This window comes from Bordetella sp. 02P26C-1, from assembly GCF_009763255.1.
Classification (GTDB): domain Bacteria; phylum Pseudomonadota; class Gammaproteobacteria; order Burkholderiales; family Burkholderiaceae_B; genus Bordetella_A.
On sequence record NZ_WSJB01000028.1, the window covers coordinates 1 to 57,671 of the forward strand.

The 57,671-nt window shown below is 61.1% G+C and carries 50 protein-coding genes and 2 tRNA genes (1 of these 52 running past the window's edge); 21 read left to right on the forward strand and 31 right to left on the reverse strand.

Features of this window, described 5'->3' with window-relative positions; translation table 11 throughout:
- Positions 1-161 precede the first annotated feature (161 nt).
- Positions 162-248, reverse strand: a tRNA-Leu gene (locus GOQ28_RS15825).
- Positions 249-292: 44 nt separating this feature from the next.
- Between GOQ28_RS15825 and dapC the strand changes: the two genes are divergently transcribed.
- Genes dapC through GOQ28_RS15850 form a run of 5 tightly spaced genes read left to right on the forward strand, consistent with a single transcriptional unit; the run spans position 293 to position 6,327 of the window.
- On the forward strand, positions 293-1,489 hold the full coding sequence (gene dapC / locus GOQ28_RS15830; protein WP_160349664.1) for a succinyldiaminopimelate transaminase: 1,197 nt from the start codon (positions 293-295) through the stop codon (positions 1,487-1,489).
- 28 nt (positions 1,490-1,517) lie between these two features.
- The gene (dapD, locus tag GOQ28_RS15835) at positions 1,518-2,339 is read left to right on the forward strand and encodes a 2,3,4,5-tetrahydropyridine-2,6-dicarboxylate N-succinyltransferase (RefSeq protein WP_160349665.1); all 822 of its coding nucleotides are present in this window, start codon (positions 1,518-1,520) and stop codon (positions 2,337-2,339) included.
- A complete protein-coding gene (gene dapE / locus GOQ28_RS15840; protein WP_160349666.1) occupies positions 2,339-3,478 on the forward strand; it encodes a succinyl-diaminopimelate desuccinylase in 1,140 nt (379 codons plus the stop codon). Before dapD ends, dapE begins: the two co-directional genes overlap by 1 nt.
- A 6-nt stretch (positions 3,479-3,484) precedes the next feature.
- A complete protein-coding gene (prmB, locus tag GOQ28_RS15845) occupies positions 3,485-4,375 on the forward strand; it encodes a 50S ribosomal protein L3 N(5)-glutamine methyltransferase (RefSeq protein ID WP_160349667.1) in 891 nt (296 codons plus the stop codon).
- The gene (locus GOQ28_RS15850; protein WP_336603787.1) at positions 4,372-6,327 is read left to right on the forward strand and encodes an ATP-binding cassette domain-containing protein; all 1,956 of its coding nucleotides are present in this window, start codon (positions 4,372-4,374) and stop codon (positions 6,325-6,327) included. Before prmB ends, GOQ28_RS15850 begins: the two co-directional genes overlap by 4 nt.
- A 46-nt stretch (positions 6,328-6,373) precedes the next feature.
- Here the strand turns inward: GOQ28_RS15850 and GOQ28_RS15855 are convergent, their stop codons facing one another.
- Positions 6,374-9,868 carry an indolepyruvate ferredoxin oxidoreductase family protein gene (locus GOQ28_RS15855; RefSeq protein WP_160357148.1) on the reverse strand — a complete coding sequence of 1,165 codons (3,495 nt, stop codon included), beginning with the start codon at positions 9,866-9,868 and terminating at the stop codon, positions 6,374-6,376.
- Between the two features lie 135 nt (positions 9,869-10,003).
- Here GOQ28_RS15855 and GOQ28_RS15860 point away from each other — a divergent pair, with 135 nt between their 5' ends.
- On the forward strand, positions 10,004-10,909 hold the full coding sequence (locus GOQ28_RS15860) for a LysR substrate-binding domain-containing protein (RefSeq protein ID WP_160357149.1): 906 nt from the start codon (positions 10,004-10,006) through the stop codon (positions 10,907-10,909).
- A gap of 155 nt (positions 10,910-11,064) precedes the next feature.
- Here GOQ28_RS15860 and GOQ28_RS15865 read toward each other — a convergent pair whose 3' ends face one another.
- The 4 genes from GOQ28_RS15865 to purN form a co-directional block, all read right to left on the reverse strand.
- Positions 11,065-13,362, reverse strand: coding sequence for a UvrD-helicase domain-containing protein (locus tag GOQ28_RS15865; RefSeq protein ID WP_160357150.1), 2,298 nt, complete (start codon positions 13,360-13,362; stop codon positions 11,065-11,067).
- Complete coding sequence (locus tag GOQ28_RS15870) at positions 13,359-14,549, reverse strand: DesA family fatty acid desaturase (RefSeq protein ID WP_160357151.1); 1,191 nt, start codon at positions 14,547-14,549, stop codon at positions 13,359-13,361. The genes GOQ28_RS15865 and GOQ28_RS15870 overlap by 4 nt, the downstream gene beginning before the upstream one ends.
- A gap of 255 nt (positions 14,550-14,804) precedes the next feature.
- Positions 14,805-16,163, reverse strand: coding sequence for an RsmB/NOP family class I SAM-dependent RNA methyltransferase (locus tag GOQ28_RS15875; protein WP_202109758.1), 1,359 nt, complete (start codon positions 16,161-16,163; stop codon positions 14,805-14,807).
- Between the two features lie 528 nt (positions 16,164-16,691).
- Entirely contained in the window at positions 16,692-17,348 is a 657-nt protein-coding gene (gene purN / locus GOQ28_RS15880; RefSeq protein WP_160349673.1) for a phosphoribosylglycinamide formyltransferase, read from the reverse strand.
- A 48-nt stretch (positions 17,349-17,396) separates the two neighbouring features.
- Between purN and GOQ28_RS15885 the strand changes: the two genes are divergently transcribed.
- Genes GOQ28_RS15885 through lspA form a run of 3 tightly spaced genes read left to right on the forward strand, consistent with a single transcriptional unit; the run spans position 17,397 to position 21,760 of the window.
- Positions 17,397-18,362, forward strand: coding sequence for a bifunctional riboflavin kinase/FAD synthetase (locus tag GOQ28_RS15885; protein WP_160357153.1), 966 nt, complete (start codon positions 17,397-17,399; stop codon positions 18,360-18,362).
- Positions 18,352-21,207, forward strand: a complete 2,856-nt coding sequence (gene ileS, locus GOQ28_RS15890; protein ID WP_160357214.1) for an isoleucine--tRNA ligase — start codon at positions 18,352-18,354, stop codon at positions 21,205-21,207. The genes GOQ28_RS15885 and ileS overlap by 11 nt, the downstream gene beginning before the upstream one ends.
- 58 nt (positions 21,208-21,265) lie before the next feature.
- Positions 21,266-21,760, forward strand: a complete 495-nt coding sequence (gene lspA / locus GOQ28_RS15895) for a signal peptidase II (protein WP_336603792.1) — start codon at positions 21,266-21,268, stop codon at positions 21,758-21,760.
- Here lspA and GOQ28_RS15900 read toward each other — a convergent pair.
- Positions 21,757-22,455: an FCD domain-containing protein gene (locus tag GOQ28_RS15900; RefSeq protein ID WP_160357155.1), complete on the reverse strand. Its 699-nt coding sequence runs from the start codon at positions 22,453-22,455 to the stop codon at positions 21,757-21,759. The genes lspA and GOQ28_RS15900 overlap by 4 nt on opposite strands.
- A 156-nt stretch (positions 22,456-22,611) precedes the next feature.
- Between GOQ28_RS15900 and GOQ28_RS15905 the strand changes: the two genes are divergently transcribed.
- From GOQ28_RS15905 to coaBC, 6 genes are all read left to right on the forward strand, one after another.
- The gene (locus GOQ28_RS15905; protein WP_160349677.1) at positions 22,612-23,574 is read left to right on the forward strand and encodes a Bug family tripartite tricarboxylate transporter substrate binding protein; all 963 of its coding nucleotides are present in this window, start codon (positions 22,612-22,614) and stop codon (positions 23,572-23,574) included.
- Positions 23,575-23,582: 8 nt separating this feature from the next.
- The gene (locus GOQ28_RS15910) at positions 23,583-24,725 is read left to right on the forward strand and encodes a mandelate racemase/muconate lactonizing enzyme family protein (protein WP_160357156.1); all 1,143 of its coding nucleotides are present in this window, start codon (positions 23,583-23,585) and stop codon (positions 24,723-24,725) included.
- Positions 24,726-24,729: 4 nt separating this feature from the next.
- A complete protein-coding gene (locus tag GOQ28_RS15915; RefSeq protein ID WP_160357157.1) occupies positions 24,730-25,635 on the forward strand; it encodes a fumarylacetoacetate hydrolase family protein in 906 nt (301 codons plus the stop codon).
- Positions 25,632-26,612 (forward strand): NAD(P)-dependent oxidoreductase, encoded by a 981-nt coding sequence (locus GOQ28_RS15920; protein ID WP_160357158.1) that lies wholly within the window; start codon positions 25,632-25,634, stop codon positions 26,610-26,612. Before GOQ28_RS15915 ends, GOQ28_RS15920 begins: the two co-directional genes overlap by 4 nt.
- A gap of 67 nt (positions 26,613-26,679) precedes the next feature.
- Positions 26,680-27,762 carry a mandelate racemase/muconate lactonizing enzyme family protein gene (locus GOQ28_RS15925; RefSeq protein WP_336603789.1) on the forward strand — a complete coding sequence of 361 codons (1,083 nt, stop codon included), beginning with the start codon at positions 26,680-26,682 and terminating at the stop codon, positions 27,760-27,762.
- A gap of 82 nt (positions 27,763-27,844) precedes the next feature.
- Positions 27,845-29,047 carry a bifunctional phosphopantothenoylcysteine decarboxylase/phosphopantothenate--cysteine ligase CoaBC gene (coaBC, locus tag GOQ28_RS15930; protein ID WP_160357160.1) on the forward strand — a complete coding sequence of 401 codons (1,203 nt, stop codon included), beginning with the start codon at positions 27,845-27,847 and terminating at the stop codon, positions 29,045-29,047.
- Positions 29,048-29,108: 61 nt separating this feature from the next.
- On the opposite strand, the gene GOQ28_RS15935 is transcribed toward coaBC, so the two are convergent.
- A complete protein-coding gene (locus GOQ28_RS15935) occupies positions 29,109-30,149 on the reverse strand; it encodes a metal-dependent hydrolase (protein WP_160349683.1) in 1,041 nt (346 codons plus the stop codon).
- A gap of 125 nt (positions 30,150-30,274) precedes the next feature.
- Between GOQ28_RS15935 and GOQ28_RS15940 the strand changes: the two genes are divergently transcribed.
- Complete coding sequence (locus GOQ28_RS15940) at positions 30,275-30,802, forward strand: hypothetical protein (protein ID WP_160349684.1); 528 nt, start codon at positions 30,275-30,277, stop codon at positions 30,800-30,802.
- A 108-nt stretch (positions 30,803-30,910) separates the two neighbouring features.
- On the forward strand, positions 30,911-31,543 hold the full coding sequence (locus tag GOQ28_RS15945; RefSeq protein WP_160357215.1) for a dUTPase: 633 nt from the start codon (positions 30,911-30,913) through the stop codon (positions 31,541-31,543).
- Here the strand turns inward: GOQ28_RS15945 and ehuA are convergent, their stop codons facing one another.
- The 11 genes from ehuA to thrS form a co-directional block, all read right to left on the reverse strand.
- On the reverse strand, positions 31,544-32,314 hold the full coding sequence (gene ehuA / locus GOQ28_RS15950; RefSeq protein WP_160357161.1) for an ectoine/hydroxyectoine ABC transporter ATP-binding protein EhuA: 771 nt from the start codon (positions 32,312-32,314) through the stop codon (positions 31,544-31,546).
- Positions 32,311-32,982 (reverse strand): ectoine/hydroxyectoine ABC transporter permease subunit EhuD, encoded by a 672-nt coding sequence (ehuD, locus tag GOQ28_RS15955; RefSeq protein ID WP_160349686.1) that lies wholly within the window; start codon positions 32,980-32,982, stop codon positions 32,311-32,313. Before ehuD ends, ehuA begins: the two co-directional genes overlap by 4 nt.
- Entirely contained in the window at positions 32,979-33,620 is a 642-nt protein-coding gene (gene ehuC / locus GOQ28_RS15960; protein ID WP_160357162.1) for an ectoine/hydroxyectoine ABC transporter permease subunit EhuC, read from the reverse strand. Before ehuC ends, ehuD begins: the two co-directional genes overlap by 4 nt.
- 15 nt (positions 33,621-33,635) lie before the next feature.
- A complete protein-coding gene (gene ehuB, locus GOQ28_RS15965) occupies positions 33,636-34,574 on the reverse strand; it encodes an ectoine/hydroxyectoine ABC transporter substrate-binding protein EhuB (protein WP_160349688.1) in 939 nt (312 codons plus the stop codon).
- 187 nt (positions 34,575-34,761) lie between these two features.
- On the reverse strand, positions 34,762-35,922 hold the full coding sequence (locus GOQ28_RS15970) for an ABC transporter substrate-binding protein (protein ID WP_160357163.1): 1,161 nt from the start codon (positions 35,920-35,922) through the stop codon (positions 34,762-34,764).
- A gap of 66 nt (positions 35,923-35,988) precedes the next feature.
- Positions 35,989-37,692 (reverse strand): phosphoenolpyruvate--protein phosphotransferase, encoded by a 1,704-nt coding sequence (gene ptsP, locus GOQ28_RS15975; RefSeq protein WP_160349740.1) that lies wholly within the window; start codon positions 37,690-37,692, stop codon positions 35,989-35,991.
- A 61-nt stretch (positions 37,693-37,753) separates the two neighbouring features.
- Positions 37,754-38,023 carry an HPr family phosphocarrier protein gene (locus GOQ28_RS15980; protein ID WP_160349690.1) on the reverse strand — a complete coding sequence of 90 codons (270 nt, stop codon included), beginning with the start codon at positions 38,021-38,023 and terminating at the stop codon, positions 37,754-37,756.
- 5 nt (positions 38,024-38,028) lie between these two features.
- Complete coding sequence (locus GOQ28_RS15985; protein ID WP_160349691.1) at positions 38,029-38,427, reverse strand: PTS sugar transporter subunit IIA; 399 nt, start codon at positions 38,425-38,427, stop codon at positions 38,029-38,031.
- A gap of 8 nt (positions 38,428-38,435) precedes the next feature.
- Positions 38,436-39,395 carry a glutathione synthase gene (gshB, locus tag GOQ28_RS15990; protein ID WP_160357164.1) on the reverse strand — a complete coding sequence of 320 codons (960 nt, stop codon included), beginning with the start codon at positions 39,393-39,395 and terminating at the stop codon, positions 38,436-38,438.
- A 143-nt stretch (positions 39,396-39,538) separates the two neighbouring features.
- Positions 39,539-40,084, reverse strand: a complete 546-nt coding sequence (gene infC / locus GOQ28_RS15995; protein ID WP_160349741.1) for a translation initiation factor IF-3 — start codon at positions 40,082-40,084, stop codon at positions 39,539-39,541.
- A 20-nt stretch (positions 40,085-40,104) separates the two neighbouring features.
- Positions 40,105-42,057 (reverse strand): threonine--tRNA ligase, encoded by a 1,953-nt coding sequence (gene thrS, locus GOQ28_RS16000; protein WP_160349693.1) that lies wholly within the window; start codon positions 42,055-42,057, stop codon positions 40,105-40,107.
- A 378-nt stretch (positions 42,058-42,435) separates the two neighbouring features.
- Here thrS and GOQ28_RS16005 point away from each other — a divergent pair, with 378 nt between their 5' ends.
- The 4 genes from GOQ28_RS16005 to GOQ28_RS16020 all read left to right on the forward strand — a co-directional run bounded on the left by GOQ28_RS16005 (position 42,436) and on the right by GOQ28_RS16020 (position 44,224).
- Entirely contained in the window at positions 42,436-43,167 is a 732-nt protein-coding gene (locus GOQ28_RS16005) for a response regulator transcription factor (protein ID WP_160349694.1), read from the forward strand.
- A gap of 5 nt (positions 43,168-43,172) precedes the next feature.
- Positions 43,173-43,589 carry a hypothetical protein gene (locus tag GOQ28_RS16010; protein ID WP_160349695.1) on the forward strand — a complete coding sequence of 139 codons (417 nt, stop codon included), beginning with the start codon at positions 43,173-43,175 and terminating at the stop codon, positions 43,587-43,589.
- 120 nt (positions 43,590-43,709) lie between these two features.
- Entirely contained in the window at positions 43,710-43,925 is a 216-nt protein-coding gene (locus tag GOQ28_RS16015; RefSeq protein ID WP_160357165.1) for a hypothetical protein, read from the forward strand.
- A gap of 83 nt (positions 43,926-44,008) precedes the next feature.
- Positions 44,009-44,224: a hypothetical protein gene (locus tag GOQ28_RS16020; RefSeq protein ID WP_160357166.1), complete on the forward strand. Its 216-nt coding sequence runs from the start codon at positions 44,009-44,011 to the stop codon at positions 44,222-44,224.
- A gap of 92 nt (positions 44,225-44,316) precedes the next feature.
- Here the strand turns inward: GOQ28_RS16020 and GOQ28_RS16025 are convergent.
- The 12 genes from GOQ28_RS16025 to leuD form a co-directional block, all read right to left on the reverse strand.
- Positions 44,317-44,393 (reverse strand) — tRNA-Val (locus GOQ28_RS16025).
- A 130-nt stretch (positions 44,394-44,523) separates the two neighbouring features.
- Positions 44,524-45,741, reverse strand: coding sequence for an O-antigen ligase family protein (locus tag GOQ28_RS16030; RefSeq protein ID WP_160357216.1), 1,218 nt, complete (start codon positions 45,739-45,741; stop codon positions 44,524-44,526).
- Positions 45,742-45,880: 139 nt separating this feature from the next.
- Positions 45,881-46,846, reverse strand: a complete 966-nt coding sequence (locus GOQ28_RS16035; protein WP_160357167.1) for a glycosyltransferase family 9 protein — start codon at positions 46,844-46,846, stop codon at positions 45,881-45,883.
- Between the two features lie 216 nt (positions 46,847-47,062).
- Positions 47,063-47,713, reverse strand: coding sequence for a phosphoribosylanthranilate isomerase (locus GOQ28_RS16040; RefSeq protein WP_160357168.1), 651 nt, complete (start codon positions 47,711-47,713; stop codon positions 47,063-47,065).
- A gap of 33 nt (positions 47,714-47,746) precedes the next feature.
- On the reverse strand, positions 47,747-49,411 hold the full coding sequence (locus GOQ28_RS16045) for a TRAP transporter large permease (protein WP_160357169.1): 1,665 nt from the start codon (positions 49,409-49,411) through the stop codon (positions 47,747-47,749).
- Between the two features lie 2 nt (positions 49,412-49,413).
- A complete protein-coding gene (locus GOQ28_RS16050; protein ID WP_160357170.1) occupies positions 49,414-50,040 on the reverse strand; it encodes a TRAP transporter small permease subunit in 627 nt (208 codons plus the stop codon).
- 211 nt (positions 50,041-50,251) lie between these two features.
- Positions 50,252-51,346: a TRAP transporter substrate-binding protein gene (locus GOQ28_RS16055; protein WP_160357171.1), complete on the reverse strand. Its 1,095-nt coding sequence runs from the start codon at positions 51,344-51,346 to the stop codon at positions 50,252-50,254.
- 221 nt (positions 51,347-51,567) lie between these two features.
- Positions 51,568-52,374 carry a tRNA pseudouridine(38-40) synthase TruA gene (gene truA, locus GOQ28_RS16060; protein ID WP_160357172.1) on the reverse strand — a complete coding sequence of 269 codons (807 nt, stop codon included), beginning with the start codon at positions 52,372-52,374 and terminating at the stop codon, positions 51,568-51,570.
- Positions 52,375-52,379: 5 nt separating this feature from the next.
- Entirely contained in the window at positions 52,380-54,359 is a 1,980-nt protein-coding gene (locus GOQ28_RS16065) for a type IV pilus assembly protein FimV (protein ID WP_160357173.1), read from the reverse strand.
- Between the two features lie 240 nt (positions 54,360-54,599).
- A complete protein-coding gene (gene asd, locus GOQ28_RS16070; RefSeq protein ID WP_160349705.1) occupies positions 54,600-55,730 on the reverse strand; it encodes an aspartate-semialdehyde dehydrogenase in 1,131 nt (376 codons plus the stop codon).
- A gap of 186 nt (positions 55,731-55,916) precedes the next feature.
- A complete protein-coding gene (gene leuB / locus GOQ28_RS16075; RefSeq protein WP_160357174.1) occupies positions 55,917-56,993 on the reverse strand; it encodes a 3-isopropylmalate dehydrogenase in 1,077 nt (358 codons plus the stop codon).
- A gap of 50 nt (positions 56,994-57,043) precedes the next feature.
- Positions 57,044-57,671, reverse strand: partial view of a 3-isopropylmalate dehydratase small subunit gene (gene leuD, locus GOQ28_RS16080; RefSeq protein ID WP_160349707.1) — the 3' portion only. The gene runs 23 nt beyond the window's last position; only the last 628 of its 651 coding nucleotides appear in the window; its start codon lies off the right edge, out of view; the stop codon is at positions 57,044-57,046.

The window sequence follows — 57,671 nt, forward strand, 5'->3', positions numbered from 1 at the left end:
TTGAGAATTACCGCATGAGAGTCTTGGCTCAGTGCGGTTGGAACGGTGTGATTAACCGGGTCTGATGAACGGTCATCCCCCGTTTATGGGGTAGAGCCTAGAGCCCTAAGCCGTTGATCTAAAAGATTTTTATTATATGGAGTCAACGGAAAAAGAAGTCTTGGTGCGAAGGGGGGGACTCGAACCCCCACACCTGTTACGGCGTCAGGACCTAAACCTGGTGCGTCTACCAATTTCGCCACCTTCGCGGTACCAAGCCCGCTATTGTAGCTTGCTTGCTAAAATCTTGCATATGAATTCGCGACTAAATTTACTGCACCCGTATCCCTTTGAAAAATTAAGGGCTTTGCTGGCCGAGGCTGGCTCCGCGCCGCAGGGATTGGCACCGATCAACTTGTCGATCGGCGAGCCCAAACACGCGGCGCCGGCTCGCGTGGGGGAAGCGTTATGCAACGCGCTGAACGGGTTGTCGGTCTATCCCGCCACCAAGGGCGAGGCGTCGTTGCGCCAAGCCATCGCGCAATGGCTCGCCCAGCGCTACAGCATCCCCGCTCCCGACGCGGACCGTGAGGTGCTGCCGGTGTTGGGATCGCGCGAGGCGTTATTCGCCTTTACCCAGACCGTGGTGGACCCGGATATCGGCGGACTGGTGGTGTGTCCGAATCCGTTCTATCAAATCTATGAAGGCGCCGCCTTGCTCGCGGGTGCGACGCCCTACTACGTCAACGCCGACCCCGCGCGCGATTTCGGATGCGACTGGGAAAGCGTACCGGCCGAAGTTTGGAGCCGCACGCGACTGGTATTCGTGTGCTCGCCCGGCAATCCCGCGGGCAACGTCATGACGCTGGACGAATGGCGAGTGTTGTTCGAGCTCTCCGATCGCTATGGGTTCGTCATCGCATCGGATGAATGCTATTCGGAGATTTACTTCGATGAAGGCAATCCGCCTCTGGGCGGCATGCAAGCGGCGCGACGCTTGGGCCGCAACGATTACGCGAATCTGGTGGCGTTCTCCAGCCTGTCAAAACGCTCCAACGTCCCCGGCATGCGTTCCGGCTTCGTGGCGGGCGATGCCAAACTGATCGCCAAGTTTCTGCTCTATCGCACCTATCATGGCAGCGCCATGAGCCCGGTGATCGCCGCGGCAAGCGTCGCTGCCTGGACGGACGAAGCGCACGTGGCCGATAATCGCCGACAATATCGGGCGAAGTTCGAAGCCGTGGTCCCCGTCCTGCAACGCGTGCTGGACGTGCGCATGCCGCAGGCCTCTTTCTATCTGTGGGTCCCTACCCCGGGCTCCGATACGGCTTTCGCGCGCGACCTATATGCTCGCACTGGTGTTACCGTACTGCCCGGCAGTTTCCTAGGCCGCGAGGCGCACGGTGTGAATCCCGGCGTGGGCCGCGTGCGCATTGCGCTGGTGGCCCCTTTGGCGCTATGCGTCGAGGCGGCCGAGCGCATCGCGCATTTTGTCCAGACCTCAGTTTGATCAACCTTTTTAACGTAGATAAAGCGTCATGACTCTCGACCTGCAAACCACTATTGAACAAGCCTGGGAAGACCGGGCCAACCTGTCGCCCGCCGATGCGAGCGCTGAAGTCCGCGAAGCGGTCGAGCAGACGATTGCTGCCCTGGACACGGGCCGCCTGCGCGTGGCCGACAAGTCCACCGGCGAATGGATCGTGCATCAGTGGATCAAGAAAGCCGTGCTGCTGTCGTTCCGCCTGCAAGATAACGCCGTCATGGGCGAAGGCCCCCTGACGTTCTACGACAAGGTTCCCACCAAGTTCGCCGAATTCGGCAACACTGCTTTCCAAGCCGGTGGTTATCGCGTGGTGCCGCCGGCCGTGGCTCGTCGCGGCGCGTTCATCGCAAAGAACGTGGTGTTGATGCCGTCGTACGTAAACATCGGCGCCTACGTTGACGAAGGCACGATGGTTGATACCTGGGCGACCGTCGGTTCGTGCGCCCAGATCGGCAAGAACGTTCACCTGTCCGGTGGCGTTGGCATCGGTGGCGTGCTCGAGCCTCTGCAAGCCAACCCGACCATCATCGAAGACAACTGCTTCATCGGCGCGCGCTCCGAAATCGTCGAAGGCGTGGTCGTTGAAGAAAACTCCGTGCTGGCCATGGGCGTGTACCTGTCGCAAAGCACCAAGATTTACGATCGCGCCACCGGCAAGATCACCTACGGTCGCGTGCCCTCGGGCTCGGTCGTGGTGCCGGGATCGCTGCCTTCGGAAGACGGTTCGCACAGCCTGTACTGCGCCGTCATCGTCAAGCGTGTTGACGCACAAACCCGCGCCAAGACGAGCATCAACGATCTGCTGAGAGCTTAATGAGTCAATCTGCCGTACTGGATCTGGTCAAGGACCTGATCGCCCGTCCCTCTGTCACGCCGGTGGACGAGGATTGCCAACAATTGCTGGCTGACCGTCTGTCGCGCATTGGCTTTCAATGCGAAACGATCGCGCAAGGCGGCGTGACGAACCTGTGGGCGCGTCGCGGTACCGAAGGTCCGCTCGTGGTCTTTGCCGGCCACACGGACGTGGTGCCGCCGGGCCCGCGCGAGAAGTGGGAAAGCGACCCGTTCGTGCCCACGGAGCGGGACGGGTATCTGTACGGCCGCGGGGCCGCCGACATGAAGTCCTCTATCGCCGCCTTTGTGGTGGCGTGTGAAGAACTCGTGGCGGCGCACCCGCAACATGCGGGCTCGATTGCCTTGCTGATCACCTCTGACGAAGAAGGCCCCGCCATCGACGGCACGGTGATCGTATGCGAGGCATTGAAGGCCCGTGGGGAAAAGCTGGACTATTGCATCGTGGGCGAACCGACCTCGACCGACAAATTAGGCGACGTGTGCAAGAACGGCCGTCGCGGGTCGCTGTCTGGCAAGCTGACGGTGAAGGGCATTCAAGGCCACGTAGCGTATCCGCATCTGGCGCGCAACCCGGTACACCAACTGGCGCCGGCGCTGGCCGAGATCGTGAACATCGAATGGGATAAAGGCAATGAGTATTTCCCGCCCACGACGTTCCAAGTCTCTAATTTGAATGCCGGCACGGGTGCGACCAACGTCGTGCCGGGCGAAGCGGTGGCGCTGTTCAACTTCCGCTTTTCGACCGCGAGCACGCCAGAATCGTTGAAGGCACGTGTTCATGAAGTGCTGGATCGTCATGGTCTCGAATATGACTTGCAATGGGAACTGGGCGGCGAGCCGTTCCTCACCCCGCGTGGATCGTTGACGGATGCGCTGACGGCTGCCATCGAGAGCGAAACGGGTCTGAAGGCAGAGCTGTCCACCACCGGCGGCACCTCGGACGGTCGGTTTATCGCCAAGATCTGCCCGCAAGTCATCGAGTTCGGTCCTTGCAATGCGACGATCCACAAGGTCAACGAGTGCATCGCGCTCGATAGCCTGGATCCCTTGAAGAATATTTACCGGCGCACGTTGGAAAACCTGCTGCTGGCACAGTGAGGCGCTATGTCTTCATCTGATCGCCATGAGTTGCAGACGCTGCGCGACCTGATTCGTTATGGCGTCTCGCGCTTTAACGCAGCAGGCGTCGCCCTGGGTCACGGTTCCGACAACGCCTATGATGAGGCCGTGTATCTGGTGCTGCATGGCCTGCATTTGCCTCCCGATACGTTGGACCCGTTTCTGGATGCGCGGGTCACGGCAGAGGAGCGCGCGCATGTCCTGCAGCTGCTGGATCGCCGGGTGACGGAACGCCTGCCCGCCGCGTATTTGACGCAAGAGGCATGGCTGAGAGGTCATCGTTTTTATGTCGATCAACGCGTGATCGTGCCGCGCTCGCCGATTGCCGAGCTTTTGGATCAGGGGTTGTCGCCCTGGGTGCGTGATCCGTTCGAAGTCACGCGCGCACTGGATATGTGTACGGGATCCGGCTGCCTGGCGATTCTGACTGCGTTGGCCTTTCCCAATGCGCAGGTCGATGCGGTAGATGTTTCGCCTGATGCGCTGGAAGTCGCGCAACGCAACGTTGACGAGTATGGTTTGCAGGATCGTCTGAGCCTGCTTCACAGCAATTTGTTCGACGCGCTGCCAGCGGCCGCGTATGACGTCATCGTGTGCAATCCGCCCTATGTGAACAGCCAGTCGATGGACGAACTGCCCCAGGAGTATCGTCACGAGCCTGAGCTCGCGCTAGCGGGCGGAACCGATGGCATGGACCTGGTGCGACGCATCCTGGAAGCCGCGCCCCGATACTTGGCTCCGCAAGGCGTGCTGGTCCTTGAGATCGGTCACGAACGCGACCATTTCGAGGCGGCGTTCCCTGAACTCGAGCCTGTCTGGCTGGACACCGAGGAAGCCTCGGACCAAATTTTGCTATTGACCCGCGAGCAGTTGTGATACGTGCTTCTGGATTGACCCTGCGCCGTGGCACCAAGGTGCTACTTGATGGCGCTGAATTCGTGGTGAACCCTGGCGAACGCGTGGGGTTTGTCGGCAAGAACGGCGCGGGCAAGTCCACGTTGTTTGCGTTATTGACGGGGGCCCTCGATCAGGACGCGGGGTCGCTGGACGTGCCGGCCGGCTGGCGCATCGCCAGCGTGCAGCAGGAGATCGCGGCCGATGACCGCCCTGCCCGTGAGTTCGTCATCGATGGCGATACGCATCTGCGCGAGTTGCAGGCCGAGCGTGCCACCGTGCATGATGACCAAGGCACACGCATTGCCGAATTAGAAGCGGCTCTGGCCGAGGCTGGCGTATGGAGCGCGAATTCGCGCGCGGAACAACTTCTCGCCGGCCTGGGCTTCGCTCCCGACGAGTGGATGAAGCCCGTTGCGAGTTTCTCGGGTGGCTGGCGCATGCGCCTGGCGCTAGCGCGCGCGCTGATGGCACCCTCCGAGTTGCTGCTGCTGGACGAACCGACCAACCACTTGGATCTGGACGCGATGCTGTGGCTGGAAAAGTGGCTGGCCGCGTATCCGGGCACAGTGTTGCTGATCTCGCACGATACCGAGTTCCTGGATGCGGTCGCGCGCATCATCTTGCACTTTGATCATGGCAAGCTGGTGCGTTATCGCGGTGGCTATCAGGATTTCCTGACGCAGCGCGCGGAGCGTCTGCGACAAGCCAGCATCGCGCATGAGCGACAAACACGCGAAGCCGCGCGCCTGCAGAGCTTCATCGATCGTTTCAAGGCTAAAGCGTCCAAGGCTAAACAAGCACAAAGCCGTGTAAAGGCCTTGGCCCGCATGGAAACGCTTGCGCCTTTGCATGCCGAATCGGGCATTGACATACGCATACCCTCGCCCGAGCACACACCCGATCCGCTGTTGGTGCTTGAAAACGTGGCCGCGGGGTATACCCATGCGGATGGCCACGCAGTCTCCATCTTAAAAGATGTGAAGCTGATGGTGCGCGCGGGCGCGCGCGTGGGCGTACTGGGCGCCAATGGCGCGGGCAAGAGTACGCTGATCAAGACGCTGGCCGAAGAGATCCCCGTTCAAGCGGGTGAACGTCGCGCCTCTAAAGGGCTGGCGATTGGCTACTTTCACCAGCACCAGCTCGACATGCTGGACCTGGACAGCACGCCGCTCGCGCACCTGGCGCGACTTGCCCCGGATGCACGAGAGCAAGAGCTGCGCAATTATCTGGGCGGATTTGGATTTTCCGGCGATACGGTCAATAGCAAGGTCGGGCCCATGTCGGGTGGCGAAAAGGCTCGGCTGGCGTTGTCGCTGATCGTGTGGCAAAAGCCAAACCTATTGCTGCTGGACGAACCGAGCAACCACTTGGATGTGGAAACGCGCGAGGCGTTGGCGGCCGCGCTGGCGGAGTTTTCCGGCAGCATGCTGCTCGTGTCGCACGACCGGCATCTGCTGCGCACCACGGTCGACAGTTTCTGGATTGTCGCCGATGGCCGTGTGCAGGAATTCGACGGCGATCTGGAAGACTACCGCGACTGGCTTAACGCCCGTAACGCAGAATCGCGCGCCGAGGCCCGTGAACAAGCGCGCGCGGAATCTTCCTCGTCGGCTCAGGCCGATACGGCGAACGTCGATCGTAAAACGCAGCGTCGCCTGGAGGCCGAACAGCGCCAGCGTCTCGCCACCTTGCGCAAACCGCTACAGTCCAAGCTCACCAAGGTCGAAACTGAAATGGACAAGCTGCGCGCGCGTTTGCTGGTGCTGGATGAGTTGATTGCCGACAGCGACCTCTATAGCGACGCGCGGCGCACCGAGCGCCAGCAAGTGATGACCGAACACGGTGAACTCGGCAAACGCATGGAATCACTGGAAGAGCAATGGCTGGAAATCCAGACTGAGCTTGAAGCAATTGATCAGGGGACAACGTAGACGCGCGGCGGTGGAATCACCGCCGCCTCTCTGTCTGGTTGCCTTGTCAAGCCGCATGTGCCACCGCGACGCGATCCCGATATTTGCGCAGTAACTCGACGCGGCGCGGCGCGGCGGCTTCGACATGAGCCGCTTTCACAGGTCCGTAGCCACGGATGGTATCTGGCAGCTCCGCAAGCTCAATGGCCACATCGCGGTTGTACTCCTCCAGACTGCGAGCGAGCTCGGCTACGAATTCGACATACTCCTGCACCAGCGCGCGCTCCATGCGTCGTTCGGCTGTATGGCCAAACACATCCAAAGGCGTGCCACGCAATCGCTTCATGGGTGCGAGCGCTCGGAATACCCATTCCACCCAGGGCCCAAAGGGTCGCTTCTTGCCCCCCGCAAACAACGGCGGAGCCAGATGATAGATCACGCGATAGTCTTTACCCGGCTCGCCCTCGAACTGCTCTTGCAACCGGCGTTTGAACGATGGGTCGAGATGCAGACGCGCAACTTCGTATTCGTCCTTGTAGGCCATGAGCTTGGCAAGATTCCTCGCCACGGCGCGTGTGACCCTGGGCTCGCCCGGTAGACGCGATTCCCGCTCGCGCAAGGCGGTGACAGCATCGATATAGCGCTGCGCGTAGCGTTCGTCCTGATACGCCCGCAGATGCTGGGCTAAGCGATCAATGAGCCTATCCAGGCTTTCGGGCAACACGGGCACAGTCGAATTTGCACCGACGGATTCAACGCCATCGTGTGCGGCCTGCCTTCCAAACTCAAATGCGGCGAGGTTCTTTTCCACCGCGACATCGTTCAGACGTATGGCTTCGCGCAGGGCGTCGCGTGATAACGGGATAGTGCCTTTTTGCCAGGCATATCCGAGCAGGAACGGATTGGCATAAATGCTGTCACCTAGCAGCGATTCCGCCAGTGGCCCGGCTTCGACAAAATCGCACGACCCGGTGGTGCTTCGACGCAGGGCCGCCTCCGCTTGCGCACCCGGAAACGTCCAGCCCGGGCGAGAGATCAGCGATGCCGTGGGCGCTGCCGTGCTGTTGACCACAGCGCGCCCTCCATCGGGGCGTAAACGCGACAACACCTCCGGCGACGCGGCGACAAGGGCATCGCACCCTATCACGAGATCTGCTTCTCCAAGCGCCACGCGTGTGGCCTGGATGTCCTGGGGCAGGGAGGCCAACTGCACATGGCTGAGTACTGCGCCGCCCTTTTGCGCGAGCCCAGCCATATCCAGCACCGTCACGCCCTTGCCTTCGATATGCGCGGCCACACCTAACAGCGCACCTATCGTCACCACCCCTGTTCCGCCAACACCCGCCACGATCAGGCGATGCGCCTGCCCCGGTTGCAACAGGGGAACCACGGGTTCGGGAATATCGGTACGGGGCTGCCCCACATGCGCCACGCGCGCCTTGCGCACCGCCGCGCCCTCGGCCGTCACAAAGCTCGGGCAGAAACCCTTGACGCACGAGAAGTCTTTATTGCATGACGATTGATTGATGCGCCGCTTCGTGCCCATCGGTGTTTCCACCGGCTCTACCGACAGGCAGTTTGATTGCACCGAGCAATCGCCGCAGCCTTCGCAGACAGCCTCGTTGATGAATGCACGAACTGCCGGATCGGGATATTCACCCCGCTTGCGCCGCCGACGCTTTTCCGTGGCGCAGGTCTGATCGTAGATCAGCACAGTCACCCCGGGGATGTCGCGCAGTTCGCGTTGTACAGCATCCAGCCGATCGCGGTGGTAGACGGCGACCGCCGACGGCAACGTGAGCGCGCCGTGATACTTCTCGGGCTCGTCGGTGACAACCACCACGCGTTTGACGCCTTCAGCGAGTACTTGGGCGGCAATGTTTGGCACGGTCAATGTGCCATCCACGGGCTGCCCGCCCGTCATGGCGACCGCATCGTTGTAAAGGATCTTGTAGGTGATGGGTGCTTGCGCGGCGACAGCGGCACGGATAGCCAATATCCCGGAATGAAAGTACGTGCCATCGCCCAGGTTGGCAAAGATATGCCGCTCGCTCGTAAAGTCCTTTTGCCCCAGCCACGCCACACCCTCGCCGCCCATATGGCTGAATGTCTCGGTACGTCGGTTCATCCAGATCGCCATATAGTGGCAGCCGATCCCGGCCACGGCGCGCGAGCCTTCGGGCACGCGGGTGGAGGTGTTATGCGGGCAGCCGGAGCAAAACCAAGGCTGGCGCTCTTCGACCAGGATAGGCCGCGACGCCTCGCGTTCCTTGGCCTCGATAATGGCCATACGCGCGGCGATACGCGCGCGCAGCGCTTCGGGCAACGCCGTTTTATCAAGGCGCGTGGCAATCGCGCGCGCAATGATGGCGGGCGACAATTCATGCTGCGCGGGCAAGAGCCAATTGCCACGCGGTTGCGACCACTCGCCGCCGCCATTGTCGCGCTCGTCGAATTTGCCGTATACGCGCGGACGCACATCGTCGCGCCAGTTGTAGAGCTCCTCCTTGAGCGCATATTCCAACAGCTGTCGCTTTTCCTCGACGACCAGAATTTCTTTTAAACCCGTGGCAAAGGCGCGTGCCGCCAGCGCATCCAACGGCCAGATACAGCCGATCTTGATCAGCCGGATGCCCGCGACGCGACAGGCGTCTTCATCCAGGCCCAAGTCGTTGAGAGCCTGACGCACATCCAGATAGGACTTGCCAGCCGTCATGATGCCAAACGTCGCATTGGGCGCGTCCAGCACGACTTGGTTGAGTTTGTTGGCACGGACGTAATCGATGGCCGCATACCACTTGTCATTGAGCAGACGCGCTTCCTGGGCCAGCGGGCTGTCCGGCCAACGTATGTTCAGGCCGCCCAGCGGCAGTGTCGTCTCGGGGAGCACCACATTGACACGCTGCGCATCCACCTCCACGGACGCACTGGATTCGACCACGTCGGTGACGCATTTCATTGCCACCCACAGTCCGCTATAGCGGCTCATGGCCCACCCGTGCAAGCCATAGTCCAGGTACTCCTGCACGTTGGAGGGATACAGAACGGGAATACCCGCGGCGATCAACACATGCTCAGACTGGTGAGCCACCGACGACGATTTCGCCGCATGATCGTCGCCCGCGAGCAGCAGGACGCCACCATGAGGCGAGGTACCGGCGGAATTCGCATGTTTCAACACATCGATCGAACGGTCGATGCCCGGGCCTTTCGCGTACCACATGCCAAAGACGCCATCGCGCGCGGCGCCCGGAAACAGATTGACCTGTTGCGACCCCCAGACTGCAGTTGCGGCAAGGTCCTCATTCAAGCCCGGCTGAAACACGACACCGTGCGACTGCAGATGCGATTTCGCTTTCCACAGGGCCAGATCGAGGCCGGCCAAGGGGGACCCCCGATAGCCCGAGATGTAGCCACCCGTGTTCAGGCCGGCCGCTTGGTCCCGTTCGCGTTGCAGCATGGGCAGGCGAACCAGAGCCTGAACGCCGCTCAAATAGACTCGACCGCTATGCTGCGTGTACTTGTCATCCAGCGTGACATGGTGGGGCAATGGGGCATTCATTGTGTCTCCTCCTGCCTGTCTGTGGTCTTTCAATTCAGTGTAGGAAGAGCATTCGATATCGTATATTGATATATTCTGTTATCTGGTATCTGAAAATTTAATACCCCATTTTTTCCCCGCTGTGGGCAATTTGCCATGTCCAAAGACGTCACCCTGCGCCAGTTGCGCTATTTCATTGCCGCTGCACGCACTGGCCGTCTATCGATGGCGGCAACCGATGAGCACGTCTCGCAGTCGGCGATCACGAATGCGATTCTGGCGCTGGAGTCGCGATTGGGCGTGCGGCTATTTGATCGTCACCCGCATGGGGTCACACTGACACCCGACGGGCATCATTTTCTGCAGCGCGCGCGCGATATTCTTGATGCGCTGCACGAGGCGTTGCGCGAGCCGGGATTTCAACGCTACACGTTACGCGGATCGGTGCGGATCGCGGCGTCGTATACGGTGTTGGGCTACTTTCTGCCCGAGTTGCTCGCGCGATTTCGGCGGCGTTACCCGGACATCGTGTTGGATCTGGTAGATATGGATCGCCCGGAGATCGAGACCGCGATCCTGAGTGGCGATGTTGAACTGGGCGTAGCCTTGCTGTCGAATGCCGTAGAGGCGCTGCCGTTACACAGGCAGGTGCTGGTCAGGTCACGGCGTCAACTCTGGACCGCCGCCAATCACCCGATCCTGACGCTTTCGTCACCGACGCTGGCCGATGTGGCGAAGCTGCCTTATATCTTGTTGGATATGGACGAGGGAGAAAGCTCTACTCTGGCGTACTGGCAAGCGCATGACCTGCAACCGGACATTGCCTTTCGCACGCGATCCATGGAGGCGCTGCGAGGACTGGTCGCGCACGGCTTCGGCGTGACGATCCTGTCCGACATGATTTATCGACCGTGGTCGCTAGAGGGTAAAAAGATCGAAGCGGTGCCGCTGGCCGATGCCGTGCCGCCGATGGAGGCCGGGCTGCTCTGGCACCCCAGGGCCGCCATGGCGCGGCCCGCCAGCGCATTTCGGGATTTTATGATTCACGCCGTGGGCGGCTGAATTGGTGCTGGAGAGCGGGTGTGCACCGCAGCCAGCATCCATTCAGCGACTCGCCCGCCGCGCATTGCCAATCTGCCAATACCGATAAACCGAATCCGGCCCAGACATCGGAGAACGAGGCGACCCGTGGCGCCAGGACGCTCGTCGTCGTACGCTCAGCCCTGAACGATCTCGAGCTTCGCGATTCCCAGCGCCAGTGTCTTGGCGCCCACATCCCGGAACTGAATCTGCGCCTGGGCATCCTGACCAGAACCGCTAAGCCCGATGATGGTGCCATCGCCAAAGCGCGCATGGCGCACGCCTTGCCCGATCCTGAAATGCTGGTCGCCGACCGTCACGCCAGACGTTACGCCGCGCGGGGTGCGCGGTGCAATTGTCCGTGTCGCGGGGCGTCCGAAAGCGTCGCCGTGGTTCACACGAGCCGCCGATTCCCCAAAACCCGCGTACGCGTGGCTCGCGCCGCCTCGGGGCGTCAGCCATTTCAGATGCTGTTCTGGAATCTCGTCCAGAAAGCGCGAACGCATGGCGTAACGCGTCTGACCGTGCAGCATGCGGCTTTGCGCCAGCGTCAGGTACAGACGTTCCCGCGCCCGCGTGATCGCCACATACATCAGGCGGCGTTCTTCTTCGAGGCCCGAAGCCTCCAGGATGCTGTTCTCGTGCGGGAAAAGCCCCTCTTCCAGCCCCGTGATGAAGACCGCGTCGAACTCGAGCCCCTTGGCGGCATGCACCGTCATCAACTGCACGGCGTCCTCGCCGGCCTGCGCTTGATTGTCGCCCGCCTCTAAGGAGGCATGCGACAAAAAGGCCGCCAGCGGCGTCATGCCTGACGTCACATCCACCGGCGCATCCACCACGCCCGGCATCAGCCCGCTATCGCCTGCGATATCCGGCACGATCCCCGCAGGCAACCCGTCGAAGTTTTCCTCCGACGCGAATACGGCGGCGGCGGTGATCAGCTCGTTCAAGTTTTCCAGACGTTCCGCGCCATCACGATCGGCCTTGTAATGCTCGATCAAGCCACTATTGGCGAGCATGTGCTCGACCAATTCGGGCAGTGGCAGTTCACGCGTCTCGTGCGCCATGCGGCCAATCAGCTGCGCAAACTGCGCCAGATTCGAGCCGCCCTTGCCACCGACACGCGCGACAGCGCCATAAAGACTGGTGTCGTGGCTGCGGGCGGCGTCGGCCAATTGCTCCAGCGTGCGCGCGCCAATTCCCCGGGTGGGAAAGTTGACCACGCGCATCCATGACGTATCGTCGTGCGGATTGGCCATCAGCCGCAGGTACGCCAAGGCGTGTTTGATTTCCTGGCGCTCAAAGAACCGCAGACCGCCATAGACCTTGTAGGGAATACCGGCAGAAAACAGCGCATGTTCGATGACGCGCGACTGCGCGTTGCTGCGATACAGCACCGCAATTTCACGGCGTAGACGGCCCTCGTTGATCAGCGCGCGGACTTCGTCGACCAGCCATTGCGCCTCCATCCCGTCAGAAGGTTGTTCGATCACACGGATCGGCTCGCCCTCGCCCTGCTCGGTCCAGAGGTTTTTACCCAGCCGACCGCTATTGTGGCCAATCAACGCATTCGCGGCGTCGAGGATGTGACCGTAGGAACGATAGTTCTGCTCCAGGCGGATGACGGTGCCGCGCGCATAGTCGCGCTCGAAATCCGCCATATTGCCGACGTTTGCGCCCCGGAAAGCATAGATCGACTGATCGTCGTCGCCGACGGCGAAGATCGACGCGCCGCCGCCGGCCAGCATTTTCAGCCATTGATACTGCAGCGTATTGGTGTCTTGGAATTCGTCGACCAGAATGTGACGGAAGCGCCGCTGATAGTGCTCTCGCACTGGTGCGTTATGCTTCAGCAGCTCGAAGGCGCGCAGCAACAGTTCGGCGAAATCCACGACGCCTTCGCGTTGGCATTGCGCCTCGTAAAGCTGGTAGATCTCGATCTGCTTGCGATGATGGCTGTTGTCGGCATCGATAACGCCAGGCCGCTCGCCCGCTTCTTTCGCGCCGTTGATGAAGCGCTGGATGTCCCGGGCGGGGAACTTCTCGTCGTCGATATTATTGGCCTTCATCAGGCGCTTGATCGCGGCGAGCTGATCGGAGGTATCGAGAATCTGGAAGGATTGCGGCAGCCCCGCGTCCCGGTGGTGCGCGCGCAGCATGCGGTTGCACAGGCCGTGAAAGGTGCCGATCCAAAGTCCGCGCGTATCGATCGGCAGGATCGCCGACATACGCGCGAGCATCTCGCGCGCCGCCTTGTTGGTAAAGGTCACCGCGAGCAGCGCAAATGGCGTGGCCTGGCCGGTTTGAATCAGCCAGGCCATCCGAGTCGTCAACACCCGGGTCTTGCCGCTACCCGCCCCGGCGAGTACCAGGGCGTGTTGCGGTTCGAGTGTTACGGCGGCGCGTTGTTCAGGATTGAGCTTGTCTAACATCATGCCGCATAGCGGCTAAGACGTTGTGCGAATTGCTCGAGCCCGGCGATGCCGCTTTGCTGGGCGCGCTGGCACCAGGCCTGCAGGTCATGTAACAACTGTTCGCTGCTGGCGCTGGAGCTTTCCCAGAGGCGGCCCAGGTCGCGGCGCATTTGCACCAGGGTCGCGAGCGTCTTGCTCTGCGCAATCGCCTGCTCGACCTCGGCACGCTGCTCCGGATGGAGGACTTCCTCGTTACGGAACAACCAGCGGCGCGCACGTTGCAGACGGGTGGCGGAGCCATCGGCCGGCTTGAGCTTGCTCATTTCTTCGCGCAGCGTCGTCTTCATGATCTCGCCGTAGCGGGCCAGCACCTCGTAACGGTGAGTGATCACGCCGTTCAGGGTCGTCAGATCGATCGCCTTGCTGCCCGGCTCGAGCTTGAGCTTCGGAGCGACCTTGCGCACCTTGGCCAGACCGAAGAACTTCAGGATCTGGATATAGCCCCAGCCGATGTCGATCTCGTACCACTTGGCCGAGAACTTGGCCGACGTACCATGGGCGTGGTGGTTGTTGTGCAGCTCTTCGCCACCGATGATGATGCCCCACGGGAACACGTTCGTGCTGGTGTCCGGGCTGTTGTAGTTACGGTAGCCCCAGAAGTGGCCGATACCGTTGACAACGCCTGCCGCCCAGAACGGAATCCAGGCCATTTGCACCGCCCAGACCGTCAGACCGATGGCACCGAACAACGCGACGTCGATCGCCAGCATCGTCAGCACGCCCCAGAGGCTGTGCTTGGCATAAACGTTACGCTCGAGCCAGTCGTCAGGCGTACCGTGACCGAACTTGGCCATGGTTTCCTTGTTGGCGGATTCGACGCGATACAGGTCAGCGCCGCGGAACAGTACTTTCCAGACGCCGAACAACATCGGCGAGTGCGGGTCGCCTTCTTTTTCGCATTTGGCGTGGTGCTTACGGTGAATGGCTACCCATTCCTTCGTGACCATGCCGGTCGTCATCCATAACCAGAACCGGAAAAAGTGCATGACTGCAGGATGCAAGTCGAGACCCCGGTGAGTCTGGCTGCGATGCAGGAAAATCGTAACTGACACGATCGTGATGTGGGTCATCACCAGCGTGAACAGGACAATTTGCCACCAGCTGGCTTGAGTAAGCCCGCCGGCTAGGAAGGAAAAGAGTTGATCCATATAGCTGTTTGCGATCCTCGCAAGTAAGGAATGACAGGAAGTTTAGCCTACCTGACTAGCTTATGACAGCGAGATTTCAAAATAGTTTTTGTGATAAATCAAGGACTAAGCGAACACTGCGCTGCGGTTGCAGGGGCCTGTGGCCCTTGCAAATAGCAACATGGCACTCGCAGCGTCGCGTAGTAAAACGGTCTAGTAAGACACAATTTGCGACACATCGTTGGCGCAGTTGTGGCTTTTTACGGACTAATCGAATTACTGTTCAGCGCTGCCCTTGGCGGTAGGTACGCTGGCCGCGTCTGCGACGCCGTCCGCATCAACCAGACTCTCTTCAGGCACTTCGCCCGACTCGGCGCTATCGGCTACGGCGCTCGCCTTGCCCACGGCGGGCGCTTTGCGGCGCTCCAACACGGCGGCGAAGAACCCGTCCGTCCCATGGACATCGGGTCGTAGCTGAATATTCGGTCCCGTGACGGCCAGATCCGGACAGCGCCCTTTCAAAATTTCGGCGGCATCCAGCTGTACGAAGTCGGGGTGCGTGGCCAGGAATTGCTCCACTTGCGCCTCGTTCTCCTCTGCCAGCAGGCTGCAGGTCGCATAGACCAGACGGCCACCGGGCGCCACGCACCGGGCGGCGCTATTGAAAATGCGCGTCTGCAGCGCGGTCAGTTCGGACAGCGCCTCGGGGTGCTGGCGCCATTTCAGATCCGGGTTGCGACGCAAGGTGCCGATGCCGCTGCAAGGCGCATCCACGAGCACGCGCTGCGCCTTGCCGGCCAGACGCTTGACCCGGGCGTCGTTTTCGCTGTCGATCGCGACAGGCACGACGTTCGACAAGCCACTGCGGGCAAAGCGAGGCTTCGCGCGCGCCAACCGGGCGGCGGACACATCGAAGGCGTACAGGCGACCCGTCGAACGCATCAGCGCGCCCAGCAGCAGGGTCTTGCCCCCTGCCCCGGCGCAGAAATCAATAATCATCTCGCCACGACGCGGCGCCACTAGCAACGCCAGCAACTGACTGCCTTCGTCCTGGACCTCGAGGCTGCCATTTTCGAAAAGCGGCCAACGATTGACGGCGGGACGACCGGCCACGCGAATTCCCCAGGGCGAATACGGCATGGGCTGCGGCTCGTAACGGGCGGCGGGGCCATCGGCCAACGCCGCCAGCGCGGCCTCGCGCTCCATTTTCAGCGGATTGACACGCAGATCCAGCGCGGCGGGCCGGTTCAAGGCGGCCATCAGCGACTCTGCGTCCTCCAGGCGGCCCAGGCGCTCGTCCAGCCACTCGGGCATGCTGGCCCGCACGGCGCGGGGCAGCGAGGAGGTATCGATGCGGCTGACGCGTTGCAGCCACTCCCGCTCGTCCGGATCGAGCCCGTCTTCCAGAAACTCTGGGCCCACCGTCGCGGCCAGACCGAGAATGGCCAGACGGCGCGATGCGGCGCCGCTGCCGCTCTCGGCCAGTTGACGATAGCGGCGCAGATGGCGCAAAACGTCGTAGACAGCCTCGGCTACCTCGCCCCGGTCGCGTCCGCCCAGGGTCGGGTGTGCGCGGAACCAGTGCGACAACGTAGCATCGGCCGGGTAAGTCCATTGCAGGACTTCACCCAGCAAGCGCTGAACTTGATCGATACGGATGACCGCACGCGGCACGCGGGGATGCGACGCTTGATGCTGCGACGGCCCACTGGCGGAGCGACGCGCGCTGCCGCGTTGGCCGGATTCGGATCGGTTCGAGCCGAACGCGCGGTCGGGACGCTGCCGGGAGGCGGGGAACTTGCTCATGATTTTTCCATGCTAGATCAGGACGCGTCGCGCCTTGACCAATCAAACTTCGGAGCCGAGGCAAAAGCTGCCTCGGCGAATGTTATTGCGTACGTATTGCTCGATGAATCTCATCTGAACCGCTCGACGCAGGTAGCTTCGTCTTGTCTGACGATGCCTTCTACCGCGACATTCGAGGTAAAGGGGTTCGTTCCAGCTCGATGATACTGTGTACGGTTGGGCCGGATGATACCGAGGTTTCCGTCACAGGATGCGTTTCCGGGAAAGACCGCGGCGGATACCGCCAGATCGACGAGGCAGATAAGCCACAAAGAGCCTGCACAAGAGACGAACCACGCGCCGACCCGAACTGGCTTCCTACTCCCCCAAAAATAGCCGCTGCGGCTCGCCATCGACCTCAACGCGATGATCGGCCGTCAGTCGCACGCGCCCTTCCACCAGCCAACGCACGGCTGCCGGATACGCTTCGTGTTCCACCTTCAAGACACGTGCGGCGAGTGCCTCCGGCGTATCGCCGGCATGCACGGGTACACAGCCCTGCGCGATGATGGGGCCATGATCGAGCACGGGCGTGACGAAATGCACCGTGCAGCCATGCAGTCGCACGCCGGTCGCCAGCGCCTGGGCATGGGTATGCAGGCCGGGAAACATAGGCAGTAGCGAAGGATGAATATTCACCAACTTGCCTGCATAGTGATTCACAAAGCCCGGCGTCAGCACACGCATAAAACCGGCGAGGATCACAAAGTCAGGCGCATACCGGTCGATTTCCGCAGCGAGGGCGGCGTCGAAGGCTTCGCGGCTGGGATAATCCTTGTGAAACAGCGCCCCGGTCGCGATGCCCTGCTCGCTTGCCCACTGCAGGCCGGCCGCGTCGGGACGGCTGGCGATGACAGCGCAGACTTCGGCCGGCCAGCCTTGCTCGTGGCAGGCCCGCACCAAGGCTTGCATATTGCTACCCCGCCCCGAAATCAGGATAACCAGGCGGCGTTTAAGAGGTGAAGAAGAGGGCAAGATGAGATATTCCGAGGCCAATCAGCCTAAAATTGTAAACTCTTGGTCGTGAAAAACTTGCTGCAACTCCATCGTTCGGTCTCGCGCACAGCGCAGAGGCCCCCTTGCGCGCTGACCATCGGTAATTTCGACGGGGTCCATCGCGGCCATCAGGCTATTCTGGCGCGCGTGCGGCAAGCCGCGCAATCGCGTGGCCTCGTACCGTCAGTGCTGACCTTCGAGCCCCACCCGCGCGAATACTTCGCCACGCTCAATCAACGCCCGGAACTCGCCCCCACCCGAATTTTTGGACTGCGCGACAAAATCGAAGCCCTGGCGCACCAAGGCATCTCGCAGATTCTCATTGAGCGCTTCAACGCAAAATTGGCAGATATGTCGGCCAACGCGTTTATCGAGGAACTCTTAGTTGGGATGCTGCAAACCCGCTGGTTGCTGGTCGGGGAAGATTTCCGCTTTGGCCGCAAGCGTAGCGGCGATCTGGAACTACTGCGTGAGGCCGGCATGGTCCATGGCTTCGAAGTGCAAACCTTGGCTGACGTGACGGATCAGCAAGGCCACCGCGTTTCCAGTTCCGAAGTCCGTACGGCGCTGGCCGTGGGCGACCTGGATCGCGCCCGTGATCTGCTGGGACGTCCGTTTCATATGAGCGGGCACGTGATTCATGGCCAAAAACTCGGCCGCACGCTCGGTTTCCCAACCTTGAATTTACGCGTCACGCCACGCTGCGCCGCGCGCTCTGGGATTTATGTCGTACGCGTGCACGGCCTGGGCGACCAGCCTCGCCCTGCCGTCGCAAGCCTGGGCGTGCGTCCCACCGTCGAAGATCATGGCCGCGTGCTGTTGGAGTCACACTTGCTCGACGGCCCGGTCGACGCTTACGGTAAACTCATAAGAGTTGAATTCCTGCACAAACTGCGGGACGAAGAAAAATTTCCTGATCTCCCTTCCCTGACTGCCGCCATCGCCGACGACGCGCGACATGCGCGTGCCTATTTTGCCGTTCATGGACTATAAAAAATCCCTCAATCTGCCCGACACCTCCTTTCCGATGCGAGGTGATCTTGCTAAACGCGAACCTGCCTGGGTTGCCCAGTGGGAAGAAAAGCAGGTCTATCAGGCCATTCGCGCCGCCAGCCGTGGCCGGCCGCGTTTCGTGCTGCATGACGGCCCGCCCTACGCCAACGGCGATATTCATATCGGGCACGCGGTCAACAAGATCCTGAAGGACATCATCGTCAAGAGCCGCAATATGGCCGGCTATGACGCGCATTACGTGCCGGGCTGGGATTGCCACGGCATGCCGATCGAAATCCAGATCGAGAAGAAATACGGCAAGCACCTGCCCGTGACGGAAGTCCAGTCCAAGGCACGCGCCTATGCGTACGAGCAGATCGACCGTCAGCGCCGCGATTTCAAGCGGCTGGGCGTGTTGGGCGAATGGGATCGTCCGTACCTCACCATGAACCACAGCAACGAGGCCAACGAGATCCGTGCGCTCGGTGGCATCTTGCAAAAGGGCTATGTGTTTCGCGGATTAAAGCCCGTGAACTGGTGTTTTGACTGCGGCTCGGCGCTGGCCGAGGCCGAAGTCGAATACGCGGATCGTACCGATCCCGCCATCGATGTGGCCTTCCCGTTCGCTGACAAGGCGGCGATTGCCAAGGCTTTTGGCCTGGACTCGGTCGACGATGGCGCTGTCGTGATCTGGACGACGACCCCGTGGACCATTCCCGCCAACCAGGCGCTGAACGTTCACCCCGAACTGGAATACGCGCTGGTGCGCGTGACCCCGGCACCCGCCCATGGCCCACTGTTGTTGATCGCCAGCGAGCGTGTCGAGAGCTGCCTGAAGGCCTGGAACCTCGAGGGCGAAGTCATCGCCACGGCGCAAGGCGCCGCGCTCGATGGGCTGCGTTTCCATCATCCGCTGGCGCGCGTCGACGCCGGTTATGACCGCACCTCGCCGATCTATCTGGGCGACTACGTCACCATCGATACGGGTACGGGCGTCGTGCACTCGGCGCCGGCCTACGGTATCGAAGACTTCGTGTCGTGCAAAGCGAACGGCATGACGGACGACCAGATCCTGAACCCGGTCATGGGCGACGGCAAATACGTTCAGAGCCTGCCGTTGTTCGGCGGTCTGTCGATCTGGGAAGCCAACCCGCGCATCGTCGAGACGCTGAAAGAAGCCGGCTCGCTCATGAATGTGCAGAAGCTGCCGCACAGCTACATGCACTGCTGGCGCCACAAGACCCCGATCATCTATCGCGCGACCAGCCAATGGTTCGCCGGAATGGACGTCAAACCCGCCGATGGCGGCCCCACGCTGCGCGAATCCGCGCTGGCGGGTGTGGATGCGACGGCGTTTTATCCGTCATGGGGCCGTGCGCGCTTGCACGCCATGATCGCCAATCGTCCTGACTGGACCTTGTCGCGTCAACGTCAGTGGGGCGTGCCCATGGCGTTCTTCGTGCACAAGGAAACCGGCGAGCTGCATCCGCGCACCCTCGAGCTGCTGGAGCAAGTCGCGCAACGCGTCGAGAAAGAAGGCATCGAGGCTTGGCAATCGCTTGACCCACGCGAACTGCTGGGCGACGAGGCCGATCAATACGAGAAAAACCGCGACACGCTGGATGTGTGGTTTGACTCGGGCACGACGCACGCGACCGTGCTGGGTGGCAAGGACCAAGTCCTGGGCGGCTCGCATGGCGCCGAGCTGGCCTGGCCCGCGGATCTATATCTGGAAGGTTCGGATCAGCATCGCGGGTGGTTTCACTCGTCGTTGCTGACCGGCTGCATGCTGTACGGCCGCCCGCCGTATAAGGGCCTGCTTACGCACGGTTTCGTCGTCGACGGCCAAGGCCGCAAGATGAGCAAGTCGGTGGGGAACGTGATTGCCCCGCAAAAGGTCTCCGACACGCTGGGCGCGGAAATCCTGCGTTTGTGGGTGGCCTCGACCGATTATTCCGGCGAGTTGTCGATCTCCGACGAGATCCTCAAGCGCGTCGTGGAAGGCTATCGCCGCATTCGCAATACGCTGCGATTCCTGCTGGCCAACCTCGCCGATTTCGACGGCGTGAGCCAGACGGTGCCCTTTGACGAGATGTTCGAGATCGACCGCTATGCGTTGTCCATGACTGCGCAAATGCAGGCCGATATCGTCGCCTTGTACGAACGCTATGACTTCCATCCCGCGGTGGCGCGTCTGCAGACGTTCTGCTCCGAGGATCTGGGCGCGTTCTATCTGGATATCCTGAAAGATCGCCTCTACACCACCGCTGCCAATAGCGTGGCCCGTCGTTCGGCTCAGACGGCATTGCTGCACATCACGCAGACGCTGCTGAAGCTGATGGCGCCGATCCTGTCGTTCACTGCCGAAGAAGCCTGGCAGGTGCTCGTCGACTCGGCATTGAAGCATCAAGCCGATGCGGCACGTCTGACGATCTTCACCGAGGTCTATCACACGCTGCCCACAATCGACGAGGCGCTGACGGCCAAATGGTCGCGTCTGCGCGCGATTCGCGCCGAGGTGCAACGCAAACTCGAAGAAGTCCGTACGGCTGGCGGTATCGGTTCGTCCTTGCAGGCCGAGGTCGATCTGTACGCCGACGGCGAGGACCGGGCCATCCTGGAAAGCCTGGGCGACGATCTGCGCTTTGTCCTGATCGTCTCGCGGGCCACGGTGAAGCCCGCCACGGGTGAATTGCGCATCGAAATCACGCCGTCCTCGCACAAGAAGTGTGAACGTTGCTGGCACTGGCGTCTGGACGTAGGCAGCGATGCCGATCATCCTGAGATCTGCGGCCGTTGCGTGTCGAACCTGTTTGGTTCGGGCGAAGCGCGGGATAAGGCCTGATATGAAGGAGCGCGATGTGGCAGGACAGCAAACGACGTTCGCTAGCGAGGCGCCAGCGGTGGCGCCCGCTCCCCGCACCGTGACGCCGTTGAGTCGCTGGCTTTTCATTGCGCTCTTACTCATCGTCTTCGATCAGGCGACCAAGCTGTATTTCGATGCGGCTTTCAGCTATGGCGAACGTGTCAACGTATTGCCGATCTTCGATTTCACCTTGGTGTACAACCGCGGCGCGGCGTTCAGTTTCCTGGCCTCGGAACCAGGTTGGCAACGCTGGTTCTTCACAGCGCTGGGTCTGGTGGCCTCGGTCGTGATTGTCTGGCTCCTACGCCGCAACACTAACCAGCCGCGATTCTGCTGGGCGTTGACGCTGATCCTCGGCGGCGCGCTAGGCAACGTGATCGACCGCGTGGCATACGGTCACGTGGTGGATTTTCTGCTGTTCTACTGGAACGACTGGTATTACCCAGCCTTTAACATCGCGGATATCGGCATTACGTGTGGGGCCGTATTACTCGTGCTGGACGAGCTGTTACGCGCGCGCAAGGGGCGCTAGACCGTCACCGTGCCTTGCTGCCGGTTGCGCAGCAACTGATAGATATACTCGCCAGCATCCGCGATATCACGACGGATCGCCTCGGCGACGGCCTGCGCATCTTGCCGGCTGAGCGCATCCAATGCGGCGGCGTGGTAGTCCGTTTTCTTTAGATACGGCACGTACTCCGGCAGCACCACGTTCAACACCGGCCCACAACGCAGCCATAGCGTTTCGATGGTGTCTTGCAGCAGCGGCATGTCCGCGAGCGCGTAAATGCCGAAATGAAAGCGGCGGTGCATTTCAAGGTAGTCATCGCGGCGCTCGCGCTGCATATGCCCGGTCATCCGCGCCAGTGCGTCGCGCAACGACGCGATTGCCTGGGGCGTCACGTTGGCGGCGGCTTCGAAGGCCGCGCGTGACTCTAGTTCTGTGCGCATCAGCGTCAGTTGCCGGAAATGGTCCGGGTCAATTTCTGGCACGATCGCGCCGCCGCCCTGCCCGCCCGTGCCGCGCTCGAGCACGCGCTCGGCGATCAGATGATTCACGGCATCCCGCACCGGCGTCAGACTGATTCCCAGAGCGCCCGCGACTTCCCTCAACAGAATGCGCTGTCCTGGCGCGAAACGTCCTGCCAGCAACGCGCTACGCAGTTCCGCATACGCGCGGTCCCACAGCGTGACTTTCTCGATTTGCTTCAGGCCGGACGACTCCACTTACTTCCCCTTCGTTACAACAAATAGCGCTGCATGTTCGCATCCTCGCGCCGCATTGGCAAACGCGTAACCCCCCCCATTTGTTATTTGTTATAACGAATGCTAGCATGGCCTCCAACAACGAGCCACACCCGGCCAACCATGGAGGAGACGACCATGACTTTGATGAAAAAAGCGTTAATCGCGGCGGCTTTATTTGCTGCGTCTATCCCCGCGCACGCTGCCGATGACTACCCATCGCGTGAGGTGCGCTTCATTGTTCCCTGGAACGCGGGCGGCTCGAACGACATCGCCGCGCGCGCCTTGCAACAGATCCTGGCCAAAGACGGCTTTAACATCGTGGTGGAAAACGCCCCGGGTGCCACAGGTGCGATCGGACTGACCAAGGTGGCGAATGCGGCCCCGGACGGTTACGTCATAGGCATGGGCACCAGTTCGACGCTGGCTCAGATCGCGCAAAAAATGACGCCCTTGCGCAACGACCAGTTCACCCACATTGCCCGCGTATCGACGGACCCGCTGATCCTGCTGGTGCCAGCATCTGGTCCGGCGACCCTTGAAGAATTCCTCGAGACCATGCGTAAAAATCCCGGCAAAGTCTCGATCGGCACGCCGGGCACGAATAATCTGAATCACATCTTTGCCGAGATGACGGCCAAGGTGGCGGGCGTGCCCTATGTCAACGTGCCCTACCCTGGCGGATCCAAGGTGGTGGCTGACCTGTCTGGCAAACAGATTCAGGCGGCCGTCCTCAAACCGTCTGAAAGCCGCGGACAAATCGAAGCCGGCTATGTAAAACCCATCGCGGTCTTTGATAACCAACGTCTGCAGGTCTTCCCCAACGTGCCGACGTTCAAGGAAAAAGGCTATGACGTGTTCCCATACGGACCATTGGTACAGATGGCCTATGTCGTGGGTCCCGCCAATCTGCCTGGACCTGTGCGCGACAAGCTCATCTCCGTCTTCGAAAAAGCCATCCTCAGTCCCACGTTCAAGACTTTTTCTGAACAGAACGGCTTCGTGGTCGACGGTCTTTCCGGAGATGCGTTGGAAAAAGAAGTCGTGAGCGTGCAAAAAACGCTGGACGACGTGAGCTCGAAAGTCTTCACCTCCAAATAAGGTTAGCTATGACTGCTATCAAGAAAATCACGTGCCATGTCGTCAGCGCCCCCGTAGAACGGCCGTTCACGTCCTCGCGCGGATGGCTCTATAAATCGCGCGGCTCCTGCATTGTCGAAATTGAAACCACCGACGGTGTCGTCGGTTGGGGCGAATGCTACGGGCCCTCGCAGGTGGCGCGCGCCTACATCGAGTCACAGTATGGCCCGCGACTCATCGGGCGTGACCCATTCGATGTCGAAGTCATCTGGGAAGACCTCTACAACCGCATCAAGGACTATGGCTCCAAGGGCATGGCGATCTCCGCATTGAGCGGAATCGATATCGCGCTGTGGGACATCATAGGCAAGATCTGCGGCAAGCCTGTGCACAAGCTCATCGGCGGGGCCTACCGTACCGAGGTCACGGCCTATGCGACGGGGCTCTATTTCATCGACATGGATCGTCTGATCGAAGAGGCGGTGGAAGAAGCACGCGCTTATGTCGAAGAGGGCTTTACCGCCATCAAAATGAAGATTGGCCTCGGCTCGCCGAAGCTGGACATCGAGCGCGTGGCGGCGGTGCGCAAGGCGATCGGCGACGAAGTCAGGCTGATGGTGGACGCCAACCATTGTTTCACGGTGCCCGCGGCCATTCGGCTCGGCCGCGAGCTGGAACAGCTGAACGTGGAATGGTTTGAAGAACCGATCTCGCCTGAAGACGTAGACGGCTATATCGAGGTGACGCGCGCCTTGGACATGGCGGTAGCGGGCGGCGAAAACGAGTTCACACGCTGGGGGTTTCGCGATCTGGTGGCGCGTAAAGCCATGGACATCGTCCAACCCGATGTGTGTGCGGCTGGCGGCATCAGCGAATGCCGCAAGATCGCGACGTTGGCCGCCGCGCACGGCGTGGAGTGCGTGCCGCACGCGTGGGGATCGGCCATCGGGCTAGCGGCCACACTGCATTTTCTCGCCGCGCTGCCGGACCAGCCGCCGAGCTTTCGCCCCATGCCGCCGTTGTTGGAATTCGAACAGTGCGAAAACCCCTTCCGCGATGAGCTGTCGGTGGAGCCCATCGTGCAGCACAAAGGCGTGGTGCAAATACCGACCGGCGCAGGCCTGGGCATCGAGATCCGCCGAGAGATCCTTGACCGCTATCGGGTGGCCTGATCTTATGCGATTCGTTTCGTATTACGATCAACAGGGCACGATACGGCCCGGGCCTTTGTTCGGTGATCCGGACGGGCCAGACGCCTGGGTGGCGGACCTGAGGCATCCCGCCTGCGCGGCGCATTATGCAGACCTGCCGTCATCGATGCAGGCATGGGTAGAGTTGGGCCTGGACCATATTGCTCGCCGCTTCAGCGACGGGCAATCGATAGACGCCGATGCGCGCCTGCCGCTGCACGCTCTGCGCCTGGCCGCTCCCTTGCCGCGCCCCGGCAAAATTGTCGGGGCGGCTTTCAACTACCACGACGCGCTGGCCGAACGCCAAATGCAACCGCCAAGCGAACCGGTGATATTCATAAAGTCCGGGCGTACCGTCGTAGGCCCGAACGATCCGGTGCAAGTGTTTCCCCATGCCGGGAACGTGACCTATGAAGCCGAACTGGCCGTGGTCATCGGCAAGCCAGCATTGAGGGTGGCGCGCGAAGACGCCATGCAATACGTCTCGGCGTACTGCATCTTCAACGATGTCAGCGCGACCAGCTTGGTGAAAGCGGACGGTGGCTTCGTGCGCGGCAAAAACCAACCCACCTCCGGGCCTTTAGGGCCCTGGCTCGTCACGCCAGACGAGCTTGGCGATCCTTACGCTATTGATATCCACCTGGACATCGACGGCCGTTTGCTGCAGGCCTCCAGCACAAGCCAGATGCTGTTCAACATTGCCGAGCTTATCGAGTACGCCTCGGCCCGCATGCCGTTGGACCCGGGTGACATCATCGCCACCGGAACGCCCGCGGGTGTAGCAGGCGCGCACCAGCCGCCCGCTTGGCTGACGCCGGGCGACAAGGTTTCGATTAGCTTGAGCGGCCTGGGAACTCTGATCAACCCCATTGCAGCCGGAGTATCTCCATGACCGCGAAGCCACGCGTGCTACTGACCAACCCGATTCATCCGGACATCGCGCCGGAACTGAACGCGCATGCCGAGGTGATCGTGGCGCCGGACGTCGGGGCCGATACGCTGCGCAAGCTGATCGCCGATGTCGATGCCATCATCGTGCGGGCCATGCTGCCGCCGGATATCTTCGATCATGCGCCCAAGTTGCGCGCCGTCGTGCGTCATGGCGTCGGCCTGGACATGATCCCCATGGACGCAGCCAATGCGCGGCGCATTCCGGTCGCCAACGTGCCAGGCTCGAACACGTCGGCCGTGGTCGAGTATTGCGTGGCCGCCATGTTCGCGCTGCTACGCCCCTTGCCTCGTATCGACGCGAGCCTGCGTCAAGCGGGCTGGGGACAGTCCCGGCCATTGGCCGATGGGGCTGCCGAGCTGTCAGGCAAGGTATGCGGCATCGTCGGTGTGGGGGCTATTGGATCGCGCCTGGCGCGGGCGGCCTCGGGCCTGGGCATGTCCGTGATGGGTCTCACTCGGCGACCCGAAACCTTGCCCGCTGACGTACAGGCTGCGACAAAGCAAGCTCTCTTCGCGCAATCCGATGTGGTCGTGCTGTGCTGCCCGCTCACCGATGAAACGCGAGGACTCGCGAGCGAGGCGCTGATCAACAGCATGAAGCCGGGCGCATTGCTCGTCAATGTTTCCCGGGGACCCGTGGTCGACACGCAGGCCTTGCTGAGCGCGCTGCGCCGCGGTCATCTTGGCGGTGCGGCCCTTGATGTGCACGACGTTCAGCCGCTTCCCCCCGACAGCCCGGTTTTCGATGCGCCGAACCTCCTGCTAACTCCCCACATTGCGGGCATCACGGACGCCAGCATGCGACGCATGAGCGAAGGCGCCGTGGCTAATCTGCTGGCCCTGCTGCGCGGCGACGTCGCGCCCAACATCGTCAACCCGCAAGTTCTATCTCCTTCTCCCGTGATGAATCACTCCTGAGGTTGCCATGCGAATCGCTGATATCCGTGCAGTCCCAATTTCATTTCCTGTTCCACCCGAGAAATCCGTGCGTTTAGGCATCGGGCGCAGCGTCAAGCGTGACGCCGTGCTGGTGCGGGTGGAGACCGATGAAGGCCTGATTGGCTGGGGCGAGAGCCACCACGGCCGCTGCCCCGGCGCCATCGCCCGATTGATCGACACAACGCTACGCGAGCTCGTCATCGGCATGGACGCCTGCGATGTCGCGGGCGTGTGGCATCGCGTCTACAAGATGCAGCTGGCTAGCCATGGCATGGGTGCGGCCGCCGCCCTTGCGCTCAGCGGTCTGGATCAGGCGCTCTGGGACATCCGTTGTCAGCGTACTAATTGGTCGCTGTGCGAATTGCTCGGCGGCGGACCGAAACCGATCAAGGCCTATGCCGGTGGCATTGCCCTAGGCTGGCAGGATCCGGAGACCTTGGTGGAAGAAGCGCGCGCCCTGGTGAACCAGGGATTCCGAGCGCTGAAGCTGCGCGTTGGCGACACTGCGCGCCGCGATATCGAGCGGGTGCGCGCCGTGCGCCTGGCGCTGGGCGATGACATCGACTTGCTCGTCGACGCCAACACCGGCTACACCCTGGACGACGTACGGCGCGTCATGCCAGCCTATGAAGAGATGGATATTGGCTGGCTGGAAGAACCCTTCCCCGCCTGGGATGCCGAGGCCTATGCCAGCGCGGCGCGCCTGGGCCGGGTGCCACTGGCGGCGGGGGAAAATCACTACACCCGTTACGAATTTGGCCCGCTGTTGAAAGACGGCAACGTGCGATTTATCCAGCCGGATCTATCCAAGACCGGGGGCATCACCGAGGCCATGCGTATCGCCGCGATGGCTTCGGCGGTCAAGCTCACAGTCAACCCGCATACCTCGGCCACAGCCATCAATATGGCGACGTCGATTCACTATCTATGCGCGGTCGATAACCCCGGTTATTTCGAGGCCGACGTGACGCAACTCAATCCCTTCCGCGACTACCTCGCGGGCCAGCTACCTTATGCGTTGGATGCTCAAGGATGCGTGAGCCCATTGCCCGGCGCCGGCATCGGGCTGCGACCGGACGAAGCCTTCCTGGCGGAACACCCCTTGATAGAAGGCCCCTGCTACGTTTGAGCGCCGGTGGCTCGGGGCCGGACTCACCAGGACGGGCGGTTTATGACGCATAATGCGAGATTCGTCATCACCCGACCGTCCCATGCTTGACCTCGCCAATAAACGTATCGTCCTCGGCCTGACCGGCGGCATCGCCTGTTACAAAATCGCCGAACTCGTTCGACGCCTGACCGAACAGGGCGCCACGGTGGACGTGGTCATGACCGAGGCCGCCACGCACTTCATTACACCCGTCACCATGCAGGCCCTTTCCGGTCGGCCTGTGTTCGTGGACGCCTGGGACGCGCGTGTCCACAACAATATGGCGCACATCGAGCTCACGCGCGGTGCGGATGCTGTGTTGATCGCGCCGGCCAGCGCCGATTTCATGGCCAAACTGGTGCATGGGCTCGCCGACGACCTGTTGTCCACGCTGTGCTTGGCCCGTGCCTGCCCCTTGCTCGTCGCCCCGGCGATGAACCGCGAGATGTGGGCCAACCCGGCCACGCAGCGTAATGTCACCCAGCTGCGTGCGGATGGGGTCACCGTGCTGGGGCCGGCCTCTGGCGAGCAAGCCTGCGGCGAGACCGGCGACGGGCGCATGCTGGAAGCGCACGAATTGCTGGCCGACCTGATTGCCTTTTTCCAGCCCAAAGTACTGGCCGGACGACATATCCTGCTCACGGCAGGCCCGACCTCGGAACCAGTTGACCCGGTCCGAGTGCTAAGCAACCGTTCCTCCGGCAAAACCGGCTACGCGCTGGCCCGTGCCGCGCGCGAGGCCGGGGCCCGTGTCACCCTCGTCACCGGCGCGACCGCCCTGCCGATTCCGCGCGGCGTGGCCTCTATCCCTGTGACGACCGCGCGCCAAATGCATGATGCGGTCATGGCGAACGTACACGACGCCGATGTTTTCATTGCTGTCGCCGCCGTGGCCGACTGGCGCGTCAAGAACGTCAGCGAGCAAAAGCTAAAAAAAACCAGCGAAGGCGGTGGCGCGCCTGTGATGGAATTCGAACCGAATCCCGACATTCTGGCCGAAGTCGCGAAGCTGCCAAATGGGCCGTGGTGCGTGGGTTTCGCCGCGGAAACGGAAAAACTCGCTGAACACGCCGAGGCCAAGCGTCAGCGCAAAGGCATTCCGCTACTCATCGGCAATCTGGCGCAGAAGGTCATGGACGCCGACTCCACCGAACTGGTGTTGTTCGACGAAGAGGGCGCTCACCCCTTGCCGGGCGGCCCAAAACTCGACGCCGCCCGTCGGTTGATCCGCGAGATTGCCGCCCGCCTGCCCTCTGGCCGCTAAACGCGCCCAGCCCGTGCGCCGACGGCCGTGAGGCGCGATGCACGGTGTAGGCTGGCACGCCTTACTGCAAGGCCCGAGAAGCCCAATCCGCCAATGGAATGGGCTTGTCGCTATCGATCAGCCGCGCGAGCAACAGCTGCATCTGGGGCCAGCCGCCGCGATCCGTGGGCCAGCTGTACGGCGTCACCGGCCGCCATTGCCCGTCGTTCGCGCGTTCTGCCATCACAAAGCGAAAGGTGTAATAGCCCGCCAACCCCATACGCAGATCGGTCACAACCAGACGATCACCGATCTCGTCGTAGCGTAGCCAGTCATTGGTAAACCAGCGCAGACGCTCGTGCAGCGGCACGCCATCCAGCACCGTCGTCTGCGCGGGACTAAGCGGCAGCCGCAGCATCTCGGGTGGACCCCGATCAAACCAGCCGCTCACGGCCTCGTAATAATTCCCCTGACCATCCTTGGCAATCACGCGCCAAAGCAAGGTGTTAAACGGCATTGGCGTCGCCAAGATAGCTGTCGGCCGAATCCCCTGCTCCTGCAATGCATGCTCGACGCGATGCTCCGCATGCCAACGCCCCCCAAGCGCCACCCCCAAATACACCGTACAAAACGCCAAGGCTATCGTCATCGCCACACGCAGCTTGCGCGTGCATCCGACCACGGCGCCGACCAGCACTGCCAGAGTCAGGGGCACGGTAAACACCGGGTCGATGATAAAGACCGCAGACCAGCTCTCCGGGATGCGCGCCAGCGGCCAAAAGAGTTGCGTGCCATACACCGTGAATGCATCCAGCACGGGATGCGTAATCAGCACCAGCCATATCGTGAGCAACAGCCGCCTGCCGCTATACGGCGCGTCAGGCCATTTTTTTCGTATCAGCCAGGTCATCACCACGGCCAGCAGCGTCAGCACGAACACGGAATGTGAGAAGCCACGATGAAACGTCATCCGCGAGACTGGATCGGCGTACCGGATCAGTACGTCCATATCGGGCAATGTGCCCAGCAGCGCGCCATACAAGAGCGCCTTGCGACCCTGTGTACGCCCCAGGAGAGCGCCTTGTATGCCTGCGCCCAATACCGCTTGTGTGAGTGAATCCATAAAGTCAGGCTAGATGAGGTCCAAGGACGGCGTACATACGCCAGGGCGCCAGAGCCGTCCCGACGCGACAGGCGTTAAGATACCGCACTGAATCCATCGTTGGCTTTTTCCCAGGACGTTCCCCCATGCGCTTCGACGGCGAACCTAAAGATGGCGATTTCGTGCGCTACATCGAGATGCTCAATCGCGAGGCAGGTGGCACGCCCGGCGCTGTGCCCAAACCCGAACGAAACGGTTTTAAGCTGAGCCTGCCGAAACCGGCCTGGGGCAGGGATGATGCGGATAGCACTTCCGCCCCTGCGAATCCCCGCACATCGCAACCGCGAGCAAACAAGACCGTCACGCCGGGCGCCACGCGCGAAGATGACGACACGAGCGCCACGACGCTGGCCGCGCGCAGTAGTCAGCGGCACCTGTCGCTGGGATTGGGTATCGCAGCTGTGGTCGCGCTGTGGAGCGCGCTGCATAAACTGTTCGAGGCGATCAGCACGCACACGCTGGACCTCGACGCATTGGTGCCCGTGATATTTTTGCTCGTCTGCGCGGGAATGTTGTTCAAAGGCGCTCGTGGGGTGCGACAAAAGGCTGACAGACCCGCGCCTCCGTTACCCCCCCTCACCACCATCCCGAAGGGCCGCAAGCCAACGCGTTAAAGCCCTGGCGCCTAGCGCGCCGGTGCTAACATTTCGCCCCTCTATCGAATTTACGGAGCCCACGTGAGCGACATCTCAGCCGGCCTTACCGCCGACCAGGCAGCCACGATGCTGACCCTGCAAGACAAATTGAACAGCATCATTAACCCGGACTGGATCAACGCGGGCTCGCGTTTCCTGCGCGCAGCCTTCGTGGAATCCGCCGAGGCGCTGGAGCATCACGGCTGGAAATGGTGGAAAAAACAAACCATCGACCTGCCGCAGGTGCAGATGGAGCTGATCGACATCCTGCACTTTTACCTGTCGCACACGCTGGTAGAGGCCCGCGGATCGGCCGAGGACGCCACACATCTGCTCGTCGCGGATCTGGATTCCCCGGACGGCATCGCCCTGGATGGACACACCTATCGTCTGCCCGACCTGGATATCCCGCAGCTGCTGGAGCTGATAGGTGGTCTCGCGGTGTGCGGTCGCGCCAGCTATAAGACGCTCGAGCACACCATGGCGCGCTGCGAGCTGACTTGGCAGGACGCTTTCACGCAATACGTCTCCAAGAACGTACTGAACCTGTTCCGCCAGGAAAACGGCTACAAGACCGGCACCTACGTCAAAATCTGGAATGGCGAGGAAGACAACGTCGTGCTCGCGCGCCTGATGTCTACGCTCGACCCGGCCAGCCCCGATTTCGCGCAGACCCTGCATGCGGGCCTGCAGGCGGCGTACAGCGATATCACGCGTTAATCACGCCGCCTCGATCACGGTCTGCAGGAACTGCTGCGTACGCGCCTCCTTGGGGTTGGAGAACAAATCCTTGGACGGCGCGTCTTCCACCACATTTCCTTGGTCGAAAAACAGTGTGCGATCCGAGCTGCGCTCGGCAAAGCCCATTTGATGGGTGACCAGGATCATCGTCATCGTATGTTGAGAGGCGAGGTCCTGCAGGATCTCCAGAATCCCGCCGACCAACTCCGGGTCCAGCGCCGAGGTCACCTCATCAAACAGCATGATTTCGGGCCGCATGGCCAAGGCGCGCGCAATGCCGACGCGCTGCTTCTGCCCACCAGACAATTGCGCCGGATAGGCATCGAGCTTATCTCCCAGCCCCACCAACTGCAGATACTCTTGCGCCCGCTGCGCGGCCTCATCGCGCGACAGGCCCGCCACATGGATGGGCGCCTCCATCACATTACCCATCGCCGTCTTGTGCGGGAAAAGGTTGAAGTGTTGGAACACCATGCCGATCTTGCCCCGCACCCGCCGGACATGCGCGGAATGCGGGCCCATGTCGCGCCCCTTAGCGTCCTTCCACATCGACTCGCCATCAATCAGGATTTCGCCATCCGTCGGCCGATCCAGCGTCATCAGCAAACGCAACAACGTAGATTTCCCCGAGCCTGAGGGCCCGATGATGGACACGGTCTGCCCGGCAGGAATATCGAGATTGATCCCACGCAGTACTTCGATCTCGCCATAGCGCTTGACCAGATTAGTCAGGCGAATACTCGCACTCATCGTGACCCTCCGAATTTTTTCAACCACGCCTCCAGGCGTCGCACGCACCAGGCAGCCGCCAGACTCAAGACCAGGAACAACACGCCCACGATGGTCAGAGGCTCGGTATAGCGGAACGTAGCCGATCCGATAATCTTGCTCTGCTGCAGCAGCTCCACGACAGTGATGGCCGACAAGAGCGGGGTATCCTTGAACATCGCCACCAGATAGTTTCCCAGCGCGGGAACAACCGGAGGAATCGCTTGCGGCAACACCACGCCCATCGCCGTGCGCCAGGGAGACAGATTCAGAGCAGTGGCCGCCTCCCACTGCCCTCTAGGAACCGCTTCAATCCCGGCGCGATAGACCTCGGCGCAATAGGCCGCATAGTGCACGCCTAGCGCAAGAATGCCCGTTGTCAGCGGCGACAGCTGCACGCCGGTTTGCGGCAAAACATAAAACAGAAAATAGATCTGCACCAACAACGGCGTGCTACGCACAAACTCGATAAACAACGCGGTGGGTGCGCTGATCCAGCGCGACCGCATACGCCGCAACATCGCCAGCACCAGTCCCAGCGTCACGGCCAGCGACATCCCGAGCAGGGTCGCCTGAATCGTGATCACCAATGCCGACCCGAGAGTGGGCAATATCTCCCAAGCAAACTTCCAATCGAATATCGGATTCATCGGACCCGGAACCTCCGCTCTAGCAAGCGGATACCCGCGGTGATAACAAGCGCCACGGCGAAATACAGCACCAACAGCAACAGAAATACCTCAGTCGTGCGTAGCGTCTCGGCCCGCAACATTTGCCCGCGAAACGTCAGGTCCGTGATGGTGATGAGCGACACCAGCGCCGTATTCTTCAATAGTTCAATCAGGAGGTTCCCCGTCGGAGGCAGCATCGCGGGAAAGGCCTGCGGAAGAACGATGCGGCGCATCGTCTGCCCTGCCGTCATATTCAAGGCGACGGCGGCTTCACGCTGCCCAGCCGAAACCGCCAGGATCGCCCCGCGCACCACTTCCGCGCCGTAAGCCCCGGCGTTCGCGGCCAGCACGACAATACCCACTGTCACCGCCGGCAGCTTCAAGCCGAATAGGGGCAGAACGTAATAAAACCAGAACAACTGCACCAGCGCCGAGGTGCCGCGAAACACCTCGACATAGCCTAGAGCGACCCAGCGAATCAAACGGTGCCGCGACAAGCGCGCCAGGCCCGCAATCAGCGCGAGGGGCACCGCCAAGAGCGCCGCTCCCCCAGTGATCCGCAGCGTCATCCATAAGCCGTCGATCAACGGCGACAGGAGCGTGGTCAGACCTTCCATCGACAGCGCCACGCGTTATTGCCCGCTCGCCGCGTTTTCACCACACAGCTTAGCGGCCGTCATATCGCCGGGTAGTTCGGTCTCCGTAAAGCCAAACGGCTCCACGATTTTGGCGTGTTCTTCGCTACCAATGAACTTAGCCAATTCCGCGTTGAACGCATCCACGAATTCTTTATCGTCCTTGCGGAATGCAAACGCGCCATAGCCTCGTACGCTCTCGCCATCGATCACCGGGTCGGTAAATGGCTCCGCCTTTTCCAGATCGCCCGAGGCCGACTTCTTCATCAGGTCGTTGATTGTCATTGCCGTGGCACCATAAGCGTCCGCCCGGCCCGCCTGTACGCCCGAGAGCGCGCTGACCACATCGGGGAACACGACGACGCGGTCCAGCGGCATGTCGAGCTTGCGCGCGTATTCGCTCTGGATCGCGCCCACCACGACGCCCAGCTTGGCGCCATCCTGTTTAATCAGGTCATCATAACTATGCAGGTTTTTGGGGTTGCCCTTGGGCACGAGGAAGGCTTCACCGACGCCATACGTGGGGTTCGAAAACGCCGCCTGCTTGCACCGTTCCGGCGTCACATACATGCCGGCGGCGATGATGTCGAAGCGCTTTGCCTGAAGACCCGGAATGAGCGAGCCAAATTCCGTCAACACACCCTCGACTTCATTGATCCCCATCCGCTTGAGTACGACGCGGGCGATTTCCACCGCCTCACCGGTGATGCGATTCGAACTACTGTCCATATAGGCGTACGGCGCCTCGTTGGCATAGCCTATGCGGATGGTACCCGCGGCCTTGGCGGCTTCAAGCGTGCTCTGCGCGGCGGATGCACCGCCGCCGACATTGGACTTCTGGGCGGACGTGTCTGGCTCGGAATCTGAGCATGCCGCCATCAATCCAAGACTCAGCGCCAGCGCGGCCCATTTTGTCGTCTTTAGAAGGTGTGTCATGCCAAAGCTCCCAATCAGATAGTTATGGATAGAACGGATTCACACGAAATGGTACGTCAATTAATTATTTCAACACAAATCACTTGGCGACAAAAAACGGCAGTGATTACATCACTGCCGTTCTTAAAAAGACCCGTCCGCGTCGTCAGAGAGACGAATTTCGGACGGATGACCAGCCGATTAGCGCTTAATCAGCATAAGAGAAGCGCCCATCGCGGATGACGCCCATCACGCGTGCACGCTCGTCGAACCCTTGATGGTCCGTCTTGCTGATATTTAATACGCCATTGGGCACCACCAGATCGCGCGTGTCTTCCAGCGCGTCGCGCAACGCTGCACGGAATTCTGGCGTACCAGGCTTGGCCCCGGTTTTCAGCGCACGGCCAACTGCCGAATCCAACAGCATCCAGGCGCCATACGCATCGCCTGCGAACTGAGTCAAGGTATTGGCGCCGTATTGCGCCTCGTACTTGTCCGCGAAACCGACCGCCACGGCCTTGACAGGGTTGCTATCGGGCAGCTCGCGTGCCACCACGCCGGGGCCCGTGGGGAACAGCGTGCCATTCACATCCTTGCCGCCCACCTGCAGGAATTCGAGCGTGCCGATACCGTGGGTTTGATAGATCGGGCCCTTGTAGCCACGCTCGAGCAGCGTCTTTTGCGGCAAGGCCGCCGGGGTCCCCGATCCGGCGATCAGGATAGCGTCCGGTTTGGCGGCCATGGCTTTGAGCACCTGCCCCATGACCGACGCATCGGTACGCTGAAAACGCTCCTGCGCCACGACTTTGATATCGTTGCCGGCAGCCTTCGTGAACTCCGCCCACCAGCTATCGCCATACGAATCGGCAAAGCCGATAAAGGCGACGTCCTTGATGCCTTTACGCCGCATATCGTCGACCAGCGCAGACGCCATCAACGAATCGTTCTGCGGCATCTTGAAGGCCCAGCGGCGCTTGGGGTCGTCAACCGGCTCCACAATGACCGACGATGCGGCCAGCGCCACCATAGGCGTTCCGGTTTCGGCCAGCACGTCCAGACCCGCGAGCGCGGAAGCGGTCAGGTTCGGGCCGACGATCGCGTCCACCTTATCCTCGGAGGTCAGCTTGCGGAAATTGCGCACGGCGCGGCTGACGTCCGAGCCATCGTCCAACACCACATAACGCGCGGGCTCACCACCCAGGGTGGCCGGCCACAGACGCACCGCATTATTGGTTTGGATGCCAATGGCCGCTGCGGGACCGGTGGACGAGATATCGACGCCAATCACCACCTCGGCCTGGGCCGACAAAGATAGCAACGACGCGAGAGTGGCGGCCAGCACGGCCAGACGTGACAAACGTTTAGGCATGAGTAAGTCCTGCAGAAAAAGAAGCTGGGTGGGATCTGCGGAGAGCACGCATGCCGCAGACGCCTGCTATTCCAGACGATCCAAATCGACCCGTAGCGCCCGATTCAAGGGCGTGGCGACTTTGACACGCAGATCATAACTGTGAGCGCGCAGAATTTCGCGCTTCACATCGAGAATCTGCTGCGAATGCATCGAAAACTCGGTCAGCCCCAGGCCCAGCAGCAGTCGGGTCAGCCGCGCATCGCCCGCCATCTCGCCGCATACGGCAACGGGCTTGCCCAGACGGGCGCCTACGTTGATGGTATTGGCCACGAGCCGCAATACGGCTGGGTGCAGCGGATCGTACAGGCTCGCCACATCATGATCGCCACGATCAACCGCCAAGGTGTACTGAATCAGATCGTTCGTCCCGATGGACAGAAAATCCAGCGCCTCGGCAAACGGCTCGATCGCGATGGCGGTGGCCGGCACTTCGACCATGGCGCCCACCTCGACTCGCGGTGCATAAGCCTGCCCGCGTGCGTCCAGCTCGCGGCGCGCGGCATCGATCGCCGCCAGGGCGGCCCGCACTTCCTGCATGTGCGCCACCATCGGCAGCAATATGCGAACATGACCATGGGCGGATGCCCGCAGGATCGCGCGCAGCTGCGTCGCAAACATCTCCGGATGCGCAAGGCAATACCGAATGGCACGCAGCCCCAGCGCCGGGTTCGTGGCCACGGTGGCCTCGTCATCCAGCGTCTTGTCCGCGCCGATATCCAGCGTACGTATCGTCACCGGCCGCCCGGCCATGGTGCGCACCACGTTCGCATACGCCTGGTATTGCTCTTCCTCGTCGGGCAAGGAGCGGCGGCCCATGAACAGAAACTCGCTGCGGAATAACCCAATGCCGTCGGCGCCGGCGGCCAACGCCCCTTCGGCCTCGTCGGGCAGCTCGATATTGGCATTCAACACGATGGTGATGCCATCGAGCGTGATGGCCGGCTCATCGCGCAACAGCGCCAGCGCGGCGCGTTCGGCCGCGTAGGCGACTTGCCGGTCCCGAAATTCCTGCAAAATCGACGCGGCCGGGTTCACCATCACGACGCCGGATGCCCCGTCTACCACCAGGGTATCGCCATCGCGCACCAGGTCGCGGACATTGCCCAACGCCACGACGGCGGGCACGCCCATACTGCGCGCCACGATCGCCGTGTGCGAAGTCGGACCACCCAGATCGGTGACAAACGCGGCAAAACGCCCGCCACGCAGCCGCACCATGTCCGCCGGTGAAATATCGTGCGCGACCACGATCAGCGGATCACTGCCGTTTAAGTTCGCCGGATCCACCAGCGCGGCCGGCCGCCCGGACAGCACACGCAACACCCGCTCGATAACCTGACGCACATCGGCGCCACGCTCGCGCAGATACTCGTCTTCCATGGCCTCGAACTGCTCGCCCAGGATCTGCCCCTGGGCCGCCAATGCCCATTCCGCGTTGTAGTTGCGTTCCTGGATAAGCGCCTGGGTCTGCTCGGCCAACAACGGGTCGCCCAATAGCAGACAATGCACATTGAGCATCGCACCCAATTCGCGCGGCGCGTCTTCGGGCAGACTGTCGGCTAACTGCTGCAGCTCGGTTCGGGCCACGGTGAGCGCCTGCATCAGGCGGTCGCATTCCGAGGTGATGTCTTCCGGGCCGATACGGTAATGCTCGACCTCTAGCGAAGCCGCGCCCATGACGACAGCACGGCCAATCGCATACCCGCGGGCAACGCCTTTCCCATGCAACGCCACCACGGTGGTGGTGGCCGCAGTCGATGCAGTCTGGGTAGGAGCTGCCGGTCGCGAGTTATTCGTGCTCACCGAATTTGCTGTCGAACAGGTTCTGAATATCGATCAACGCCTGCTCGGCGTCGTCGCCCGTGGCTTCCACGCGGACGGTCACGCCCTTGCCAGCCGCCAACATCATGACGCCCATGATACTTTTCGCATTCACGCGCTGGGCGCCGCGCGCGATGAAGATTTCGCTGCGGAATTTTCCTGCCAGCTGCGTCAGCTTGGCCGCAGCGCGTGCATGCAGGCCGAGTTTGTTGGAAATAATTATGTCGCAGATCGGCATAATGATCAGTCTACCTGTAAACAACCTTGCACGCCGCCCGCCAAAGCCTTGGCTCGCGCCTGCGCGAGGCCCTGATCGCGTGAAGTCAGGGCGCGTAACAACATCGATGTATTCAGTCCAGCAACCACGCAGCATTCCGTGCCGAGCGCCTGGGCGTCGTCGACGGCGCGCTTGGCGATATTTGCGGGCGTCGCGCCCACGAGATCCGTCAGCACCAATACGCCCTGTCCGCGATCCGCCTCGCGAATGTCGCGTAACACGGCGGGCGCGATGTCCTCGGGCATGTCGTCCGGCTGCACATCGTGCACCGCCATCAGGTTGCCCGATTCTCCCAGCACATGGATGGCGAATTCGCGCATGGCCTCGCCCAACGGCGCATGCACCACAATGACGATCCCAGTCATGCCGGCCTCTATGCCGCTACCGCGCGCTCGAGCGCCGCGGCAAACATATCGGCCACATCGAAGCCGGTCTGTTCGGTGATTTCCACGAAACAGGTGGGGCTGGTCACATTGACCTCGGTGACATACTCACCGATCACATCGAGGCCCACCAGCAGCAGTCCTCGTGCCGCCAGGGTAGACGCGACGCGTTTGGCGATCTCGGCATCACGGGCAGAGAGGGGCTGAGCGACACCACGGCCACCCGCGGCGAGGTTCCCCCGCGTTTCGCCTGCGAGCGGAATCCGAGCCAATGCGTAGGGCACGGGTTCGCCGCCGATAAGCAAAATGCGCTTGTCGCCCTCGACGATCTCGGGGATGTAGCGTTGCGCCATGATGGTCCGCTGCCCGTTATCGGTCAGCGTTTCCAAGATCGCACCCAGATTCGGTTCTTGCGCTTGCAGGCGGAAAATACCAGTGCCGCCCATGCCGTCCAACGGCTTGACGATCACATCCTGATGCTTGGCATGAAACGCGCGTAGACGCGCCATATCGCGCGTCACCAGCGTAGGCGCCGCCACATCGGTGAATTCCGTGATGGCCAGCTTTTCGGGATGATTGCGAATGGCAGCCGGATCGTTGAAGACCTTCGCGCCCTGCGCCTGGGCATATTCCAGCATATGCGTGGAATACACGTACTCCATGTCGAAAGGCGGATCCTTGCGCATGACAACGGCGTCGTAGTCGGCAAGACGCACATCACGCATATCGCCGGCGTCACGCCACCAATCGTGCCCATGCAGATCGGCACCATCGACCAACTCGATGGGCGTGCTGGCAGCATAGACCACGCCACCGTCGATAAAGAGGTCACCCTGCAGGGCGACGCTCAGTGTGTGGCCGCGCGCGACCAACGCGCGCATCATGGCTACGGAACTGTCCTTGTAGGCCTTCAGCCGCGGCAAGGGGTCAATAACGAATAAGACATGCATAGTGATATCCCGGTCGCGCGTGGATACCGATCCAGGCGCCAAACCGCCATCGTAACGTGGTGACCCGCCTCGCCGGGCGGAAATGTGACCTTTTCGTGACAACGGAGCCAGCCGCAAACCGCAGCCGACTCCGTTCGCAAGCCTTAGCTGGCCGCCTCGCCCTTGCCCGGCGCCTTTTTACGCGGAGCAAGCACCATGACCATCTGACGGCCTTCGAGCTTGGGCATGGCTTCGACCTGCGCCAACTCGGTCAGATCGTCGCGCACGCGTTCGAGCACGCGCATGCCGAGCTCCTGGTGAGCCATTTCCCGGCCGCGAAACCGCAGCGTCACCTTGGCCTTGTCGCCTTCTTCCAGGAAGCGGCGCAGGTTGCGCAGCTTGACCTGGTAGTCGCCTTCGTCGGTCGCCGGGCGGAATTTGACTTCCTTGACCTGGATGACCTTTTGCTTGGCGCGAGCCTCGGCTTGCCGCTTTTGTTCGGCGTACTTGAACTTGCCGTAGTCCATCAGACGGCAGACCGGGGGATCCGCATTGGGCGCGATTTCCACCAGATCCACGTCAGCTTGTTCGGAAAGACGGAACGCTTCGGCCAGCTTTACGATACCCAGCTGTTCTCCGTCCAGACCTATTAGACGCACCTCGGGAACACGGATTTCACCGTTGATGCGATTGGCTTTTTCAGTGGCGATGTTGACAACTCCTAAAAGATTTAAGCAGCACTGCTATCGGTTTTGACGACATTGCGTCGAGCGGCGACGTCCTCGGCCAGGCGAGCCGTAAAGGCCTCAAGCGGAATCACGCCGAGGTCCAGGCCGCCCAAACCGCGCACCGCAACAGTGCCATTCTGCTTTTCCTTGTCGCCCACGACAAGGATGTACGGCACCTTTTGCAGGCTGTGCTCGCGGATTTTACGGGTGATTTTCTCACCACGCAAATCAGACTGGACCCTAAAGCCTTGTTTTTTAAGGTTTTGCGCGATTTCAGCCGCATAATCGGCGGAAGGCTCGGAAATACAACACACAACGGCCTGCACCGGCGCCAACCAAGGCGGCATGGCACCCGCATGGTTTTCGATCAGCATACCGATAAAACGTTCCAGCGAACCGAGAATCGCACGGTGCAACATGACCGGCGCACGGCGCTGATCCTGCGCATCGACGTATTCGGCGCCCAGACGCACCGGCATCGAGAAATCCACTTGAATGGTGCCACACTGCCAGTGACGACCGATCGCGTCCTTCAGCGTGTATTCGATTTTGGGACCATAAAACGCCCCTTCTCCCGGGGAAATCTCAAACTCGCAGCCGGTACGGCGCAGACTTTCCATCAGCGCATTTTCGGCCTTGTCCCATATTTCGTCCGAGCCGATGCGTTTTTCCGGGCGGGTGGCGACCTTGTACAGCACCTCGTTGAACCCGAAGTCGCGATAGACCTTCTGCAACAGCGCCGTGAAGTCAGCGCATTCGTCTTGCAACTGATCCTCGGTACAGAAAATGTGGCCGTCATCCTGCGTAAAGCCGCGCACACGCATCATGCCGTGCAGCGAACCCGAGGGTTCGTTACGGTGGCACTGACCGAATTCGCCATAACGCAGCGGCAGTTCGCGGTACGAGTGCAGACCGGCATTGAAGATCTGCACGTGGCCCGGGCAATTCATCGGCTTAAGCCCGTAGACGCGGTTCTCGGATTCCGTCGTGAACATGTTTTCACGATAGTTATCCCAGTGGCCGGTCTTTTTCCATAGAGACAGATCCAGAATCTGCGGTGCTTTGACTTCCTGGTAACCATTGTCGCGGTACACGGCGCGCATGTATTGCTCGACCTGCTGCCAGAGGGTCCAGCCCTTGGGATGCCAGAAAATCAGCCCCGGCGCCTCGTCCTGGAAATGGAAAAGATCGAGTTCGCGACCGATCTTGCGGTGATCGCGGCGCTCGGCTTCCTCGAGCATGTGCAGATAGGCTTCCTGCTCTTCTTTCGTGGCCCAGGCCGTGCCGTAGATGCGTTGAAGCATCTCGTTGTTGCTGTCGCCGCGCCAGTAAGCGCCAGCGACTTTCATCAGCTTGAAGACTTTCAGCTTGCCGGTCGAAGGCACGTGAGGGCCGCGACAAAGGTCGACGAAGTCGCCTTCGCGATAGAGACTCAGCGTTTCATTGGACGGGATCGACGCGATGATCTCCGCCTTGTAGTCCTCGCCAATGCTCTTGAAATAGGCCACGGCGTCGTCACGCGTCCACTCCTCGCGTGTCACCACTTCGTCCTTACGCGCAAGCTCGACCATCTTTTTCTCGATGGCGGCCAGATCTTCGGGCGTAAAGGGACGCTTATACGAAAAATCGTAATAGAAGCCGTTGTCGATGACCGGACCAATGGTCACCTGAGCATCGGGAAACAGCGATTTAACCGCATAAGCCAGCAAGTGCGCCGTCGAGTGGCGGATCAGATCCAGACCGTCGGGGTCCTTTGCCGTGACAATGGCCAGCTTGGCGTCTTCGCCAATGCGGAAACTGGTGTCTACCAGTCGGGGCTCACCGTCGGACAGCGTGACCCGGCCGCCCAGCGCGGCTTTGGCCAGCCCGGTGCCGATGGACTGCGCAACCTCGGCGACCGTCACCGGGGCCGGGAACTGACGCTGCGAACCATCGGGCAATGTGATCTGTACCATCGAATTATCCTGGGGAAGAAACAACAAACGCGGCTGTCGGCCGCGTTTGTCTAGTTACTTTTGGGGGCTGTCGTACCACTGACGAGAACCCGACGCTGGAAAACACTAACGCGACGAGAGGCGGAGGTTTCCGGTCGTAGTTCGTGCCGAGTCGTTAATCATTTCGCTAGCCACCTGTTGCAGACACCGCCGCCTAAACGATAAGAGGCGGGCCTTGAAAAAACTATTGTATCACCGGCGCTGCACCCTGGCGCGCCGCCAACTGGCCTACGGGTGAGTCCTATTTATCCGCGTTTTCCGGGGCCGCGCAACCTAGCCCGCGTCACTTTGGATAAGGTCGTAATGGAACATTTCTCCCTCTACGTCCACTCAAGGGCTATGTCTACGATACCGACCCCAAGCCTATCCGAGCCCGCCGCCCGTCCCAAGTATGTGGAGCGGCGTTACCTGTTGCTGTCAGGCACCAGTCATCGTGTACGCATTGCCATCCTGGATGATCATCCCGTGATCACGCTGGGTGTCGCGGCGTATCTGCGTGCCCAACCGGACTTTGACATCATCCATACCGAGACCAGTGCGGACACGCTACTGCAAAAGCTCACCCATCACCCCTGCGACGTCGCCCTGGTGGATTTTTACCTACCCAAGCAGCCCTGGGACGGCGTGGCGTTTATCCGCCGTCTGCGGAGGCGCCATCCCAATGTGGCGGTCATCACATTTTCGGCGGGCGTGCCAGCCGAAACGGAGTATGCAGCTTTTCGAGCCGGTGCGGCGGGTTATCTGCCTAAATCCGCCCCACTGCCCACGCTGGTCGAGGTGATTCGCGCGGCATGCAGCCCCAACGTGGACGGATTTATCACCCACAAGGATGGCGTCCTGCAGCTCACGCCGCCGCACCATCCGGACACGAGGCTGACAATCTCCGAGATCGAAGTCCTGCGCCTGATTTCGCAAGGACTTTCCGTGACCCAGATCTCGAATCGCCTGTTGCGCAGCAAAAAGACCGTCAGCACGCACAAGCGTCGCGCCATGTCCAAACTGGGTTTGGCCGACGACCTCGCTCTGGCCTTGTATCTGAAAGAGAAGTTCGACCAGCCCGCGGGCCCGTGATCCTGATGCAAATTGATGCCCTGCTTCCGCTTTACCCGGACGATGCGAGCCGGCGTCAGCTGTTAACTCAGGCGCTGGCACAAACACGATCCGATATCACGGCTCTGGCACGAGCCCGCTCGATGCAGGATCATGACGCTGCCCTGCAGGCGGTTCACCGCGCGAAAGGTACCGCCAGTTTTTTGGGAGGCGACGAAACTGCCTTGCGCCATTTCGACGAGCTCACCCGGCTCATCAAACTGGCACAACAGGTATCGCAGCGACCCTCGACCCTCAGCTCTGGAGGCACACGCACTGTCTCCACAAGTGCGGTCTCTGTCGATGACTCAGCAGTGCTGGCCGCCTACGCGCGCGTCGAATCGGTCCTGCGAGAGCTGGAATCGAAACTCCAGAGCTTGATGGCACCGTACCGGGGGCACTAGCGTGGGGCACACCCCGTGCGCACCCTCGGAATCGCATTCACTTACAAAATGATTTTTCCCGTATACTGAATACGTAGGGCGGCTACCGTCCGTGCCAGTGAAATCTGAAGGAGTGTTGTCATGCCTGTCAGTCAAACTGAAAACGATCAATCGGACACCCTGCTGTGTGCGACTGCGACGCAAGCCGAAATTGCCGCAGCTCTCACCGCGGCTTCGCAGGTGAAGGCGCCCGCCTCCACGGCATCCCAACTGCGCCAATACATGCAGCAAAACAGCGCGGCGCAGTACGGACATGCGGATGCCGTACTCAGTCTGGTGAATAGCCAGGAGGCGTGAGCCTCCCCCATCTAGTACGCGCGCCTCCCCAGCCACACTGTGTTACGGTGTATATGCGGATACCCCGCATACAAGGAGGCAAGATGAAGACCCTGATCAAGTATCGTATGCTGCACGGCGGCGAGGGTGAAGCACTGATGCCCGGCGCAATCACCAACCTTTCCGACGCCAAAAATCAGCTAGCGCACAAGAAATCTTTGCCTACCCCGCAGCAAGGCTCCGGCCACGACATCGACGCGATACTCAACGAGGGCGGGATCGATCCTAACTCGCTCGAACTTATCCAACTGAGCGAATAGTCCAAGAAGCTTTTTGAACACAAAAAAGGCCACTAACTCGGTAAGTTAGCGGCCTTTGTTTCAGTACCTGAGGCACTGAACTGCCTGAATTCTGGTAGGCGGTATTGGAATCGAACCAACGACCTCTACGATGTCAACGTAGCGCTCTAACCATCTGAGCTAACCGCCTATTGTCTTTCGAAGACGTTTGCCTTGCGAAGAAACGAGATTATGCACGAGTTTTTTGGCTTGTGCAAGTAGCCTGCAAAAAAATTTGCGAGGGCCCTTTTTTCCTTTCAGCCGGCATAACGCACCGCCCGTCATCCGCCCTGCTTCACCTCCGACTTAAGTGCAGGCGTGGGTCGCGCCGTCAGGGCAAGCAGTATCACCGTCGTCACCGCATAGATAGGCACGCTACGCATATTGCGGAACATCATCTCGGTGAGACTGAACTGCGCATATCCCAGGGTGAACAACAGCCCTATCGTCGCCCAGGTATGAATCCTTTGATCCCGATCAGCCGCGCGCCGCAAGAACACCGCAGCGGGCACGAAGTAAAGCGCCAGAATGCTAAGCAAACCGAGCAAGCCATACCCCGCCGCGGCACCGATAAAGTCGTTATGAGGTTCGCCAAACTCGCGCGCGACCACGTCGGTGACGACACCCTGCGACTTCAGTTCAGCCAGCTCCTGGCGGAAATTCGCGACGCCCACACCCGCGATAGGATGATCTTTGAACATCATCCCCGCCGCCGTCCAAAGCTGCATGCGTATGCCTACCGAGGTATCGCGATCTCGTTCCGCATAACGTTGTACATCCGTGACGATCTCGCGGAAACGGCTGCTTTCGGAACGCCACACAAGCGCCGTCGCGATGGCTAGACACAACACGGCCCCGACCGCGAATAGCGTCTTTGTCCGCCACGTCCACTCGCGCTTGGCCAGCAACAGCACCACAATCAGCACGACAAAAAGGCCCCAGCTGCTACGCGTTTCAGACACCCACATCGCAACGACGGAAAAGATACAAGCCAACACCTTGATAGAGGTTTCGCACCGGGGCCAGCGTGACAGTTTCACCGGAATGGCCAACAAGCAGGCAAAACCAAAGAACAAAGTCAGATCGGCAAAGGCCACGGCGTTATACCGCCCGCCAAACTCCGATACGGCCCCCCGGCCCAGGTCGGGCGAACACAGAATCACCACCAGCATCGCCGATCCTGCGAATGCGCTGATCAAGAAACCCCACTGCACGTGCTCCAGCCAAGGTTTGGGAACGCGTAGCAACACCCAGAGGATCGGAATCGCGAGGGCGAACCGCAGTAATTTTTCGAATTCTGAATTGCTCCAGCTGCCGTTGATGGCGTTGGCTAGCAACATGGCGGCAAACGGAGCGGCAAGTGCGAGCGCAACTGGTCCCAGCGATCGCCAGTCACCAGGCACCCAGCCTTGTCTGATGTTAGCAATGATCAACATCACACTTAGCAACGCGCCAAGATAAAGCGCGATAGGCCCACCAATATCGCTGATGAGCGCCATCGCGGGCACCAGAAGCGCCAATATTGTGATGACTGCGGAAGAACGACGCGGCAGGCTGGCGCTCGGTGCGAGACCCGCCGGATGACTTGCAACAACCATTTTTATCTAAACAACCTGACTGAATCCGGTTAAAAAAAGCCTAGCGCGAAATCGCAGGCTGACCTTCGTACTGCTTTACCAGCCGTCTGAACGCCCGCATGACCTGAGCCGGCCTTAGCCATGTGCGCCAGAGTCGATCGCGCAAGCGCCCGCCGGGAATATACGCCGGGTAGACAATTCGTGATGGCGACCATCCGGGCCGCCAGGCGCGGGTGCGAGTGGGCCTTCCCGTTAATGTCAGCGTCGGTATCCCAACGTTCGAGGCGAGATGGCCTACGCCGGACTCGTTCCCAATAAACCATCCCGATTCGTGCAAGGCCGCGGCGACATCCGATAGCGATTCCGATTGGCAGATACCGAGCCCCAGCGCTTCAAGACAGCGCCATTCAGCGCGCTCATGCGGTGCCAGAATGAACATGGGCTCATACCCCATCGCCACTAACTGCTGTGCCAACTGAATAAAGTGTTCGGGAGCCCAGCAGCGTTGCGATCCTGTCGAGGTGGGATGGATGGCGACGCGGCGGACATGATGGCGGTGCCGCAGGCCAGCAAGCGGCACCAGGCCATTATCCAAACCTACCTCGGGCAAACCCAGTGCATCGTGGCAATAGTCACGAATCTGGTTGAGCTTGATGAAACCTTTGCCGGTAATCACTACGTGTGCATCGTAGTAAAAGTAATGCCGCGCATGGTCGTGCAAAGCATACGGCCAGCCCACATGCATCTGTGCCGCGCAATCGAAATCGGCGAGCACCTTGCCGGCTTCTGCCTCTGAAAGCGAGGGGCGTACGTCCAGCTTGGGAAACCAAGCGCGAAGCATATACGCGTAGTCGCCAAAGACCGTCACCCGGCGGGAATTGCGCGCCAAGTTCTGCGCCATATTCATCATGAGCAAGGTGTCGCCCAAGCGCGGCGCCATCAGCACGGCGACCGACTGTGCTTCCCTCAACTGCTGCTCATGCTGATCCAAGGCATATGTGGGCATGCCACGGGCCGGTGTGGCCATAGGTCACTCTCTGTCGGGCCACAGCGGCCAAAAGGGTTCGAGTATAGACAACGAAGCCGACGCGGCACGGCGATGTGTGACATTTATGCCACTTCAAGTCGTCTGACTTACAGATCTTGGCACCGATGCCATGCGCAGAGCATCTCGACAGAAATGGGAAAAAGCGTCTGCACGGCGGCCAGCAGGCCAAGCAGCGCGGTCGAAGACCGCGCTGCTTTACACGCAGTCGGCAGTCCGAACAGCGTGCATCAATGCACGGATCTTGGACTCCGACTTGATGCCCGGGGCATCCTCTACGCCGCTGCTCACGTCCACGGCCCAGGGTCGAATGGCGCGAATGGCCGCGCCCACATTTTCGGCGTGCAGCCCGCCTGACAACACAATGGGCCGGGCCTGCACGTCGCTGCGCACGTCGCGAAGCAAGCCATGGTCAAAGGCTTGTCCGCTCCCCCCGTAGCCCTTGCTGTAGCTATCAAACAGCCACGCGGCGGCAGCTGCATATTCGCGGCATGCCGAGGCGAGCGTCTGCGCGGTATCCATTCCCGGCGCACCTGCCCGGAAAGCCCGCATAAAACGCACACCGTAACGGCTGCAGTCCTGCAGGGATTCGTCGCCATGGAACTGCAGTAAGTCCGGCTGGACCTGCTGCAACACGGCTTCGACCTCTTGCGGCTGCGGATTGACAAACAGCGCCACGACGTCGACGAAGGCCGGCACGAGCCGCCGCAGTTCGGCAGCCCGTGCAGGGTCCACGTAACGCTTACTGCCCGGATAGAACACAAAGCCAATCGCGTCCGCCCCCGCCTGCACGGCGGAGGCAATATCCGATTCGCGGGTCAGACCGCAGATTTTGACGCGAGTACGCATGATGCTGTGTTCGTTCCTCAAATGCCCAGCGGGTTACTTAAACACCGCACTGGGATCGCTGTCGTCGCCATACGGATTGCTGCCGTAAGTCGACTCGATCTCGATCTTCACCGTGTCGGGGTCAACGGTCGACTGCCCGGCCTTATAGTGCATGACCATACCCGGGAACACCATCACCGCTGCCACCATGGCCAACTGAATCACGATAAAGGGTACCGAGCCCCAGTAGATCTGGCCTGTGGTGACAGGTTCAATGCGATGACCAGTGACTTTGTCGATATAGGCTTCCTTCGGTGCCACGGATCTCAAGAAGAACAGCGCGAAACCGAACGGCGGGTGCATGAACGAGGTCTGCATATTCACCGCCAGCAGGACGCCGAACCAGATCAGGTCGATCCCCAGCTTATCAGCGACCGGCCCCAACAGCGGTACGATAATGAAGGCCAGCTCGAAGAAATCGAGGAAGAACGCCAACACGAAGGTCAGCAGACTCACCACGATCAAGAACCCCCACTGCCCGCCCGGCAGGTCGATCAACAAGTGCTCGACCCACAGGTCCCCGTTGACACCGCGGAAGGTCAGGCCGAACACCGTTGAGCCAACAAGGATAAACACCACAAAGCAGGACAGCTTGGTCGTGGTATCCATTGCCTGACGCATCAGATCCAGGGTGAGGCGCCGGCGGATAAGCGCCATGATGATGGCACCCACGGCACCCATTGCCCCGCCTTCTGTAGGCGTGGCCACACCGATGAAGATCGTCCCCAGGACGAGGAAAATCAGGAACAGCGGCGGGATCATCACAAACGTGACGCGCTCGGCCAGCGCTGACAACATCTTCAGATTGAAGACCTTGTTAACGATGGCGATGACAAAAGCGGTCAATCCCCACAGCAGCAGGCTCACCACCACTTTCTCGTCCACCGGGGCGGTGTCTTTCTCCAACCAAAGCGTCAGGAAATAGGCAGAAGCCGCGGAGATCAACATCAACACCAGCAGCGATCGGCCACCGCGCGATCCATTGGGCTCGCGGAAAGCGCGTGCTTCCTCGGGCAATGCGGGCGCGCTGGACGGCTTGATGATCGACAGCAGCACGATGTAGAGGATGTACGAACCCGCCAGCAAAAAGCCCGGCACCATGGCGCCACGATACATATCGCCGATGGAACGCCCAAGCTGGTCGGCCAAAATGATCAGCACCAGCGAAGGAGGAACGATTTGCGACAGCGTGCCTGACGCCGCGATCACGCCCGTGGCCAGACGCCTGTCATAACCGTAGCGCAGCATAATGGGCAGCGAAATCAGGCCCATTGAAATCACGGAGGCGGATACGACACCCGTGGTGGCGGCAAGCATTGCGCCGACCAGCACGACGGCAATTGCCAGCCCCCCACGCAGAGGACCAAAAACCTGCCCAATCGTCTCCAGCAGGTCCTCCGCCATGCCGGATCGCTCAAGTACCAGTCCCATCAAGGTAAAGAACGGGACAGCCAACAGGGTGTCGTTGGAGACAATACCGAACACCCGCTGCGGCAAGGCCTGGAACAGCGAAGCGCTGAACAGACCCAACTCCATGCCGATCAGGCCGTACAGGATCCCGTTAGCGGCCAGCGCAAAAGCCACTGGAAAACCCAGTAGCAAGAACACGATCAGGGTGCCGAACATGATCGGCGCCATGTTTGCGATAAAGAACTCCATGATCAGGCGCCCTTGTTCTGTTGTTGTTGCAGGAGCGCGGCTTCACGCTCTTGGGCTTCACGGGCGATTTCTTCGGCCAGGAGCTCTTCGGCGGTCTTGGCGTCTGTCCTGGCCAGAGGGTCAGGTCCTTGACCGCGCAGATAGGCGATGCACTTGATCAGACGCGAGATCCCCGCGAGTACCAGCAACCCGAAACCGATGGGAATCATCAGCTTGACCGGCCAACGCACCAAGCCGCCGGAGTTCGACGACTGTTCGTTCGTGATGTACGAATCCATGAACATCGGCCACGACAGATACATGATGACGATCGCCATCGGCATCAGGAAAAACAGCAGGCCGAAGATTTCGATATAAATCTGCGTACGCTTGGGTAATTGGGAGGACAGAATGTCCACCCGCACGTGTTCGTTTTGCAGGAGGGTGTAGCCAGCGGTCAGCAGGAACATGGCACCGAACATGTACCACTGCAATTCCAGCCAGGCATTGGAACTGACGCCAAACACCTTACGGACCACTGCGTTGCCAGCGCTCACCAACACGACCAGCAGGGTGACCCAAGTCACGGCTTTGCCAACCCGCACATTCAGCGCATCGATAGCGCGCGATAAAGCGAGTAATGCTTTCATGATGAAGTATTGAGGTAGAAAGAAGGAGCGCACAGCCGGGTATGGCTGAACGCACGGGCACGCAGGCGTCACCGGGGGTAACCGGCCAATCGTCCCAGACGTGCGCCGCCCCCTTGTCGCCCCGGCTTTTGGCGGTACGAAAACGAGCGGAAAGCGTTAGATTTTATAACGTCCCGCTGATCTGTCCCCGACCGCCTGTCTGGAGGGCGATTTATTTGCCCCGCACAATCGTCCCCATAAACCCGTCGAAACTACCTTCGGCCACGCGGAACCACGGGATTTCGTTGTCGCGGAATGCGACCATATCGTCGTAGATTTTCTTGAAATTGGGGTCCTTGGCCGAGAATGCATCGTAGACCTTGAGCGCTTCCTGGTAGCACGCATCCATGACGGCCCTCGGAAACGCCTTGAGTTGAGCGCCCTGCGACACCAGCCGGCGCAGCGCTGCGGGGTTCTCGGCGTCGTAAGTGGCAATCATGTCCGCGGTGGCGGCAGCGGAGGCTTGCGCCAAGACGGCCTGATAGTGCTTCGGCAGGCTGTTATAGACGCCCTGGTTCACGTAGAGCGAGACTTGCAGTGTGCCTTCCCACCAGCCCGGGAAGTAGTAGTACTTCGCGACTTTATGAAAGCCTAGCTTCTCGTCGTCGTAAGGGCCGATCCATTCGGCGGCATCGATCGTGCCCTTCTCCAGTGACGGATAGATGTCACCACCGGCGATTTGTTGCGGGACAACGCCCAGGCCCGACAGCACAGCGCCGGCAAAGGCGCTGGCGCGGAATTTCAGGCCACGCAGATCGTCGAGCGTCTTGATCTCGTTGCGGAACCAGCCGCCCATCTGCGTGCCGGTATAGCCGCAGGGAAAGTTGACGATGTTGTACTTCTGAAAGAGTTCGCGCGTGAGCGTCAAGCCATTGCCATGACGCATCCAGGCGTTCATCTGGCGCGTGTTCAGACCGAAGGGCACGGCGCCATCAAAGCACAGCGCGGGGTCTTTACCGAAGTAGTAATACGAAGCCGTGTGGCCGCATTCGATCGTGTTGTTCTGAACGGCGTCGAGCACCTGCAGCGCGGGCACGATTTCACCCGCGGGGAACACACGGATATTGAATTTTCCGTCCGTCGCTTCCGAGACGTATTTGGCGAGATTTTCGCCGCCACTGTAAATCGCGTCGGCACTGCGAGGAAAGCTGGACGCCAGGCGCCAGTTGAGTGTGGGGGCATCCTGCGCCAGCGCGGGAGCAGCCAGAGCCGCACCACCTGCCGCGGCACCTACCGTAGCCTTTTTGAGGAACGAACGACGTTGCATGAAGGGAGTCTCCTGATTAGACAACGCTGCGAACGCGCGCCGTTCGTGTGAAACGGCGGCGTTGGGTGACAGCTCGCGTAAGAGCCGACATATTTTTCTTCCGCGATCACCTGAGCCGAAATGATCGGTTCAGGCTGCGAGGCTCTACAAAAAAGGGCCTCGCCGCGTGGGCGTTGGCAATCATATAGCGAGCGCACGCGCTTGCCCTCCTGCTGATTACCCTAAGCAGAGGTGAAGGGTGACAGCAAGTGTTTTCCGCCATCCGTGTCAGCCAAGCCAAACTCCGGCGGGTATTCGATCGCGGATAGATAAAGGCCGTCTGGCGAAAAGGTGGGAGCTGCCAATCGCCGGTCGCGCGCGGCCAATAATGTCGTCAACCAGGTTACCGGCTCGCGTCCCTGACCGATTTGCAGCAACGCGCCCATCAAGTTGCGAACCATGTGGTGCAGAAATGCGTTGGCGCGTAATGTGAAGACGAGAAAGGGGCCGCGTTCTTCGATATCCAGCTGATGCAGCGTCCGAACCGGGCTGGTGGCCTGGCACTGCGACGAGCGAAAACTCGAGAAATCATGTTCACCCAGCAAGGTCGATGCGGCTTGCCGCATCGCCGCGACATCGAGCGGCTGGAAACACCAGCCGGCGCGGCCAGCCCAGAGCGGTGGTCGTACTCGCCCACGCCATAGCAGATAAACATAGGTGCGCGAGCGCGCAGAGAATCGAGCGTGAAACGCCTCGTCGACGGGTTGGGCCCACTGCACGGCTATGCTGGGAGGCAAAAATGCGTTGACGCCACGCACCCAGGACTCGGCGCGTCGCGATAAGGACGTATCGAGATGCACGACCTGCATCGCGGCGTGCACACCCGTGTCCGTGCGCCCGGCGCATAGGGTCGGCACAACGCCATCGATGCCCGCGAAACGGCCGAGCGCGGCCTCGAGCGTATCTTGCACGGTTTGCCGGTGTGGCTGCGTCTGCCAACCTTGCCACGGCGAACCGTCGTACGCCACTCCTAATGCGATGCGCGGCATATCGGTCAGGGACGCGGATTGCGTGGTGGCGTTTCGTCGGAGGGTGGCGTGTCGAGGTTCAGGTCAATGCCTTCGAGCTTGCGCGTGAGCATGGCCGTGTCGACGACCTGCTCGCCATAGGCGGCGTCCTCGTTTTCATCCGCGCGGCGCGCACCCGCACGGCGCATCATCCAAGCGATGATGAGAACGATCAGGGCGAGCGCTGCGGTAACGATGGCGAGAAGGTTGTCCACCAGCCAATTCCCTGTCGAGGCATTGCTTTGGGACGCTGCGCCACCCGCAGCGGCGGCAAGGTCCTGGGCCTCCGCTTCGGTAGTCGCTCGACTCGGTCCGCCGGGGAGAGCGAGGCCATCGCCCGAAGAGGCGGATGCCGCGCCAGCAGGCGACGTAGTGCCTGGCGCGCCATACGATCCAGGCGTGCCAACGCCTCCGGGAGTCGAATTCGCCGCATTGGAGCCGGCCGATGATCCACCGCCTGTCCCGCTTGATCCCGCTGCTGATCCGGCTGCGCCAGAACCGGTCGCGGGTGCTCCTGCCGCGGACGATCCAGCCATTGGCGATCCGGCTGCTGATGAACCCACACTTGACGAATCTGTCGCCGGTGATCCCGGCACTGCTGAGCCCGCCTCCGATGATCCCGTTACCGTAGAGCCGCCTGCTGCGAGCGATCCTGCCGCAGCTGAGCCCGAGGCGCTGGAGGCCGCTTCTGCGCCCTGTGCGTTGGAGCCTCCTGCGTTTGTCCTCGCTGCGTCAGAGCCCGCTGCACTACCGCCGACCGTTCCTGACCCGGCAGCTACGCCGGCCTGCCCAGCACCCGCTGCGCCACCCTGCCCCGCTACATTGTTCGGATCTGCGCCTTGCGACGGCACACCGGTTGTCGCAACCTGGCCCTCGGCCCCAGCAGACGAACCGCCTATCGAGCTTTGCCCAGGCACAGTTGTCGGCGAAACGCCACCGTTCTCACGCAGCGCCTGCGCCTTTGCCGCTTCGTTCAATGCCTGCACATTCCCTTCCAGGGTCTCCACTCGCAGCCGTGCATCCTGCAACGCATGCTGACCGGAGGTGCGTACATCTTCTTGCGCCTGCGTCGGATTGGAGGCGCTCAGTTTCAGGCGGTCTTGTGCGACCGGCGCGGCCTTGTGCTCGACGGCCGGGGTGGCGCTGACTTGCCCGGCATCTGCACTGCCCGCATTGCCCACGGCAGCGGCGCTGGCGACCTGAGCCCCGGCCCGCCCCCGATACTGCGCGAATTCTTCGAGATGCTGCAGATAAATGCGTTGCGCCTGCGCCGGGTCCACGGCGCGTATCGTGGCGGCATCGGGAATCGTCAAGCGCTCCCCGGTACGCAACAGATTCATGTTGTTCTGAATGAACACCTCGGGATTCGCACGCCAGATGGCCACCAGCATCTGAATAATGTTGGCGTCGGGAACCTCGTAACGCCGCGCAATGCGGAATAAGTTGTCGCCGGCTCGCACGGTAGTGGTCACGGCCGCGCCGCGAGCAGGGTCCACATCGCCCACCCGCGCCGATTGCACGGGCGTCGCGCTAGCGCGTTGGGGAACGAGTATCGTCACTTGAACCTGACGACTGCCGGATTGCGAGCGCAAGTCAAGCAAGACCTCTACCGTCGAGGTCGCAATGGGTTGCGTCGACTCCAGGCGCACCGTTTTGCGGTTCGCTTGCGCGCCGGGCAGAACACGCACCCGCAAGCTGTCGACCGGCACGGGCGGCACGACGCCGGCGCGCTGCCAGGCGGTGGCCGGCGGCACACTTATCTGCAAAGAGGCCTGTTCTTCAGGTGTCAGATCGGCAAGCGGGACCACCACCTGCAGCGGCGCGCCGGGCGCAGACACCACGCGCGCGTGTCCAACCGTTGCGGCCTGCGCCAGCGATCCGCTGAATGAACCTAGCGCCAGCGCGACGGCCCAGTATGCGGCGCGGATGCGGTAGGGATGCGAATAGCGACGAGAAGGCGAATTCATGAGGAAGTCCTGCGGATTCAAATACCGGCCTATGCTGGGCGAAAGTGTAATGGATCGACTCCGATTCACAAATTGATGCCGCCCGCGCAGTCTCGCAAACGGGAGAAGCAGCCGAATAACCGATGGCCTGCGTGACGAGCCTGCCGCTGATCTCGACGAATAAGCAGTAACACCAGCGATAAAAAAACGCCGGCATCGCTGCCGGCGCTTTTCGCTATGACATTGCTGCGGGATGCGCGATCAGGCTTCCGACAACGCGATACGCAGCATACGGCGCAGCGGCTCGGCCGCGCCCCACAGCAGCTGATCGCCCACGGTGAAGGCGCCCAGATACTGCGGGCCCATCGACAGCTTGCGCAAACGACCCACGGGAATGTCGAGCGTGCCGGTCACTGCAACTGGCGTGAGCGCGCGCACGGTGTCTTCCTTGGTATTCGGAATGACCTTGGCCCACTGCGTCCCTTCGGCGATCAAGCCTTCGATTTCGTCCAGCGGCACATCGCGCTTGAGCTTGATGGTCAGCGCCTGGCTGTGGCAGCGCATCGCACCGATACGCACGCACAGACCGTCAATCGGCGTGGCCGGCGTGCCGAAGGCTTCGCCGCGACCGAGAATCTTGTTGGTTTCGGCTTCGGCTTTCCATTCCTCGCGCGATACACCGTTGCCCAGATCCTTGTCGATCCAGGGAATCAGGTTGCCGCCCAGCGGCACGCCGAAATGCTCTTGCGGCAGCGCGGGGTCTTGCTGTGCGGTCAACACACCGCGATCGATTTCCAGAATCGCCGAGGCGGGATCATCCAACAACGGCTTGACGGCCTGATTCAACAGACCGAACTGCGTGAGCAGCTCGCGCATGTGCTGCGCGCCACCGCCGGAGGCGGCCTGGTACGTCATGGAGGTCATCCATTCGACCAGATCGTTATTGAAGAGACCTGCCAGACCCATCAGCATGCAGCTGACCGTGCAGTTGCCGCCGACGAAGTTGCGCACGCCGCGCTTGAGCGCCGCATCGATGACCGGACGATTGACCGGATCGAGCACGATGATGGCGTCGTCCTTCATGCGCAGGGTGCTCGCCGCGTCGATCCAGATGCCGTTCCAGCCGGCTGCGCGCAGTTTCGGGAACACCTCGGTGGTGTAGTCGCCGCCCTGGGCCGTGACGATAATCGGCAGTTTTTTCAGAGCATCGATGTCGTAGGCGTTTTGCAACGGGCCTGCGCCGTCGGCCCACGAGGGCGCCGCGCCGCCAGCGTTGCTGGTGGAAAAGAATACGGGATCGATCAGGGCGAAGTCGTTTTCGTCACGCATGCGTTGCATGAGAACGGAACCGACCATGCCGCGCCAACCGACCAGGCCTACTGCTTGCGTCATTTTCAATGCTCTTGAGGTTGATAAATAAGGGAAAAAACGAACAATACCGACAATTTATCAGATTAAACGGGCTGATGTTGTGCGGTTTTGCATCGCACTGGCGGCACGCCACCGTGAATCAAATGGCGTCATGCCAAACAAAAAGCCCGGCGAGATTCGCCGGGCTCTGAAGACGACCGGCTGCTATCAGGCGAGCGCTTTCAGTACGGCGTCGCCCATTTGCGAGGTCGACACTTTCGTCGTGCCTTCTTCGTAAATGTCGGCGGTGCGCAGGCCCTGACCCAACACCTTGCGCACTGCGCCTTCGATGCGATCGGCCTCGGCGGCGAGGTTCAGCGAATAGCGCAGCAGCATGGCGGCCGACAGAATCGTCGCCAGCGGGTTGGCGATGCCTTGCCCGGCGATGTCGGGAGCCGAGCCGTGGCTGGGTTCGTACAAGCCTTGGCCGGAGGCATTGAGCGACGCCGACGGCAGCATGCCGATCGAGCCGGTCAGCATGGCGGCCTCGTCCGACAGAATGTCGCCGAACAGGTTGCCGGTCACAATGACGTCGAACTGGCGCGGATTGCGCACGAGTTGCATCGCGGCGTTATCGACATACATGTGCGACAGCTCGACATCGGGATAGTCGCGCGCGACTTCGATCACGATGTCCCGCCAGAACTGCGAGGTTTCCAGCACGTTGGCCTTGTCCACGCTGCAGAGTTTCTTGCCACGCTTGCGCGCCGATTCGAAACCAATGCGCGCGATGCGGCGCACTTCGGAATCGGCATAGCGCATTGTGTCGAAACCCTCGCGCTCACCGGCGAAGGCACCGTCTTCGGCCGTGCGCACGCCGCGCGGGGTGCCGAAGTAAATGTCGCCCGTCAGTTCGCGGATGATGAGGATATCCAGGCCGGAAACGATCTCGGGCTTGAGCGAGGACGCGCTGGCCAACTCGGGGTACAGAATCGCGGGGCGCAGATTGGCGAACAGGCCCATGGCCTTGCGCAAGCCGAGGATGGCTTGCTCGGGACGGAACTGGCGCGGCAGGCTGTCGTATTTCCAATCGCCCACGGCGCCAAACAACACGGCGTGCGAGTTAAGCGCCAGATCGAGCGTGGCCTGCGGCAACGGATGTTCGAACTGATCGTAGGCCGCCCCACCCACAGGGGCTTGCTTGATATCCAGCGACAGGCCCAGCGCGCTCAGCACGCGCACGGCTTGTTCGACGATCTCGGGGCCGATGCCGTCACCGGGCAATACGGCGATGTTATGCGTCATGAAGAAAACCTATTAATGAAAATCTAAACGTTCGAGGCTTCAAGTGATCGTCAGGCGATCGGCCGGCTTTCCAGCCAGGGATGGCGTGCCAGGCGCTCGGCCTCGAAGGCGCGAATCTTGTCGGCTTGGCGCAGCGTCAAGCCGATATCGTCGAAACCATTCACCAGACAATACTTGCGGAACGGCTCGATGTCGAATTCCAGCTCGCGGCCATCGGCGGCGATCACGACCTGACGTTCCAGATCGATACGCAGTTTATAGCCCGGGAATGCCTTGACCTCATCGAACAAGCGCGCGACTTCCAGCTCGGACAGCTTGATCGGCAGCAGACCGTTCTTGAAACTGTTGTTGAAGAAGATATCCGCGTACGAGGGCGCGATGATGGCGCGAAAGCCGAATTGCGTCAGGGCCCAGGGCGCGTGTTCACGGCTGGAACCGCAGCCGAAGTTCTTGCGTGCCAGCAGGATCGATGCGCCTTGATAACGCGGCTGATTCAGCACGAAATCCGGATTCAGCGGACGCTTGCTGTTGTCCATGCCGGGTTCGCCATGATCCAGGTAGCGCAGCTCGTCAAAGAGGTTGGGGCCAAAGCCCGTGCGCTTGATGGATTTCAGGAACTGCTTCGGAATGATCAGGTCGGTGTCGACATTCTCGCGATCGAGCGGGGCCACCAGGCCT

Bases quoted from the DNA above. Each gene is read 5' to 3' on its own strand.
- dapC (WP_160349664.1), top strand. From the start codon at position 293: ATGAATTCGCGACTAAATTTACTGCACCCGTATCCCTTTGAAAAATTA.
- dapD (WP_160349665.1), top strand. From the start codon at position 1,518: ATGACTCTCGACCTGCAAACCACTATTGAACAAGCCTGGGAAGACCGG.
- dapE (WP_160349666.1), top strand. From the start codon at position 2,339: ATGAGTCAATCTGCCGTACTGGATCTGGTCAAGGACCTGATCGCCCGT.
- prmB (WP_160349667.1), top strand. From the start codon at position 3,485: ATGTCTTCATCTGATCGCCATGAGTTGCAGACGCTGCGCGACCTGATT.
- GOQ28_RS15855 (WP_160357148.1), bottom strand. From the start codon at position 9,868: ATGAATGCCCCATTGCCCCACCATGTCACGCTGGATGACAAGTACACG.
- GOQ28_RS15860 (WP_160357149.1), top strand. From the start codon at position 10,004: ATGTCCAAAGACGTCACCCTGCGCCAGTTGCGCTATTTCATTGCCGCT.
- GOQ28_RS15865 (WP_160357150.1), bottom strand. From the start codon at position 13,362: ATGATGTTAGACAAGCTCAATCCTGAACAACGCGCCGCCGTAACACTC.
- GOQ28_RS15870 (WP_160357151.1), bottom strand. From the start codon at position 14,549: ATGGATCAACTCTTTTCCTTCCTAGCCGGCGGGCTTACTCAAGCCAGC.
- ileS (WP_160357214.1), top strand. From the start codon at position 18,352: ATGGACTATAAAAAATCCCTCAATCTGCCCGACACCTCCTTTCCGATG.
- GOQ28_RS15905 (WP_160349677.1), top strand. From the start codon at position 22,612: ATGACTTTGATGAAAAAAGCGTTAATCGCGGCGGCTTTATTTGCTGCG.
- GOQ28_RS15910 (WP_160357156.1), top strand. From the start codon at position 23,583: ATGACTGCTATCAAGAAAATCACGTGCCATGTCGTCAGCGCCCCCGTA.
- GOQ28_RS15915 (WP_160357157.1), top strand. From the start codon at position 24,730: ATGCGATTCGTTTCGTATTACGATCAACAGGGCACGATACGGCCCGGG.
- GOQ28_RS15920 (WP_160357158.1), top strand. From the start codon at position 25,632: ATGACCGCGAAGCCACGCGTGCTACTGACCAACCCGATTCATCCGGAC.
- coaBC (WP_160357160.1), top strand. From the start codon at position 27,845: ATGCTTGACCTCGCCAATAAACGTATCGTCCTCGGCCTGACCGGCGGC.
- GOQ28_RS15935 (WP_160349683.1), bottom strand. From the start codon at position 30,149: ATGGATTCACTCACACAAGCGGTATTGGGCGCAGGCATACAAGGCGCT.
- GOQ28_RS15940 (WP_160349684.1), top strand. From the start codon at position 30,275: ATGCGCTTCGACGGCGAACCTAAAGATGGCGATTTCGTGCGCTACATC.
- GOQ28_RS15945 (WP_160357215.1), top strand. From the start codon at position 30,911: ATGCTGACCCTGCAAGACAAATTGAACAGCATCATTAACCCGGACTGG.
- ehuA (WP_160357161.1), bottom strand. From the start codon at position 32,314: ATGAGTGCGAGTATTCGCCTGACTAATCTGGTCAAGCGCTATGGCGAG.
- ehuD (WP_160349686.1), bottom strand. From the start codon at position 32,982: ATGAATCCGATATTCGATTGGAAGTTTGCTTGGGAGATATTGCCCACT.
- ehuC (WP_160357162.1), bottom strand. From the start codon at position 33,620: ATGGAAGGTCTGACCACGCTCCTGTCGCCGTTGATCGACGGCTTATGG.
- ehuB (WP_160349688.1), bottom strand. From the start codon at position 34,574: ATGACACACCTTCTAAAGACGACAAAATGGGCCGCGCTGGCGCTGAGT.
- GOQ28_RS15970 (WP_160357163.1), bottom strand. From the start codon at position 35,922: ATGCCTAAACGTTTGTCACGTCTGGCCGTGCTGGCCGCCACTCTCGCG.
- GOQ28_RS15980 (WP_160349690.1), bottom strand. From the start codon at position 38,023: ATGCCGATCTGCGACATAATTATTTCCAACAAACTCGGCCTGCATGCA.
- GOQ28_RS15985 (WP_160349691.1), bottom strand. From the start codon at position 38,427: ATGACTGGGATCGTCATTGTGGTGCATGCGCCGTTGGGCGAGGCCATG.
- gshB (WP_160357164.1), bottom strand. From the start codon at position 39,395: ATGCATGTCTTATTCGTTATTGACCCCTTGCCGCGGCTGAAGGCCTAC.
- thrS (WP_160349693.1), bottom strand. From the start codon at position 42,057: ATGGTACAGATCACATTGCCCGATGGTTCGCAGCGTCAGTTCCCGGCC.
- GOQ28_RS16005 (WP_160349694.1), top strand. From the start codon at position 42,436: ATGTCTACGATACCGACCCCAAGCCTATCCGAGCCCGCCGCCCGTCCC.
- GOQ28_RS16010 (WP_160349695.1), top strand. From the start codon at position 43,173: ATGCAAATTGATGCCCTGCTTCCGCTTTACCCGGACGATGCGAGCCGG.
- GOQ28_RS16015 (WP_160357165.1), top strand. From the start codon at position 43,710: ATGCCTGTCAGTCAAACTGAAAACGATCAATCGGACACCCTGCTGTGT.
- GOQ28_RS16020 (WP_160357166.1), top strand. From the start codon at position 44,009: ATGAAGACCCTGATCAAGTATCGTATGCTGCACGGCGGCGAGGGTGAA.
- GOQ28_RS16030 (WP_160357216.1), bottom strand. From the start codon at position 45,741: ATGGCGCTCATCAGCGATATTGGTGGGCCTATCGCGCTTTATCTTGGC.
- GOQ28_RS16035 (WP_160357167.1), bottom strand. From the start codon at position 46,846: ATGGCCACACCGGCCCGTGGCATGCCCACATATGCCTTGGATCAGCAT.
- GOQ28_RS16040 (WP_160357168.1), bottom strand. From the start codon at position 47,713: ATGCGTACTCGCGTCAAAATCTGCGGTCTGACCCGCGAATCGGATATT.
- GOQ28_RS16045 (WP_160357169.1), bottom strand. From the start codon at position 49,411: ATGGAGTTCTTTATCGCAAACATGGCGCCGATCATGTTCGGCACCCTG.
- GOQ28_RS16050 (WP_160357170.1), bottom strand. From the start codon at position 50,040: ATGAAAGCATTACTCGCTTTATCGCGCGCTATCGATGCGCTGAATGTG.
- GOQ28_RS16055 (WP_160357171.1), bottom strand. From the start codon at position 51,346: ATGCAACGTCGTTCGTTCCTCAAAAAGGCTACGGTAGGTGCCGCGGCA.
- truA (WP_160357172.1), bottom strand. From the start codon at position 52,374: ATGCCGCGCATCGCATTAGGAGTGGCGTACGACGGTTCGCCGTGGCAA.
- GOQ28_RS16065 (WP_160357173.1), bottom strand. From the start codon at position 54,359: ATGAATTCGCCTTCTCGTCGCTATTCGCATCCCTACCGCATCCGCGCC.
- asd (WP_160349705.1), bottom strand. From the start codon at position 55,730: ATGACGCAAGCAGTAGGCCTGGTCGGTTGGCGCGGCATGGTCGGTTCC.
- leuB (WP_160357174.1), bottom strand. From the start codon at position 56,993: ATGACGCATAACATCGCCGTATTGCCCGGTGACGGCATCGGCCCCGAG.